Here is a 50,057-nt window from a genome sequence, read left to right as displayed (position 1 = left end):
TGGCCGACAAGCTGAAGGAGGAGGGCGTCGAGGTGAAGTACGCCATCCACCCGGTGGCGGGGCGCATGCCCGGGCACATGAACGTGCTGCTGGCGGAAGCCAACGTGCCCTATGACGAGGTGTTCGAGCTGGAGGACATCAACTCCGAGTTCGCGCAGGCGGACGTGGCCTTCGTCATCGGCGCCAACGACGTGACCAACCCGGCGGCCAAGACCGACCCGACCTCGGCGATCTACGGCATGCCGATCCTCGACGTCGAGAAGGCCAAGACCGTGCTGTTCATCAAGCGCGGCATGGCGGCCGGCTATGCCGGCGTCGAGAACGAGCTGTTCTTCCGCGACAACACCATGATGCTCTTCGCCGACGCCAAGAAAATGGTCGAGGATATCGTGAAGAATATCTAAATCGTTTTAAAATTCGAAATAAATGGCCGGGGAGTTCTCTCCGGCCATTTGCATTTTCAGGTCGAAGACGCGCGCTGCTCTTAACCGGCTGTCAACCAAAGCGGTTCTAGCTTGCCGACATGGCGCGCGGCGTATCCTGGTTTTTCGTAGCCCCGCTCGTCCTTCTGGGGCTCTCGGGTTGCAAGTTCGGGCTGGAACAGCGCGAACCCTGGCGCTCGGCAGCTGAACAGCGGTGTCTGGCGGAGGGCTTGGTCAAGCCTTCCGCCTACATCCAGCCGATGCGCGCGATCGACGGCGCCGGCACCTGCGGCATGGACCATCCCTTCAAGATATCGGCCTTCGGCAACGGCTCGGTGGAAGTGGCACCCAAGGCGACGCTAGCCTGCCCGATGACCTCGGCGGTCGACCGCTGGATCGAGCAGGATATCCAGCCCGCCGCCATGGCCTGGTTCGGCCAGCCGGTGGCGAAGGTGAAGCAGATGTCCTCCTATTCCTGCCGCAAGATGAACGGCGCGAAGACCGGGAAGACCTCCGAGCACGCCTTCGGCAACGGGCTGGATATTGGTGGCTTCGTGCTGGCCGACGGACGCGAGATTTCGGTGCAGTCCGGCTGGAAGGGGCGCCCTGACGAGGCCGGCTTCCTGCGCACCGTGCAGGCCTCGGCCTGCCAGCGCTTCACCGTGGTGCTGGCGCCGGGCTCGAACATCTACCACTACAACCACATCCATGTGGACCTGATGCGCCGCGCCTCCCGCAGCACCACCTGCAAGCCCGCGCCCGTGGTGCCGCGGCCGCCCAACCTGCCGATCTACAAGGCGCCGCCGATGCGCGGCTATCCGGGATCGATGGTCTCGACGCCCGGCCCGGTCAACGAGGTCGAGCCGGCCTATGACGAAGAGGGCGAGCCGGTGAGCAGCAATGCCCCGGTCTCCGCTCCCGCCCAAGCTCGCGCGCAGCCCTATCCCGCGCAGCCTTATCCGGCACAAGCCTATCCCGCGGCGGCTTCGGCCTATCCGGCGCCCGCGGGTGGCGCCGTCGGTGCGCCGATCCAGCTGTCCCCCGGCTATGGGCAACCGGCTTATGGCCAGCCCTCGAACCATGGCGTCGATCCGAACTACCGGCCGCAGCCGAGCGCCGCGCCGCTCTCGCCCTATCCCGCGACCTCGGACTATCCGGCCGCGCCTTCCTATCCGGCGCCGGCCTATCCCGGGGAGGGTTACCCGGCGCAAGGTTATCCGGCTCAAGGCTATCCCGCGCAGCCCGCCCCTGTCCCCGCGGCGGCTCCCGCGCAGCAGACGCGCCCGCGCCCGCCGGGCGTGCCGCTGCCGCCCGCCGGCATTCCGCTCGCCAAATGGCTGGGCCTCGACCGCACCAGCACCGGTTCGACCGGCAATGTGCGCTCCTTCACCGACGAGCGTCAGTTCGCCTCGCCGATCGCAGCGCCCGAAGCGCCGGCCGGCGAGGACTGAGCCGTCGAACTTCGCCCGTCAATCCAGCAGCGTATCGAGCCCGCGCCGCACGCCGGTCCATCCGCTGACCTTGCGCGCCGCCAGCAGCGTGCCCGCGACATAGGGCGCGGCCGAAGAGCCGGCATCGTGGCGGAGGGTGAGCCGCTCGTCAGGTGCACCGAAAATGCTCTCGACGCCGAGGACGAAGGAGGGCAGGCGCAGCGCGTGAACCCGCACCTCGCGCACGCCCTCGCCGAACGCGCCGCCGCGCGTCGCCGGCACGCCCGAGACCTCGGAAACCGGCCGGCTGGTGGCGGGAAGCCGTACCCCGGCCAGCGTCTCGGCCAGCTCGCGCGCGGTGCCGGAGGGCGCGTCGGGCTTGCCGGCGGAGGCGTAGTCGATGATCTCGACATCGGCGACATATTTAGCCGCCTCAAGGGTAAAGCGCTTGAGCAGGGTCGCGGTGATGGAGAAATTGCCGGCGGCAAGCACGCCCCGGCCGCGCTCGCGGGCCAGCGTGTCGAGTTCGGCATAGTCGGCGGCGCCGAGCCCCGAGGTGCCGACCACGGCGTGGAGCCCGGCATTGAGCGCGGCCGCGACATGGGCCTTCACCGCGCCGGGCTTGGTGTAGTCGATCAGCACGTCGGCCGGGACCTTGAGCGCCTCCTCGATGCTGGCGAAGACCGGCGCGCCGTCGATGACGGTTCCGGCGGCGGAGCGGGCCACGGCGGCGGCAAGTTCGAGGTCCGGCGCGGCGGCGATGGCCGGCACCAAGGCGCGGCCGACCCAGCCCGTGGCGCCGGCGAGGAGAATGCGGATGGTCATGAAAAGCTCCGGTGGCTCACGCCGGCGGCTTGCCGGGCAGGAAGCTGAAAGGCGGGGACGGCTGGAATTCGCCACTGACCTCGCCGGCATAGACCTCGCCCTTTGCCAGGTCGAGTTTGCGCACGCCGGTGCCGGGCGCGAAGTCCACCTTGTCGAAGGCGACCCAGAACGTGTTGGGACGGGTGGCGGAATCGAAGAAATACACCCGGTTCTTCTGGTCGGCGACGGTGCGCCAGAGCGTGGAGGAGATGTTGGGCTGGTCCGGCGTGGTGATGCCGAGCGGCACGCTCACCGCGCGCTGCACGCTCATCACTCCCGCCACCGCCTGATTGGCGAAGGAATGCCCGGGCACGCCGGCGATATAATGGGGGTCGAGCTTCCTGGGGATGGCGCCGAGCAGGAAGGAGGCGCGGGCGAAGCGGTCCGCCGCGCGGTTCGTGCCGGGCAGGAAGGTCAGCCCGCCGATCTCCTGCCAATAGGCATTGAGCGCGAGCTGCTGGTCATAGGCCGGCGAGTTGGTCATCACCGTGTAGTCGCGACCGTGATGGATGACGAGCTTGCCGCCGATATACTCGAAGATCGCGGAATCGCCGCTCGAATCGGAGAGCGAGAGGTGGAGCGCGGCGGGTGCGCCATTGGGCAAGGTCGGCGCGAGCAGCGTGAACGGCTCGGCCTTCAGGTCGGCGACCGCCTCCGCCACGGTGGCGTGGCTGTCGAGCACATATTGCGCCCAGAGCGAGATCGACAGGAACGGCTTGCCGGCATGGGGCGTGCCGTAGTCGGACTCCGCGAGGTAGAGAATATTGGCGACGAGGCCCTTCTCGTTCATGCCGTCCGTGGTGCCGGCGTCATAGCCGGAGACGATCACGCTGCCATATTTCGAGGTCCACTCCAGCGACTTCGGGCCGCTGGCGCCATCGCGCTTCATGCCGGCGGGCAGGATCCACAAATTGGACCCCATGTCCTCCTTCCAGTCCATGTTGCGGCCGGTGATCACCGTCTGGTCGGCGCCGACGAACAGGGTGCGGGTGCAGGCCTGCGCGAGCGATGGGGCGAGCAAGGCGAGGAGGGCTGCCGCCAGGGCGGGCACGCGGGAGCGGGACAGGTGGGAGCGGGACAGGCGGGAGGACGATTGAACGGTCATTCGGCGCTCCTTTGATGGGCGGCGCGGCAGAGGCCCGCCGGACCGCGGCAGGGGCAGGGATAGCATCCCTTGCACGCCGCTTCACCTCTCGAATGGACGTCTTAGGTGCCAGCCGGCCTGTAAGCCGGGTTCTGTATGGCGGGATTGCTCCCACGTGACGGCCATTCCTCTGGGACGCCGGTTACTCGGCGCCTCAAGCAGTCAACCCGGGTGGCTATCCGAGGACAGATCTGATCCCGGCAGGCCGGAATCGTGCCACCCCTATACGACTTTGCTCCCGGTGGGGTTTGCCGTGCCGCTTCCGTTGCCGGCCGCGCGGTGCGCTCTTACCGCACCCTTTCACCCTTACCGCGGACGGGTCCGCGGCGGTTTGCTTTCTGTGGCACTTTCCCTGGGGTCACCCCCGCCGGACGTTATCCGGCACCGTGTCTCCGTGGAGCCCGGACTTTCCTCGGCGCCCTTGCGGGCGACGCGGCCGTCCGGCCGGCTGGCGCGCCAGTGAATGGGGGAGCGGGCGCGCCGCGTCAAGGATTTAAGGCAGGAACGCGCGCGCGCCGGGACGGAACGCGCAACCAGAAAGCCCGGCGCGCACGCGAAAACGAGTTGTCAGTTCGAGGCCATCAGCGTGCGGGCCTTGCTGCAATAGGCGCGGGCGGTCGCGGACATGCGCCGCGCGCCATGCCCGCCCTGATAGCGCATCACGGTGCCACAGGTGTCGCCGCCGGCGAGGCGATAGGCGCCCGCGAGGTAGCGCATGCCCCATTTGATGTTGGTCTCCGGGTCGTAGAGTGCGGCGCGGCTGCCGCCATAGCCCTGGCCGCGCGCGGTCTGGTGCTTGATCTGCATGAGCCCGACCTCGCCGGCGCGCCCGGTCAGATGGGTCTTCCAGTTGCTCTCGATGCGCACCACGGCGCGGGCTAGCGCCACCGGAACGCCATTTGTCTTCGCCTCCCGGTCGACGATTTTTGCGAGCTGTTCGCGCGAGCTGGGCGCGTCGATCTCTTGGGATTTCAGGTTGTTCGAATTAGCGCTGGCGCAGTTGGCGCCGAGGGCGACAGTCGAGGCGATGATGAGCGAAGCACAAAAAACGTTGCGGGATGCCATTATTCCGGTGAAGCCTTTTCAGGTCGATTTCGCAGCGCCATGAATCGCCGGGAAAATCTGTCTCGAATGAGGCTCGAATCGTTCGCGTTCGGGACGAAGCCTGTCCCGTTTCGCCACAACCTTTAATCTGTGTGGCGCAACCGCAACGTTTGCGACACATCGTTGCGCGAGAGCGCGCGCCGGCGAACGATGCTGACGCAGGAGGTGCGCCGCGACCTCCCGTTTTGTTACACGAAGTGATCAGGCGTCTGAGGAACCGCCGGCACCGGGCCGCGAGCGCGCCAGCTGATAGAGCGTCGCCAGCGTCGAGACATCGGCGATGCCGTCGACCCGCGCCCGGCGGAAATGGCGCTGGAAGGCGCGCACCACCGCCTCCGTCGTTTCGCAATAGCTGCCGGTGACCGGCACGCCATAGCCGTAGAATGCCAGCATGGCCTGCAGGGCCTCGACCGGCTGGCCATGTTCGCCGCGCATGAAGAAGCGCCCGTCGTCGAGCGGCGCCTCGGGCACGAGGTGGCCGACGCCGGCGCGGTGCAGCACCTCCCACGGGAATTTCTCGCCGGGATCGTCCTTGCGGGTCGGGGCGACGTCGGAATGGGCGAGCACGCGCTCGGGCGCGATGCGCAGCCGCGTCACGATATCCTTGGCGAGCGCGGTCACCGCCTCGATCTGGATCGCGGGGAAGGGCGGGTAGCCGTGGTCGTGGCCGGGATTGGCGATCTCGATGCCGATCGAGCGTGAGTTGATATCGCTGGCGCCTTCCCAGGACGAGACCCCGGCGTGCCAGGCACGGCGCGCTTCCGGGACCAGTTGGGCGATCTCGCCCGTCTCGAACACCACGTAATGCGCGGAGACGCCGCGCTCGGGCGTGCGCAGCCACTCCACCGCCTCTTCGGTGGAGGTCATGCCGGTATAGTGCAGCACCAGCATGTCGGCGACGGTAACGCCGATCCGCTCGCCGTGATTGGGCGAGGGCAGCACCCGCGCGGCAAGCGGGGAATCCGGGGAAAACTGTGGCGCGGAAGTCTCCATGCCGACCGAGCTAACCGGCATGTGCGCCGCATTCAACCGATTCTTAAGGTTCATGGAGCGTTAATCGCGCCTCAGGGCCGGGAGTGAATCGGATGCGTCGCCGATGAGGCGTCGCCGGCGTTCCCGCCGGCCCCTGCGATTATTTGAGCTTTCCGTTCCCAAGTCCCGTTCCCAAGTCCCGTTCCCAAGTCCCGTTCCCAAGTCCCGTTCCCAAGTCCCGTTCCCAAGTCCCGTTCCCAAGTCCCGTTCCCAAGTCCCGTTCCCAAGTCCCGTTCCCAAGTCCCGTTCCGAGTAGCGTACTCCGTTGCACAGCGATCCCACCCAGCAAGGTGACAACCCGGCGAGCGAGGCCCGGCACCTGCCCGTCCTTCTGGCGGAGGTGGTGGAGGCGCTCGCCCCGAAGGAGGGCGGCGTCTATGTCGACGGCACGTTCGGCGCCGGCGGCTATACCCGCGCCATCCTGAACGCGGCGAATTGCCGGGTGATCGCCATCGACCGCGATCCGAGCGCGGTGGCCGGCGGGGCCGATCTCGTGCGCGCCTTTCCCGAGCGGCTCGCCATCGTCGAGGACCGCTTCGGCAATCTCGCCGAGGTCGCGGCCATGCTGGACGCGCCCCAGGTCGACGGCGTGGTGCTCGATATCGGCGTCTCCTCGATGCAGATCGACGAGGGTGAGCGCGGCTTTTCCTTCCGCCGCGACGGGCCGCTCGACATGCGGATGTCCAGCGAGGGCGTTTCCGCCGCCGACATGGTGAACAAGCTCTCCGAGACCGAGCTCGCCAATCTGCTCTATCGCTTCGGCGAGGAGCGGCGCTCGCGCGGCGTCGCCAAGGCGATCGTCGAGGCGCGGGGGCAAGCACCGATCGAGCGCACGCTCCAGCTCGCCGAGATCATCTCCAAAGTGGTGTGGGCCAAGCCCCACGAGCCGCATCCCGCGACCCGCAGCTTCCAGGCGCTGCGCATCGCGGTGAATGACGAACTGGGCGAACTTGCCCGCGCTCTGGAAGCGGCGGAACGCATCCTCAAGCCCGGCGGGCGGCTGGTCGTGGTCACCTTCCATTCGCTGGAAGACCGCATCGTCAAGAATTTCATCGCCAACCGGGCGAAGTCGGCCTCGGGCTCGCGTCACCTGCCGGCGGCGCAGGCCGCGGCGCCAAGCTTCCGCCTCGTGGCGCGCGGCGTGGTCGAGGCGGGGGAGGCCGAACTCGTCGCCAATCCCCGCGCGCGTTCGGCCAAGCTGCGCGCCGCCGAGCGCACGACGGCGCCCGCCCATGGGGGCGGCGATCTGTCATCGCTGCTGCCCCCGCTTCCCGCCTTCGACACCCGTCGCCGCTGAGGTCCGAAGACATGTTCCGCATCCTCAACTTCGTTTCGGTGATCGCGCTGCTTGCGGCGGCGGGGGCGGTCTATCACGTCAAATATTCGGCGGCGTTCGAGGCGCAGAAGATCGCGTCGCTGCGCGGCGAGATCCGCTATGAGCGCGACCGCATCGCCACGCTGAACGCGGAATGGGCGCGTCGCACCGCGCCGGACCGGGTGCAGGCGCTGGCCGAGCATCACCTCGACATGCAGCCGCTGGACATCACCCGCATGGACAAGCTCGCCAGCCTGCCGTCTAAGCCCGAGCAGAACGGCGACGCGCTCGGCGGCATGATCGAGGCGCTGGTCGACGGCCCGTCGGGGGGCATCAATTCGATTCTCGGCGGCGTGGACCCGGGGGCGGAGAAGCCCCGGCCCGCGGCGGTGAAGCCGGCCCCGCGTCCGGCGGTGCCCACGGCGCGCGCGGCCGATCCCACCCAGCCGCTGCCGCTCTCGGCGATGCCGGCGGCCGGGGTGATGGCGCCGCAGCGCCCTGTCTTCAACGCGGGACCGCAGGGCGCCATCGGCGCGCCGCTCAATCCCGCCGCGTCCCGCCCGCTGCTGCCGCCGGCAGCGGTCGGCCAGTAATCTCGCGAGGAGGTCTTCCGCCATGGCCGCTTTCCGCTTCGCCGCGTCCCGTCTCGCCGCCGCCCCGCGCTGGCTCGCCTTGCTGCCGCTGCGCCTGTTGCGCGCGCTGGTCGGGGTGGTGCGCAGCGCCGCCGGGCGCGGCCGGCCGGAGCCGCACGCCGTGGCGCGGGCCCGCATCCTGCTGTGCATGATCGTGTTCGGCTGCGTCTATCTCACTATCGCCGGCCGGCTCGCCATGTTCGCCTCGGCACCGGACGGGGCGCTGGCGCGGCGCGGCGTCGCCTCCGACGCGGTGGCCTCGGCGCGGCCCGATATCCTCGACCGCCACGGCCTCGTCTTCGCCACCGATGTGAAATCCTCCTCGCTGTTCGGCGAGCCGAAGCGGCTGATCGATGTCGATGAGGCGGTGGAGGCGCTCTCCGCCGTGCTGCCGGACCTCGATGTCAACGAACTGCGCAAGCGCCTCGATTCCAATCGCGGCTTCGTCTGGCTCAAGCGCGAGATCACGCCGCAGCAGCAGCGCGAAATCCACAATCTCGGCATTCCCGGCATCGGCTTCATGACCGAGAACCGCCGCGTCTATCCCGGCGGCAATCTCGGCGCCCATGTGCTGGGCTCGGTGAACATCGACAATCAGGGCATCGCCGGCCTTGAGAAATGGGTCGACAGCCGCGGCCTCGCCGACCTGCATCTCGCGGGCTTCGCCTCCGACCGCCAGCAGGAGCCGGTGGATCTGGCGATGGACCTGCGCGTCCAGCATGTGCTGCGCGACGAACTTTTCGCGGCCAAGGAGAAGTTCAAGGCCATCGCCGCCGCCGGCACCGTGGTCGACGTGCGTACCGGCGAGATCGTCGCCATGGCCTCGCTGCCGGATTTCGATGCCAATGACCCGTCCGGCGCGCTCAATCCCAAGGCTCTGAACCGCCTCACCACCGGCGTTTTCGAGATGGGCTCGACCTTCAAGGCGCTGACCTTCGCCATGGCGCTGGACAGCGGCCGCTTCACCATCAACTCGACGCTGGATGCGCGCGGCGCGCTGCATTTCGGCAAGTTCAAGATCAGCGACTACCACGCCGAGAACCGGGTGCTGACCCTGCCCGAGGTGTTCCTCGTCTCCTCGAACATCGGCACCGCCAAGATGGCGCTGGCGCTCGGCGTCGACGCGCACAAGGCCTTCCTCAAGAAGATGGGCCAGCTCGACCGGCTGCGCACCGAGCTGCCGGAAAGCGCGGCGCCGATCGTGCCCAAGCGCTGGGGCGACCTCAACACCGCCACCATCGCCTTCGGCCACGGCCTCGCAGTGGCCCCGCTTCAGGCGGTGATGGCGGTCAACGCGCTGGTGAACGGGGGCTATCTCATTCCCCCGACCTTCCTCAAGCGCACCCCGGAAGAGGTCGCGGCGCTCTCCGTCCGCGTCATCAAGCCGGAGACCAGCGCCAAGATGCGCTATCTGCTGCGGCTCAATGCCGAGAAGGGCTCCGCGAAGAAGGCCAACACGCCCGGCTACTATGTCGGCGCCAAGACCGGCACCGCCGAGAAGGTGGTGAACGGGCGCTATTCCAAGACCAAGCTGCTCACCACCTTCACCGCCGTGTTCCCGATGGACGACCCGCAATATCTGGTGCTGGTCATGCTGGACGAGCCGCAGCCGGTGGAGGGCACCTATGGCTATGCGACCGCGGGCTGGAACGCGGCGCCGACCACCGGCACCATCATCAGCCGGATCGGGCCGCTGCTCGGCATCATGCCACGCACCGACCTGCCGCCGGCCGAGAGCCTGCTCAACGACTACAAGATCGCTCAGGCGCAGTAGACGGCCCGGCCGCGCCGCGCGGGGCTGGCATGACGCCGATTTCCCGTGCGTGAGGGGGCGGGAATCGGCTATCCGAATCGGAAACAGGCTATCCCGCGACGGGCCGGGGAAGACGCCGGCGGCACGGCTTCGCCGGGTGTCGTTAGAGGCAGTTGAGCATGCACAACGCAATCCGACCCACCGGCAGCGGCTGCATCAGGCTTAGCTTGAGCGCGCTGGTCGGCGAGGATGCCGATTACAGCGCCGCCGATCCCGCGCTGGAAGTGGGCGAGCCGGTGCTCGACAGCCGCAAGGCGCGGGCCGGCGACGTGTTCTTCGCGCTGAGCGGAGCCCGGAGCGACGGCATGGCCTTCGCCCGCGACGCGCTGGCGCGCGGGGCGAGCGCGGTGGTCGGCGAGGCGGAAAATCCCGGCCTCGATCCCGGCACGCCTTATGTGCGGGTCGGCAATGCCCGCCGCGCCGTGGCGCTGGCGGCCGCGCGGGCGTTCCCGCGCCAGCCGGAGACCATCGCGGCGGTCACCGGCACCTCGGGCAAGACCTCGGTCGCGGCCTTCACCCGGCAGATCTGGGCGCGGCTCGGCCATGCCAGCGCCAGCCTCGGCACGCTGGGCGTGGTCGCGCCCTCCGGCGCGGTCTATGGCTCGCTCACCACGCCCGACCCGATCGAACTGCATCGCACGCTCGACACGCTGGCCGGCGAGGGCGTCACCCATCTGTGCATCGAGGCGTCCTCGCACGGGCTCGACCAGCATCGCCTCGACGGGGTGCGGCTCGCGGCGGGGGCCTTCACCAACCTCTCGCGCGACCATCTCGACTATCACCCGACCATGGAGGACTACCTCGCCGCCAAGCTCAGGCTGTTCCGCGACCTGCTCCCGCGCGGTCGGCCCGCCGTGGTGTGGGTGGACAGCGCGGAAGGCGGGCAGGTCGCGGAAGTTGCGGCCGATCATGGGCTGGAGGTGATGGGCGTCGGCAATGCCGGGGCCGGCATCACCCTGCTGTCGCGCACTGACGAAGGGCTCGGCCAGCGGCTCGAAATTGAGGTCGAAGGCACGCGCCATTCGCTGCTGCTGCCGCTGGTCGGCGCGTTCCAGGCCGCGAACGCGCTGGTCGCGGCGGGCCTCGCCATCGCCACCGGCGCGCCGGCGGACGAGGCGCTCGACGCGGTATTGCACCTTGAAGGCGTGCCCGGCCGGCTGGAGCTGGTCGGCACCGCGCGCGGCGCCGGGGTGTTCGTCGACTACGCCCACAAGCCCGACGCGCTCGCCAATGCGCTGGCCGCGCTGCGGCCCTATGCGACGGGCAGGCTGATCCTAGTGTTCGGCTGCGGCGGCGACCGCGACCGCGGCAAGCGCCCGATCATGGGCGAGATCGCGGTGCACGACGCCGATATCGCGATCGTCACCGACGACAACCCGCGCAGCGAGGACCCGGCGGATATCCGCGCCGCCATCCTCGCCAGCGCTCCCGGCGCGCGCGAGATCGGCGACCGGGCCGAGGCGATCCACGCCGCCGTCGCGATGGCGCAATCTGGGGATGTCGTGCTCATCGCCGGCAAAGGCCATGAAACCGGCCAGATCGTGGGCGAGCGCACCCTGCCGTTCTCGGACAGCGAGAGCGCGCGTGCGGCGATCGCGGCGATCGCGAGCTAAGGGGGACGTCTCTCATGCCCAGCAGGGTGCCGCTCTGGACCATTCACGAACTGGCGGCGGCGACGGAGGCCACGGTGTCCGGCCCGATCGTGGAGACGCCGGACGGCGCGGTCGGCGGCATCTCGATCGACACCCGCACGCTGGAGCCGGGCGACGCGTTTTTCGCCATCACCGGCGAGAACAGCGACGGCCATGCCTATGTCGAGGCGGCGCTGGCGCGCGGGGCGGCGCTGTGCGTGGTGGCGCGGGCGCGCCGAACCGCCATGCCCCACGGCGCCCGTCTGCTGCTGGTTGACGACGTGCTGCAGGCGCTGGAAGCGGCCGGGCGTGCCTCGCGCGCCCGCAGCCATGCCCGCATCGTCGCGGTGACCGGCTCGGTCGGCAAGACCACCACCAAGGAGGCGCTGGCGCTCGCGCTTTCGGCCGACGGCCCGACCCATGCCTCGGCCGCCTCCTACAATAATCACTGGGGCGTGCCGCTGTCGCTCGCCCGCCTGCCGCGCGGCGCCGCCTATGGCGTGTTCGAGCTCGGCATGAACCATGCCGGCGAGATCACCCCGCTGGTGGCGATGGTACGCCCCCATGTCGGCATCATCACCACCATCGAGCCGGTGCACATCGCCCAGTTCCCAAGCGTCGAGGCCATCGCCGACGCCAAGGCCGAGCTGTTCTCCGGCATCGAGCCGGGTGGGGCGGTGGTGCTGAACCGGGACAATCCCTATTACGACCACCTCGCCAATGCCGCGCGCGCGGCCGGCATCACCACCATCGTCGGCTTCGGCGAGGCGCCCGGCGCGCAGGCGCGCCTGCTCAGCGTCGCGCTTCAGCCGCAGAGCTCGACCGCGCTGGCCGACATCATGGGCGAGACGGTGAGCTTCAAGGTCGGGCTGCCCGGCCGCCACATCGTGCAGAACGCGCTGGCCGTGCTGGCCGGCGCCAAGCTCGCCGGGGCCGATCTCGCGCTCGCCGCCATGGCGCTGGCCTCGCTCGGCCCGCCGCCGGGGCGCGGCGTGCGCACCCCGCTTGGCGTGAAGGGCGGACAGGCGCTGCTGATCGACGAGAGCTACAACGCCAACCCGGCCTCGATGCGCGCCGCGCTGTCCGTGCTGGCGGTGACGCCGGTGGACGGACGCGGGCGGCGCATCGCCGTGCTCGGCGACATGCTGGAACTCGGCATCGCCGGCGAGGGGCTGCACCGCGACCTCGCCCCGGCCACAAGCGCCGCGGAGCTGGTGTTCTGCGCCGGCCCGCTGATGCGCGCGCTGTGGGAGGCGCTGCCGGAGACCCGGCGCGGCGCCTGGGCGCCCGATGCCGGCGCGCTGCTTCCTCTCGTCGCCGACCGCCTGCGCGGGGGCGATGTCGTCATGGTCAAGGGCTCGAACGGCAGCCGGATGGGACCCCTGGTCCGCGCGCTGATCGAGCGGTTCCCCTCTTCGAGCGTCCCGGCGGAAGGTTGATCCGATGCTGCAATGGCTGGCCCAGTTCCAGGAGAGCGTTCCCGCTCTCAATGTCTTCCGCTACATCACCTTCCGCACCGGCGGCGCCATCATCACCGCGCTGCTGTTCGTCTTCATGTTCGGCCCGACGATCATCGCGCTGCTGCGGCTGAAGCAGGGCAAGGGTCAGCCGATCCGCACCGACGGCCCGCAGTCGCACCTTCTGACCAAGAAGGGTACGCCGACCATGGGCGGGCTGATGATCTTCTCCGGCCTGATGGTCGCGATCCTGCTCTGGGCGAACCTCGCCAACCCCTATGTCTGGGTGGTGCTGTTCGTGACCATCAGCTTCGGGCTGATCGGCTTCTATGACGACTATCTGAAGGTCACCAAGCAGACCCATAACGGGCTCTCCGGCAAGACGCGGCTCGCCATCGAGGCGGTCATCGCCGGCGTCGCGGTGGTGGTGATCATGAATGTCGGGCGCATGCCGCTCTCCACCTCGCTGGCATTCCCGTTGTTCAAGGACCTACTGATCGATCTCGGCGTGTTCTTCGTGGTGTTCGGCGCCTTCGTCATCGTGGCGGCCGGCAATGCGGTGAACCTCACCGACGGGCTGGACGGCCTCGCCATCGTGCCGGTGATGGTGGCCGCCGGTTCCTTCGGCCTCATTTCCTACCTGTCGGGCAACGTACTGTTCGCCGACTATCTCCAGATCCATTACGTCGCCGGCGTCGGCGAGCTGGCGGTGATCTGTGGGGCGCTGATCGGCGCGGGGATTGGCTTCCTGTGGTTCAACGCGCCCCCGGCGCAGATCTTCATGGGCGATACCGGTTCTCTGGCTCTGGGCGGCCTGCTTGGGACCATCGCGGTCGCGACCAAGCATGAGATCGTGCTCGGCATCATCGGCGGCCTGTTCGTGCTCGAAGCCGTGTCGGTGATCGTGCAGGTGGCCTCGTTCAAGCTCACCGGCAAGCGCGTGTTCAAGATGGCGCCGATCCACCATCATTTCGAGCAGAAAGGCTGGACCGAGCCGCAGATCGTCATCCGCTTCTGGATCATCGCCGTGGTGCTGGCGCTGATCGGGCTTTCCACGCTCAAGCTGCGCTGAGGCGGACATGATTCCCGTCACCACCTTCAAGGACCGCCGCGTCGCCCTGTTCGGCCTCGGCGGCTCCGGGCTTGCCACCGCGCGCGCGCTCATGGCCGGCGGTGCCGACATCATCGCCTGGGACGACAACATCGAGGCGGTGGAGAAGGCCGACGACGCCGACATCCCCACCGGAGACCTGCGCTCGCTGGAATGGGGCGCGGTGGACGCGCTGGTGCTGGCGCCCGGCGTGCCGCTGACCCATCCCGTTCCGCACTGGAGCGTGCGGATGGCTAAAAGCGCCGGGGTGGAGGTCATTGGCGACATCGAGCTGTTCTGCCGCGAGCGCCGGCTGGCGACGCGCCGGCCGCCCATGGCCGCGATCACCGGCACCAACGGCAAGTCGACCACCACCGCGTTGCTGGCGCATCTGATGAAGGTCGGCGGGCGCGATGCGCAGATCGGCGGCAATTTCGGCCCGGCCATTCTCGGGCTGGAGCCGTTCAAGCAGGGCCAGGTCTATGTCATCGAGTGCTCGTCCTACCAGATCGACCTCGCCCCCAGCCTCGATCCGTCGGTCGGCGTGCTGCTGAACCTCTCGCCGGACCATCTCGACCGCCATGGCGACATGGAGCACTACGCGGCGGTGAAGGAGCGGCTGGTGGCCCAGGTCGAGGTGGGCGGCACGGCGGTGGTCGGCGTCGACGATCCGTGGTGCCGCGCGATCGCCGAGCGGCTGATCGCGGCGGGCGGCAATGTGGTGCGCGTCTCGGTGCGCGAGGCGCTCCATGACGGCATCTGGCTCGACGGCGAGACGCTGGTGGTCAGCGAGGAAGGCGAGCGCATCTATGAGCTGCCACTCGCCGGCATCGGCTCGCTGCGCGGCGCGCATAATGCGCAGAACGCCGCCGCCGCCTTCGCCAGCGCCCGCGCGCTCGGGCTGGCGCCGGAGATCATCGCGGCCGGCATGCGCTCCTTCCCCGGCCTCGCGCACCGCATGGAGCAGGTGCGCACGATTCGCAATGTGCTGTTCGTCAATGATTCCAAGGCGACCAATGCCGACGCCGCCGAGCGGGCGCTGACCAGCTTCGACGATATTTTCTGGATCGCCGGCGGCAAGCCCAAGGAGGGCGGCATCACGCCGCTGAAGCCGTGGTTCCCGCGCATCCGCAAGGCCTATCTGATCGGCGTGGCGGCCGAAGATTTCGCCGCGACGCTGGGCGGCGAGGTGCCACACGAGATATCCGGCACGCTGGAGGTGGCGGTGGCCGCCGCCGCGCGTGACGCGGCCGCCTCCGGGCTGGCACACCCGGTCGTGCTCCTGTCACCGGCCTGCGCGAGTTTCGACCAGTTTCGCAATTTCGAGGTACGCGGCGACGCCTTCCGCACGCTGGTCAACGCATTGCGCTAAGGGGGTATTCGCGCGATTGTCCGTGGATTGCCACGGGCATTGGCCAAGGTCGTGCCCCGTCGTCGGATACAGGTCGAGACGGACTTTCGCGATGCCTGACGCCATTCCCGGATGGTTCGACCATGTGCGTGCGCCGCTGGTCCTCGCCGATGGCGACCTTGCCGTCGTCATCGCGCTGAATGCCGAGGCGGCCCGGCTGATCGGCGCCGGGTTCACGCTGCCCTGCGCGCTGGCGGAGCTGATCGGACCTGAGGCGGCGAAGGCGGTGAGCGCCATGAAGGACGCCGGCCCGGCGCCGGCCCCGCGCCCCATCGCCTGTTCCATTGCCGGCCGCGACTGCACGCTCGACGTCGCGCTGTCGCGTCTGGAAGACGGGCGCTGCCTGCTGACGCTTCACGACCGCCGCGCCGAGCACGAGGCCGCCGGCAAGCTCTCCGCCATCCAGGACGATATCCGCGAGATCATGGAATCCATGCCCGTGGGCGTGGAGATCTATGACCGCGACGACCAGTGCCTGTTCATGAACCATTACGGCGTGGCGCTGCTGGGCTACGCGATCGAGGACGTGTTCAGCCTCGACGACTGGTGGCGCCTTGCCTATCCCGACCCGACCTATCGCCAGATGGCGATCGACGGCTGGGCGCAGGGCGTGCGCCAGGCGCGGGAGGAAAAGAACTACATCCAGATGTCCGAGTGGATCGTGACCGCGAAGGACGGGACGCAGCGGCTGATCCATTTCCGGCTGCGCGCGCTCGGCGACAGTACCGTGCTGGTCTACTGGGACGTCTCCGACCATAGCCATCTCGTCAACCAGCTCCGGCAACTCGCCGATACCGATGCGCTGACCGGGGCGAGCAACCGCCGCCGCTTCCTCGCCGAAGGCGAAGCCGCGCTGTCGGCGGCGCGCCGGGATGGCCTGCCGACCGCCGTGCTGATGATCGATATCGATTTCTTCAAGCGGGTGAACGACCGGTTCGGCCATGCCGCCGGCGATCTCGTGCTGCGTGGTTTCGTGGAGAAATGCCACCGCGCCCTGCGTGAGCAGGACCTGCTGGCACGGCTCGGCGGCGAGGAATTCGTGGTGCTGCTGCCGGGCACCGGCGAAGCCGAAGCGCACAAGGTGGCGGAGACGCTGCGCAATTTCATCGCGGCGGCGCCGATGGTGGTCGAGGGCGTGCCGATTCCGGTCACGGTGAGCATCGGCGTGTCGGTCGCGGGCCCTGAACAGGTGGCGCCGCCGGTCTCCGGCACCGAGGCCGATGCCCTTTCCGGGCTGATGCGCCGGGCCGATCTCGCGCTCTACGCCGCCAAGGACAGCGGGCGCAACCGCGTGGTGCGTGACGGCGCACGCGCGACGCTGATGCCGCTGGATGTCGGCGAAGTGAGCCGTCCGCCCGCCGGAAGCGCCCGGCATTAAGCCGGCGTCAACCTTAACCGTTCGATAGTCGCGCAGGACGTAGTTCTTGAGCGAGTGGCGTAGATGATTTCGCGTGCCGAGAGGACCGTGGTCGGCGAATGGTGGTGGACCATCGACCGCCTGCTGCTGGGGGCGCTCGCCGCGCTGATGATCATCGGCATCGTGCTGGCGCTGGCGGCGAGCCCGCCGGTGGCCTCGCGCCTCGGCATCGCCGATCCGTTCCACTTCGTGAACCGGCAGGTGATGTTCCTTATCCCCGCCATCGTCGTGCTGATCGCGACCTCGCTGCTCTCCCCACGCAATATCCGGCGCCTCGCGCTGGTGCTGTTCATCCTGTTCCTCGCGCTGGTCTGGGCGACGCTGTTCGTCGGTCCGGAGGTCAAGGGTGCGCGGCGCTGGCTGAATATCGCCTCGATCACGCTGCAGCCCTCGGAATTCCTCAAACCCAGCTTCGTCATCATCGCCGCCTGGCTGTTCTCCGAGAGCGTGCGCCGGCCGGAAATGCCGGGGCAGTGGCTGGCGATCGGCCTGCTCGGCGCGGTGGTGACGCCCTTGGTGATGCAGCCCGATTTCGGCCAGACCATGCTGGTCTCGCTGGTATGGGGCAGCCTGTTCTTCCTCGCGGGCTTGAGGCTGATCTGGGTGGTCGGCCTGGGCGGCGTCGGCGCGACCGGGCTGTTCATCGCCTATACGATGGTGCCGCACGTCACCAAGCGCATCGACCGCTTCCTCGATCCGGAATCCGGCGACACCTACCAGATCGACCTCGCTATCGATTCGTTCCTGAACGGCGGCTGGCTGGGTCAGGGGCCGGGCGAGGGCACCTATAAGAAGGTGCTGCCGGACGGCCATACCGACTTCATCTTCGCGGTGGCCGGCGAGGAGTTCGGCGCGGTACTGTGCATGATGATCGCCGGGCTGTTCGCCTTCATCGTGCTGCGCTCGCTGTCGCGGGCGATGCATGACGAGGATCCGTTCGTGCGTTTCGCAGTCGCGGGCCTTGCCATCCTGTTCGGCCTGCAGTCCTGCATCAACATGATGGTCAACCTGCATCTGATGCCGGCCAAGGGCATGACGCTGCCCTTCGTCTCCTATGGCGGCTCCTCGCTGCTCTCGCTCGCCTATGGCATGGGCATGCTGCTGGCCCTGACGCGCCGGCGCCCGCGCACCGCGACCCTCGCCGAGCTGGAGCGGCTGGGCACCCGGCTCGGCGCGCGCGCGCAGCCGGCCTGAGGAGACAGCGATGGCCGACAATTCGCCTCTCGTCCTGCTCGCCGCCGGCGGCACCGGCGGCCACCTGTTCCCGGCCGAGGCGCTGGCCGGCGCGCTGGCCCGTCGCGGCATCGCGGTGGACCTCGCGACCGATGCCCGCGCGGCGCGCTATGCCGGGCATTTCCCGGCGCGCCGGCTGCACGTCCTGCCCGCCGATACCATGCGCGGGCGCTCGCCCGTGGCGCTGGCGAAGACCGGGCTCGCGCTCGGCACCGGCATTCTCAAGGGCTACCGGCTGATGCGCCGGCTGAAGCCGGCCGCCGTGGTCGGCTTTGGCGGCTATCCCACCGTGCCGCCGCTGCTGGCCGGCGTGTTCTCCGGTCGCCCGACGCTGATCCACGAGGCCAACGGGGTGATGGGCCGGGCCAATGCGATGTTGGCCTCCCGCGTGACCGCCATCGCCACCGGCTATCCCAACCTGTTCGCACATGCGCCGGCGCTCGCCGCCAAGGCCCACCACACCGGCAATCCGGTGCGCCCGGCGGTGATTGCGGCGGCCGGGACGCGCTATGCCGCGCCGATGGTCGGCGGTCCGCTGCGGCTGCTGGTGTTCGGCGGCAGCCAGGGCGCGCGGGTGATGAGCGAGATCGTGCCGGCGGGGCTTCGGCTGCTGACGCCGGAGCTGATCGCCCGGCTCGACGTGGTGCAGCAGGCGCGGCCCGAGGATATCGAGACCGTGCGCGCTGCCTATACGCGGCACGGCGTGAAGGCCGAGCTGGCGCCGTTCTTCGACGACCTGCCCGCGCGCATGGCGGGGGCACATCTGGTCATCGGGCGTTCCGGCGCCTCCACCGTCGCCGAATTGTCGGTGATCGGTCGACCCTCGATACTGGTGCCGCTGCCCGGCGCGCTCGATCAGGACCAGCTCGCCAACGCCACCGCGCTGGCGGATGCCGGCGGTGCGCTGCTGGTGCTGCAATCGGATTTCACGCCGGAGCGCTTCGCCGCCGACATCACGCGCCTTGCGGCCAATCCGGCGGCGCTTTCCGCCATGGCCGACGCCGCGCATTCGGTGGGGCGGGCGGATGCCGCCGAGCGTCTCGCCGATCTCGTCGTCAGAATTGCCGATATCCGGGTGTGAGGGCGCCGGGATGACGGCACGGCTCCGGTCGGCTAATCCTGCGCGCCCCGACCGTGCGCCCGCGCCCTATGCGCGCCCGGGCTGCCAGAGGAAACCGCTTCCATGAAACTTCCGCTCTCACTCGGCCCCATCCATTTCGTCGGCATCGGCGGCATCGGCATGAGCGGCATCGCCGAGGTGCTGCACAATCTCGGCTACACGGTGCAGGGCTCGGACGCCGCCGAGAGCGCCAATGTGAAGCGCCTTGCCGAGAAGGGCGTGAAGGTGCTGATCGGCCACGCGGCCGAGAACATCGAGGGCGCCGAGGTGCTGGTGGTGTCCTCCGCGATCAAGCGCGACAATCCCGAATTGGTCGCCGCCCGCGCCAAGCGCCTGCCCGTGGTGCGCCGCGCCGAGATGCTGGCGGAGCTGATGCGGCTCAAAAGCTGCGTCGCCGTTGCCGGCACCCACGGCAAGACCACCACCACCTCGCTGGTCGCCACCCTGCTCGACGCCGGCGGCTTCGACCCGACCGTGATCAATGGCGGCATCATCAACGCCTACGGCACCAATGCCCGGCTCGGCGATGGCGAGTGGATGGTGGTCGAGGCCGACGAGAGCGACGGCACCTTCCTCAAGCTCCCGGTCGAGGTCGCCATCGTCACCAATATCGACCCCGAGCATCTCGACCACTTCAAGACCTTTGACGCGGTGCAGGCGGCCTTCCGCACCTTCATCGAGAACCTGCCCTTCTACGGCTTCGCGGTGATGTGCACCGACCATCCGGTGGTGCAGGCGCTGGTGGGGCGCGTCGAGGACCGGCGCGTCATCACCTATGGCGTGAACCCGCAGGCGGATGCGCGCATCGTCGATGTCGACCTCAAGGGCGGGCAGTCGCGCTTCTCCGTGCTGTTCCGCGACCGCGCCGGCACCGTGGTGCACGAATTGCGCGACCTCGTTCTGCCGATGCCGGGCAAGCACAATGCGCTGAACGCCACCGCCGCCGTCGCGGTCGCCCGCGAATTGGGCGCCAGCGACGAACAGATCCGCTCGGCGCTCGCCGGCTTCGGCGGGGTCAAGCGCCGCTTCACCCGCACCGGCGAGGTGGATGGCGTGACCATCTTCGACGATTACGGCCACCACCCGGTGGAGATTGCCGCCGTGCTGCGCGCCGCCCGCGCCTCGACCGACGGGCAGGTGATCGCCGTGGTGCAGCCGCACCGCTACACCCGCCTGCAATCGCTGTTCGACCAGTTCGCCACCTGCTTCAACGACGCCGACCATGTGATCGTCGCCGATGTCTATGCCGCCGGCGAAGCGCCGATCGAGGGCATCGACCGCGATCATCTCGTCGAGGCGCTGCGCGCGCGCGGCCACCGCTCGGTGATGCCGCTGTCCGGGCCTGATGCGCTGGCCGGGCTGGTGAAGGGGCTGGCGAAGCCGGATGATTATGTGATCTGCCTCGGCGCCGGCAACATCACCCAATGGGCCTACGCGCTGCCCGAGCAGCTGGCGCGGGAGAGCGCGGCGTGAGCTTCCCCGACATCACGGCCGAACTGGCCGCCCGCCTGCCGGACCTGCGCGGGCGGCTCATCGCGAATCAGCCGCTGGCCGATCTCATTTGGTTCCGCGTCGGCGGGCCGGCGCAGCTGCTGTTCACCCCGGCGGATGAGGACGATCTCGCTTATTTCCTCAAGGCGCTGCCGGCGGATATCCCGGTCACCGTGATCGGGCTCGGCTCCAATCTCATCGTGCGGGACGGCGGCGTGCCGGGCGTGGTGATTCGCCTCGGGCGCGGCTTCAGCGCGATCGCGGTCGAGGACGGGCACCGCATCCGCACCGGGACGGCGGTGCCGGACGTAAAGCTTGCCCGCGCGGCGGCCGATGCCGGCATTGCCGGGCTCGCCTTTTATCGCGGCATTCCCGGCGGCATCGGCGGGGCGCTGCGGATGAATGCCGGCGCCCATGGCGGCGAGACCAAGGATCGCCTGATCGAGGCGCGCGGGGTCGACCGGCAGGGCCGCGTCCATGTGTTCGCCAATGCCGATTTCGGCTTCTCCTATCGCCATTCCGGCGCGCCTGCCGACATCATCTTCACCAGCGCGCTCTATCAGGGCGAGCCGGGCGAGCCGGCGGACATCCTCGCCGAGATGGAGCGAATCACCCAGGCCCGCGAAGCCTCGCAGCCGATTCGCGAAAAGACCGGAGGCTCGACCTTCAAGAACCCGCCCGGCCACAAGGCGTGGCAGCTCGTCGACGCCGCCGGCTGCCGGGGGCTGCGGCGCGGGGCGGCGCAGGTCTCGGAAATGCACTGCAATTTCCTGATCAATACCGGCGGCGCCACGGCGGCCGACATCGAGGGCCTGGGCGAGGAGGTCCGCGCCCGGGTCAAGGCCCAGTCCGGCGTCGAGCTGGACTGGGAGATCAAGAGAATCGGCATTCCGGCCTGACGGTTCCTCCTCTCCACGCGGGGGGAGGAGACAAGAGTGACGCTGTTGGCCCGGTCATCACGGGCGCGAGGAGAACACCATGTCGAAGCATGTCGCCGTCCTGATGGGCGGGTGGTCGGCGGAACGCGAAGTGTCGCTGCGCTCGGGCGAGGCCTGCGCCAAAGCTGCCGAGAGCGTCGGCCTGCGCGTGACGCGGGTGGATGTCGGCCGCGACGTGGCGCAGGTGCTCACCCAGCTCAAGCCCGACGTCGCGCTCAACGCGCTGCACGGCCCCTATGGCGAGGACGGCACCATTCAGGGCCTGCTGGAATTCCTGCAGATTCCCTACACCCATTCCGGCGTGCTGGCCTCGGCGCTGGCCATGGACAAGGCGCAGGCCAAGATCATTCTGGCGGCCCACGGCATTCCGCTGGCCGAGGGCCGGGTGGTCAGCCGGCTGGAGGCCGCGCGCGGCCACGTCATGGAGCGGCCCTATGTGCTGAAGCCGGTGAACGAGGGCTCGTCGGTCGGCGTTTTCATCGTCCCCGAGGATCAGGAGCACCCGCCGCAGGAGCTGACGCGCGCCGACTGGCCGCATGGCGAACTGATTCTCGCCGAGCGCTACATTCCCGGTCTGGAGCTCACCTGCGCGGTGATGAATGACGAGCCGCTGGGCGTCATCGAAATCCAGTCGGATCTAAGGTTCTACGATTACGAGGCAAAATACGCCCCCGGCGGATCTCGTCACATCCTTCCGGCCCAAATTTTACCGAATGTTTACCAAAAGGCGCAGATGTTAGCGGTCAAGGCGCATCGCGCGCTCGGCTGTCGGGGCATCAGCAGAACGGACTTCCGATACGACGATCGGACCGGAGACGAATCCGGCCTGATCGTTCTGGAGGTCAATACGCAGCCCGGAATGACCGAGACCTCGCTTGTGCCCGAACTTGCAGCCCATGCAGGCCATTCGTTCGGTGAGTTGGTTAAATGGATGGTGGAGGACGCCTCGCTCGATCGCTGAACCCCAGGCAGACGCCTGCGGGAGACGGCGCGGGCACGGCCACGAGACAGATGCGCGGCGCGCGCGCTGACCGGCCCTCGGGGCGCGGTCAGCCGGCTGCGACCGGCAAGTCCGCGTCGGGCAAGACGACGTCTGGTTCGGCGGCCTCCGGCGCCGGCGGGCGGGTGTTCAACCGCGTCGTCATCGGCGGGCGCCGGCTGTTTGTCGGCCTGTCCTCCTCGCGCGCCGCGACCTGCGGCGCCGGCACCTGGCTGGTGGCGCTGCTGTTCGCCGCCACCGGCGCCTACGGCCTCCAGCGCGGCGGCCATATGCCCGAGGCGATCGAGACCGTCCGCGACATGGCCGATGTCGGCGCCAACATCGCCGGCTTCAAGATCGCCACCGTCAATCTCTCCGGCCAGAATCACGTCACCCCGGGCGAAATCCTCGCCACCGCCGGCGTGAAGCCGACCTCATCGCTGGTGTTCCTCGACGCGGAAGAAGCGCGCACCAAGCTGGAGCAGCTCGCCTGGATCAAGCGGGCGACCGTGCAGAAGCTCTATCCCGACCGCCTCGACATCCAGGTGGTGGAACGCGAGGGCTTCGCGCTCTGGCAGAAGGACGGCATGATCAACGTCATCGCCCGCGATGGCACGGTCATCGCGCCCTATTCCGACGACCCGCGCTACATCCGCCTGCCGATCGTGGTCGGCGACGGCGCCGAGCGTCACGTCACCGAGATCGTCGAGGCGCTGAGCCTCGTGCCGGCGGTGCGCGAGCAGGTCCGCGCAGCCATCCGCGTCGCCGACCGCCGCTGGACGCTGAAGATGCGCAACGGCATCGACGTGCGCCTGCCGGAAAAGGACATGCCGGAGGCGCTCTCCGCGCTCGCCATGCTCGACCGCGACAAGTCGCTGCTGTCGCGCGACATCACCATCATCGATCTGCGGCTTGCCGATCGCGTTTCCGTGCGCCTCTCGGACGCTGCCTACGACACGCGCCAGGCCGAGCTGAAGGCGAAAGCCAAGGCTGCGAAGAAGGGAGGCAATACATGAGGCCCCGCGCTCCCTTCGAGATCGCCCCGAAGATGCGGCCGATCCCCCCCAAGCGTTCCGGCGTCGTCGGCGTGCTGGAGGTCGGCACCTCCAAGATCGTCTGCCTGATCGCCCGGCTGAAGCCGCGCGATTTCTCCTCCAGCCTGCGCCGCCGCACCCATTCGGTGGATATTCTGGGCATCGGCCACACCAGCGCCCACGGCATCAAGGGCGGCACGGTGGTGGACATGGAGCGCGCCGAGCATGCCATCCGCCGCGCGGTGGATGCCGCCGAGCGCATGGCCGGCGCGCAGATCGCCTCCGTCGTGGTCTCCATGGCGGGCGGGCGGCTGTCCTCCGAACATTTCGCCGCCGAGGTCGACCTGCCGGAGCCGGCGGTCGCGGAAGGTGACATCCGCCGCGTCCTCGACGCCGCCTCCACCTTCGTGGTCGGCGAGGGCCGCACCATCCTGCACGCGCTGCCCGTCGGCTACGCCATCGACGGTGTCGCCGGCATCGCCGAGCCGCGCGGCATGCTGGGCCGGCGCCTCGGCGTCGACCTGCACGTCATCACCGCCGAAGCCTCGGCGGTACGCAATCTCCTGCTGTGCATCGAGCGCTGCCATCTCGGCGTCGAGGCGATGGTTGCCGCGCCCTACGCCGCCGCACTCTCGACGCTGGCGGACGACGAATCCGAGCTCGGCGTGACGCTGATCGATTTCGGCGCCGGCACCACCACCGTCGCCGTGGTGGTGAACGGGCAATGCGTGCATGTCGACGGCATCGCGGTCGGCGGCCAGCATGTCACCAATGACGTGGCGCGCGGCCTGTCCACCCGCCTCGCCGATGCCGAGCGACTGAAGAGCCTGCATGGCGGGGTGATGGCGCTCGGCGCCGACGACCGCGAGATGCTGACCGTTCCCTCGATTTCCGACGACCACCGCGACCTGCCGCGCGCGATTCCCAAGTCGCGCCTGCTGCAGATCATCCGGCCGCGCATCGAGGAGATCGTCGAGATGATTCGCGACCGGCTGGTGGCCTCGGGCCATGCCGCGGGCGCGGGTCAGCGCGTCGTGCTTACCGGCGGCGCCTCGCAGCTCACCGGCTATGCCGAGCTGGTCGGCAAGGTGCTGGGCCCGCAGGTGCGCATCGGCCGCCCGCTCGGCATTTCGCGCCTGCCGGAGGCCGCGCGCGGTGCGTCGTTCGCGGTGGCGACCGGGCTTCTCGTCTATCCGCAGGTGGCGGGTCTCGAACATTTCGAGGCGCGCCGCCGCAGGGCCTCGCAGGGCGAGGCCGATGGCTATTTTTCGCGCGTCGGGCACTGGCTGAGAGAGGCCTTCTGACGTGTTCAACCCAATCCGCGCCGGCGGAACCGGCACTACAGTGATGATCGAGACGGGACGCGTGCCCGCCGGCGTAAGGGGACAAGTGCAATGACCATCAACCTCCAGGTTCCTGACATCCGCGAACTGCGTCCCCGCATCACCGTTTTCGGTGTCGGCGGTGCCGGCAGCAACGCCGTCAACAACATGATCACCGCCGGCCTGTCGGGCGTGGATTTCGTGGTGGCCAACACCGACGCGCAGGCACTCACCTTGTCCAAGGCCGAGCGCATCGTGCAGATGGGCGTCGCCGTCACCGAGGGCCTGGGCGCCGGCTCGCAGCCGGAAGTCGGCCGCGCCGCCGCCGAGGAAGCCCTCGACGAGATTCGCGACCACCTCGCTGGCGCGCACATGGTGTTCATCACCGCCGGCATGGGCGGCGGCACCGGCACCGGCGCCGCCCCGGTCATCGCCCGCGCGGCCCGCGAGCTCGGCATCCTCACCGTGGGCGTGGTCACCAAGCCCTTCCACTTCGAGGGCCAGCGCCGCATGCGCATCGGCGAGATGGGCATCGCCGAGCTGCAGAAGGGCGTCGACACCCTCATCGTCATCCCGAACCAGAACCTGTTCCGGGTCGCCAACGAGAAGACCACCTTCGCCGACGCCTTCGCGATGGCGGACCAGGTGCTCTACTCGGGCGTCGCCTGCATCACCGACCTGATGGTGAAGGAAGGCCTGATCAACCTCGACTTCGCCGACGTCCGCGCCGTGATGCGCGAGATGGGCAAGGCGATGATGGGCACGGGCGAGGCCTCCGGCGAGAAGCGCGCGCTGCACGCGGCGGAAGCGGCGATCGCCAACCCGCTGCTCGACGAGGTGTCGATGCGCGGCGCCCGTGGCCTGCTGATCTCGATCACCGGCGGCAAGGACCTGACCCTGTTCGAGGTGGACGAGGCGGCAACTCGCATCCGCGAGGAAGTCGATCCGGACGCCAACATCATCCTCGGCGCCACCTTCGACGAGACGCTGGAAGGGCTGATCCGCGTGTCGGTCGTCGCCACCGGGATCGACCCGGCGGTGATTCCCGAGCAGATCCCGCACTCCTTCTCCAACCTCGCCGATCTCGGCGGCCGCAAGGTCTCGAACGCCGGCCGCGCCGCCGTCGAAGCCCGCCGCGACGCCGCCCTGCGTTCGGTCGCCTCCGCGCTTTCCGAGGAAGCTGCGCATTACGCGCCGGAGCCGAGCTACCAGCCCGCCTTCACCCCGGCCGACCGCGGCTATGGCGCCGAGCCGGCCTATGAACCGGCCCCGATGCCGGCGGCCGCCATCGACGACGTGACCATCCGCGCCGTGCCGCCCAAGCCCGCGCTCTATGTCGAGCCGGAGCCGGCCCCGGCGGCCTATGACGACTATGAGGACGAGGCCAACGAGCCCTTCATCCCGCCGCAGGCCGAGCGCCCCGAGCCGCGCATGCCCCGCATGCCGCGCGTGGACGAGCTGCCGGTGCCGGCCCAGAACCAGATCCGCGCCGCGCGCGGCGAGGCGCCGGACCATCACCACGCGGAAAAGAAGCGCATGACCCTGCTGCAGCGTCTCGCCAATGTCGGCCTCGGCCGCCATGCCGACGAGGAAGAGCAGGACCCGCCGGCCGAGATGCGCCCGATGGTGCGCCGCGCGCAGGCGCCCGCCCAGCCGGAAGCCCGTCCGCTGGCCGAGATGCGTCCCGAGCCGTCCGAGTTCGCCAAGCGCCCGGCCCAGCGTCCGCTCGACGCCCATGGCCGTCCGATGGCGGCCCGCCCGGCCGAGGATGATCATCTCGACATCCCGGCCTTCCTGCGCCGCCAGGGCTGAGGCTGGCATACAGGCCCTGCAGGGTAACGGGCGGCCGCGCGCCGCTCTGTAACAGACACCTGACGCAATGCAGCACCCGGTTCGCGAGAGCCGGGTGCTACGTTTTGGAATTGTTAGGTTTTTTCGTTTATTGCAAGAGCGATGGATCGGTAACAGACGGTAAGCAAGCGTGATTTGGCACCGCTGTGCCCCGTCGATATCTTGCAGGCCAACGATAAGCCGTCGGCGGAGATTCGCGTCTCCCAAAAGCTGGCGGCGAACTATGTTGGTTTGTGGGAAATTTGGGGGAGAGCGGATGGCGTTTTTCGTCCGCTCCTTGGGTCTGGAATGAACGCTGTACGGCAGACCACGATCGGCGACGCCATCACGCTTTCGGGCGTAGGTGTGCATTCGGGCAAGGAAGCGCGGCTCTCCATTGCTCCCGCCCATCCCGACACCGGCATCGTCTTCTACCGTTCCGACAGTTCCCAGTCCGTCCGCGCCTGCCGCTCCGCCGTCCGTGGCGGCGATCTCGCCACCGTGCTGCGCGATGAAACCGGCCCGGCCGTCTCCACCGTCGAGCATCTTCTGGCCTGCTTTGCCGGCCTCGGCATCGACAACGCCCATGTCGAGATCGACGGTCCGGAAGTGCCGATCCTCGACGGCAGCGCCGAGGGCTTCGTTTCCGCCGTGGACGAGGTCGGCATCGTCGAGACCGACAGCGCCCGCCGCTATCTCAAGGTTCTCAAGCCGGTCCGCATCGAGACCGCCACCGGCTTCGGCGAGCTTTCCCCTTATGACTACGGTTGCCGGCTTGAGGTCGAGATCGATTTCGACCACGCCGCGATCGGCCGCCAGCGCTACGCCGCGACCCTGTCGCCGGACGTGTTCCGCAAGGAACTGGCGCGGGCGCGTACCTTCGGCTTCGTGAGCGATGTCGAGCGGCTGTGGCAGGCGGGATATGCGCTCGGCGCCTCGCCCGACAACACGATCTGCCTGACCGAGGACGGCATCGTGAACACGACCGGCCTGCGCTATGCCGACGAGTTCGTTCGCCACAAGGCGCTGGACGCGGTGGGCGATCTTGCGATCAGCGGTCTGCCGCTGATGGGCCGCTTCCGCTCCTATCGCGGCGGCCACAAGCTGAACTTCGCCGTGGTCGAGGCGCTGATGTCCGACCGCTCCGCCTACGAGATCGTCGAAGCCCGCCTGCCCTCGCGCCGCTCGCTGCGCGATGTCAGCGGCGCGATCACGGTCGCGGTTCCCGCCTACGCGCCGGAACTCTGATCGCCGCGGTTCCACAGCCTCGGCCAGGCGCCAGGCGGCACCGAAACCCAGTGCCAGGGCCGCATTGCAACATGTCCCTTGCCGCGGGCGGGCCAAACGCCATAATCCCGACCGAAAGCGGCTTTAGCAGCCATAAAGGGTTTTGCGGGGGCGGACGCGGCCGGCACTTTGCCGGCGTGAAGCGCCCGGATCGGGATTGAAGCTTGTGATGCGTTTTCTTCGGACCGTCCGCGCCGGCGCGGGGCAGATCTCCATCCGGCGCGCTTTGGCGATCCGGCTGCTTGCCGCCGTCATCGTCGCGGTGCCGATCGCCGGCTGCGCCAATCTGTTCCCGGAGCCGAAGGACGAGTTCGACATCCCGGACGTGCCGGCCGAGCAGCGCTACAATGAGGGTCTGACCCTCATCCGCCAGGAAGATTACGTCGAGGCCATCGCGCGCTTCGAGGACGTGGATCGCCAGCACCCCTATTCGGACTGGGCGCGCAAGGCGCTGCTGATGATCGCCTACGTCAATTACACCACCGGCTCCTATGACGAGGCGATCGCGACCGCCAAGCGCTATCTGGCGCTGCATCCCGGCTCGGCGGACGCCGCCTACGCGCAATATCTGCTCGGCGCCTCCTATTACGACCAGATTCCCGACATTTCCCGCGACCAGGACCGCACCCGCAAGGCGATCGACGCGCTGGAAGAGGTGGTGCGCAAATATCCCGACACCGAATATGCGGTGAGCGCGAAGAAGAAGATCGAGGTTGCCCGCGACCAGATCGCCGGCAAGGAAATGATGGTCGGCCGCTACTATCTGGAGCAGCGCAACTATGCCGGCGCCATCAACCGCTTCAAGGTCGTCGTCACCCGCTACCAGACCACCCGCCATGTCGAGGAAGCGCTGTACCGTCTCGCGGAAGCCTATCTCGCCCTCGGCGTGATCAGCGAGGCGCAGACCTCGGCGGCGGTGCTCGGCTATAACTTCCCCGACAGCCAGTGGTACAAGGACGCCTACAAGCTGGTGCAGTCGCGCGGCGTCTCGCCCCAGATGAACGATCAGTCCTGGATCGCCAAGGCGTTCAAGGGCTTCGGCCTCGGCTGAGCCGGCGGCGGTCGACGCCTCTTTCCTCGCTGAATTTTCCCGTCCGTTCCGTGCGAACAGAAGAAGAACGCCGGTGCGCGCGCGCTCCCGACCTGCTAGAAGCAGGGTCGCGGTCCGCTCATCGCACGGGGAATCACCGGCGGCGGGCCCTTCGCGCCAACAGGTTCTGGAGCGTCACGCATGCTGGCCGCCCTGTCGATCAGGGACATCGTGCTCATCGAGCGGCTCGACCTCGGCTTCCGGCCCGGCCTCACCGTGCTCACCGGCGAGACCGGGGCCGGCAAGTCCATCCTCCTCGATGCCTTCACTCTCGCGCTCGGCGGGCGCGGCGATGGCGCGCTGGTGCGCCAGGGCGCGGCACAGGGGCAGGTGACGGCGGAGTTCGACCTCGGTCTCGACCATCCGGTGCGCGCCATCCTCGCCGAGGCCGGCATCGAGGATGACGGCGCCCTGGTGCTGCGCCGCGTCCAGCACGCCGACGGGCGCACCCGCGCCTTCGTCAACGACCAGTCGGTCAGTGCGCAGATGCTGCGCACGCTCGGCCGGCATCTGGTCGAGATCCACGGCCAGCACGACGACCGCGCGCTGGTTGATCCGGCCTCGCACCGCGCGCTGCTCGACGCCTATGGCGGGCTGAGCCCTGAGGCCGAGCGGGTGGCCGGGCTGTGGCGCGGCTGGCGCGCGGCCCGCAAGGCGGCCGGCGAGGAGCGGGCGCGGCTCGACGAGGCGGCGCGCGAGGCCGACTATATCCGCCACGCCGTGGACGAATTGACCGCGCTGGCCCCGGAGGCCGGCGAGGAGGAACTGCTGGCCGCGCGGCGCACCGACATGATGCGGTTCGAGAAGATCGCGACCGACCTTGCCGACGCGCAGGAGGCGGTCGGCGGCTCGGCCTCGCCGATCCCCGGCCTCGCCGCCGCCGTGCGCCGGCTGGAACGCCGCGCCGGCGAGGTGGAAGCGCTGGTGCGCCCGGCGGTGGAAGCGATCGACGCCGCGCTGAACGCGCTGGAGATGGCGCGCAGCCATCTCGACGCGGCGCTGGCGGCGGCGGATTTCGATCCCCATGAGCTGGAGCGCATCGAGGAGCGGCTGTTCGCGCTGCGCGCGGCGGCCCGCAAATATAGCTGCACGGTCGACGACCTGCCGGCGGTCGCCACGCGCTTCGCGGACCAGCTCGACGCGCTCGACCATGGCGCGCAGACCCTCAAGGTTCTGGAGGAGGCCGCCAGCGCCGCCGAGGCCGAGTATCGCCGCGCCGCGCAGGCGCTCTCCACCGCCCGCCGCGCCGCGGCAAGCGCGCTGGACGAGGCGGTGAACGCCGAGCTGCCGCCGCTGAAGCTGGAGCGCACCCGCTTCATCACCGACATCCAGAGCGACGAGGCCGAGGGCCAGGCGGAAGGCTTCGACCGCGTGGAATTCTGGGTGCGCACCAATCCCGGCACGCGGCCCGGTCCGATGATGAAGGTGGCGTCCGGCGGCGAGCTGGCGCGTTTCCTGCTGGCGCTGAAAGTGGTGCTGGCGGATCGCGGCTCGGCGCCGACGCTGGTGTTCGACGAGATCGACACCGGGGTCGGCGGCGCGGTGGCGGATGCCATCGGCGGCCGGCTGGCGCGGCTCGGGGCCGGCGTGCAGGTGGTGGCGGTGACCCATGCCCCGCAGGTGGCCGCCCGCGCGGCGAATCATTTCCGCATCGCCAAGGAAATGGTCGCCGACCATGACCGGGTGGCGACCCATGTCTCGGTGCTGAGCGAGGATCACCGCCGCGAGGAGATCGCCCGCATGCTCTCGGGCGCCGAGGTCTCCAGCGAGGCCCGCGCCGCCGCCGAGCGCCTGCTGAAAAGCGCCGAATCCGCGAGATGACCATGGCCGACACCTATTCGCAGACCGAGGTCGAGAAGCTCACCGCCGACGCGGCCGCCAGCGAGCACAAGCGCCTTGGCGAGGAGATCGCCGGCCATGACAAGCGCTATTATCAGGAGGACGCGCCGAGCGTCTCGGATGCCGAGTACGACGCGCTGCGCCGCCGCTACGAGGCGATCGAGGCGGAATATCCCGAGCTGAAGGGCATCGACAGCCTGTCGGCCAAGGTCGGCGCCGCGCCCTCGCCGAAATTCGGCAAGATCCGCCATGCCGTGCCGATGCTGTCGCTCTCCAATGCCTTCGCGGCCGAGGATGTCGAGGAATTCGTCGCTCGCGTGCGGCGCTTTCTCGGCCTCGCGCCGGACGCCGAGATCGCCCTCACCGCCGAGCCGAAGATCGACGGCCTGTCCTGCTCGCTGCGCTATGAGGGCGGCGAACTGGTGCGGGCCGCCACGCGCGGCGACGGTTTCGAGGGCGAGGACGTCACCGCGAATGTGCGCACCATCAAGGACATTCCCGCCCGCCTGAAGGGGCGGGACATGTTCGAGATTCCCGCCGTATTCGAGGTGCGCGGCGAGGTCTATATGGGCCATGCCGACTTCGCCGCGCTCAATGGGCGGCAAAAGGAAGCCGGCAAACAACTCTTCGCCAATCCGCGCAACGCCGCTGCCGGCAGCCTGCGCCAGCTTGATCCCAGCATCACCGCGAGCCGGCCGCTACGCTTCTTCGCCTATGCCTGGGGCGAGGTCTCGGGCGGTGAGCTGCCCGCCGACACGCAGTCCGGCGTGATCGACGCCTTCGCGCGCTGGGGCCTGCCGACCAATCCGCTCACCGTGGTCTGCCGCTCGGCCGACGATCTGCTCGCCCATTACCGCAGGATCGAGGCGCAGCGCTCGCAGCTCGGCTACGACATTGACGGCGTGGTCTACAAGGTGGACAGCCTCGCTTTGCAGCAGCGGCTCGGCTTCGTCTCGCGCTCGCCGCGCTGGGCGATCGCCCACAAATTCCCCGCCGAGCGTGCGGTGACGCAGCTTGAGCGCATCGAGATCCAGGTCGGGCGCACCGGCGCGCTGACCCCGGTGGCCAAGCTCACCCCGGTCACGGTCGGTGGCGTCGTGGTGTCCAACGCCACGCTGCATAATGAGGACTACATCAAGGGTATCGGCGGCAATGGCGAGCCGATCCGCGGCGGCATCGACATTCGCGAGGGCGATTTCGTCCGAATCCAGCGCGCCGGCGACGTCATCCCGCAAGTGGTCGACGTGGTGCTGGAGCGCCGGCCGGCCGACGCCAAGCCCTATGTATTCCCGACCGTCTGCCCGGCCTGCGGCTCGCATGCGGTGCGCGAGGAAGGCGAGGCGGTGCGCCGCTGCACGGGCGGCCTGATCTGCCCGGCGCAGGCGGTGGAGCGCATCCGCCATTTCGTCTCACGTGACGCCTTCGACATCGAGGGGCTGGGTGAAAAGCAGGTGCAGGCGTTCTTCGAGGCGGGGCTCATCAAGCAGCCGGCCGACATCTTCACGCTGGAGCGCCGCGATTCCGCACCCGGCGCGCTGACGAGGCTGAAGAACCGCGAGGGCTGGGGCGAGACCTCGGCAAAGAACCTGTTCGCCGCCATCGAGGCGCGGCGCGCGGTGCCGGTGAACCGGCTGCTCTATGGCCTCGGCATACGCCATGTCGGCGAGACCAACGCCAAGCGGCTGATGCGCCATTACCCCACCATCGAGGCATTGCGCGACGCCGCGCTCGCTGCCGTGCCACCGGGCGAGGAATACCCCAAGGGCAACGAAGCCTGGGGCGAGATGATCGCGGTGGAAGGCATCGGCGCGGTGGTGGCCGAGGCGGTGGTCGACTTCTTCGTCGAGCCGAATAACGAGGCCGCGCTGGCCGCGCTGCTCAAGGAGGTCACGCCGGAGCCGATGGAGATCATCGCCTCCTCCGGCGCGGTGGCCGGCAAGACCGTGGTGTTCACCGGGGCGCTGGAGAAGATGACGCGCGACGAGGCGAAGGCCATGGCCGAGCGGTTAGGGGCCAAGGTCGCGGGCTCGGTGTCGAAGAAGACCGATTATGTGGTGGCGGGCGCGGATGCCGGCTCGAAGCTCGCCAAGGCGCGCGAGCTTGGCGTCGCGGTGCTGACCGAAGACGAGTGGCTGGCGCTCGCAGGCGCCTGAGCGCTCTCAAGATCAGGCGTGAGACAAGAAAAAGGCGCGGGGCCGTCGCCGGCCGCCGCGCCCTTGGTCCTCATATCCGGCGCGATTACACGCGGCCGGTCAACATCATCACGATCAGAATCACCAGCAGGATGGTGACAATGCCGCTCGGGCCATAGCCCCAGCTGCGGCTATAGCCCCAGCTCGGCAGCGCGCCGATAAGAATCAGGACAAGAATAACGATAAGAATCGTGGTCATCTGAAGGTCTCCCAGCTTCCGATGTCGTCGGACTGCCAGGTAAACGCCGTGTATCCGCGATGGTTCCCGCGAACCGTCGCGCAAATGGCTCCGCGATCATCTGATGCGGCCGCTGCCTGCGGGCGGCGCTCGGTGCGAAGACGTGCGCGACGTCCCGAGGCGGCCTCACAGCGGCCGCGTCGCCTCGATCAGCCAGCTGCGATCGGCTTCATTCAGCAGTGGCGCAATCTCGGCACGCACCCGTGCATGATAGGTGTCGATCCAGGCGATCTCGTCGGGGTTAAGCAAGGTGAGGTCCAGCCCGCGCCGGTCGAAGGGCGCCAGCGTCAGGGTCTCGAAGCTGAGCAGCGGGCGCTCGGCTCCCGCAATCGCCGGGCCGTCGACCACGATTTCGAGGTTTTCCAGCCGGATGCCGTACGCGCCGGTCTTGTAGTAGCCGGGCTCGTTGGAGAGCACCATGCCGCGCTGGAGCGGCACGGTGCCGAGCTTGGAGATGCGCGCCGGCCCCTCATGTACCGAGAGATAAGCGCCGACGCCATGGCCGGTGCCGTGGTCGAAATCCAGCCCCGCCTCCCATAGCGAGCGGCGGGCAAACGGGTCGAGCTGCGCGCCGGTGGTGCCGGCCGGGAACACCGAGCGCTGGATCGCGATGTGCCCCTTCAGCACGCGGGTGAAGCGGTCGCGCATCTCGTCGCTCGGCGTGCCCACGGTGAGGGTGCGGGTGACGTCGGTGGTGCCGTCCTCATATTGCGCGCCGGAATCGATGACGAACAATTCGCCGGGATTGAGCGGGCGGTTGCTGGCCTCGCTCACGCGGTAATGCGGCAGCGCGCCATTCGGCCCGGCGCCGGCGATGGTGGGGAAGGAGATGTCCTTGAGCCGGCCGGTCTCGCGGCGGAAGCTCTCCAGCGCGCACACGCAGTCGATCTCGGTGAGGCCGCCATCATGGGCCTCGCGGTCGAACCAGGCGAGGAAGCGCGTCAACGCCGCGCCGTCGCGCAAATGGGCGGCGCGCATGCCGGCGAGTTCGGCGGCGTTCTTGGCGGCCTGCATCAGCGCGACCGGACTGGCACCCTTGGAAACCGTGCCGCCGGCCGCCTCGATCCGTGCGGCGAGCCGCGCCGGCGCGGTGGCCTGGTCGAGCCGGATAGTTGCGCCCCCGCTCGCGGCGAGTTCCACCGCGCGCTCCAGCAGCATCGGCTCGGCGATCTCGGCGATCTGCGCGAGCCCGTCGCGCGTGGCGTTGGAGAGTTTGCGCCCGTCGACGAACAGCGTCGGGCGCCCCTCGCGCGGCACCAGCGCCCAGGACAGCGGCAGCGGCGTGAAGGAGACGTCGCCGCCGCGAATGTTGAAGGTCCAGGCGACGCCGTGCGGGTCGGAAATCACCAGCGCGTCGAGCTTTTCGTCAGCCAGCGCGCTTTGCAGGCGCGTCAGCTTCTCCTGCGCCGTGGCGCCCGCGAGTTCCGGCGCGCGCAGGCTCACCGGGGCCTGCGGGGCGGCGGGGCGGTCGGCCCACACCGCGTCGATCGGATTGCCGTCGACCGCGACCAGCACCCCGCCGGCACCGGAGACCGCACGGCGCAGTCGCTCCAGCCCGTCGAGGGTGACGAGCCACGGGTCGTAGCCGAAATGCGCGCCGGCGGGCAGGTGGGTTTCCAGCCAGCGCTCGGGCGAGGTCTCGGCGAGCGGCACGACGCTATAGGCCGTGGGGTCGAGCTGGGCCGCGGCCTGCAGCGTGTAGCGGCCATCGACCACCAGCGCGGCTTCCTCGCGCAGCACCAGCGCGACGCCGGCCGAGCCGGTGAAGCCGGTCAGCCAGGCGAGGCGCTCGTCGCAGGGCGGCACATATTCGTTCTGGTGGGCGTCCGCGCGCGGCACGATGAAGCCATCGAGCCCGCGCCGCTCCAGCTCGGCGCGCAGCAGCTTGAGCCGGGCGGCGCCGAGGGCGGGGGCACTGGCATCGCCGAAGGTCTGGAATTTCGCGTCGAACATGGCAGGCACTCGATATGGCAAGGCGGAAAGGGTCTAGTTGCGCGCGGCGATGCCGCGGCCGGCGTCGACCAGCGACTTGGCACCGAAGGCGATGAACATCAGCCCGGTGATGCGGGTGATGATCAGCCCGTGGCGCTGGAACAGCCGGCGCACCGGCGCGAGCCCGGCCGCCCAGATCAGCACGATGTCGGCGGCGATGAAGCCGGCGATGGCCGAGGCGAGCAGGTACGGCGCGGCATCCCAGGAAAAGCTGGTGGCGTATTGCGCGGTCAGCGCGGTGAACATGGCGACCGACACCGGGTAGGCCTTGGGATTGGTGAGGCCGAACAGCACGCCGGTCATCAGCGGCCGGCTGGCGCCGACCGGGGCGAGATGCTCCTCGCGCGCCGTCACCGCCTTGTAACCGAGCCAGCACAGATAGAGGCCGCAGCCGATTCCCAGCATGTCGAACAGGGTGGGGCCGAGCTGGTTGACGCCGATGATCGCGGCGAAGGCCAGCGTTCCCCAGAAAATATCGCCGATGAGATGCCCGCTGATGAAACGCACCCCCGCTCCTCGTCCGCGCGAGGCGGACAGCGAGAAAAGCGCCAGAAAGGCAGGGCCCGGCAGCAGCACGTAAAGTGCGCCGGCGAGCGCCGTCATGAGGTAAATACCTGAGGTCATAATGGAAGTCCGGCTGGACGGGGGAACGCGATTGGCCCAGCATCGGAGCGAACGAACCACGCGTCAATCGCTGCCTTGTACGGAGACCCGATGACCCCGACATCGAGGCGCCTGTTCCTTGCGGGCGCATTCGCGCTCGCCTGCGCGGTTCCGTCCGCTGGACAGGCCGACGGGGTCCTGCGCGTGGGGACGGTGGTCAATAACGAGCCGTGGGAGTTCACGGACCCGCAGGGCCGGCTCGCGGGATTCGACATCGACCTGATGATGGAGATCGGCCGCCGGCTGGGGATGAAGGTCGAGTTCGACATCATGCCGTTCCGCGATCTGTTCGGGGCGCTGGAGCGGGGGCAGATCGAGGCGGCGATCTGCTCGATCACCGTGACCCCGGAACGGGCGAGCCGCTTCGATTTCTCGCAGCCCTTCTACCGCACCTCACAGGGCGTTGTAGTGATGCGCGGTTCCGGCATCCGCTCCCTGCACGAGCTGAAAGGGCGCAGCATCGGGGTCGAGCCCGGCACCACCAATGAGGAATGGGTGAAGGCGAATGCCCGCACTTTCGGCTTCGGCGCGATCAGCTATTCCACCGGCGTCAATGAAGGGTTGCGGCAGCTCCAGGCCGGCGAGATCGCCGCCTATTTCGGCGACCTCCCGGTGCTGATCTATCAATTGCTCAAGCGCCGCGACCTCGCGGTGATCGAGCGCCTGCCGACCCAAGATCTCTATGCGGTGATGTTGCCCAAGGGCTCGCCGCTCACCGAGCGCATCGATCTCGCCATTGCCGCGCTCAAGAAAGATGGCCGGATGGCGGAGATCCATCGCAAATGGTTCGGCCAGCCGCCGGAACCCGGCTCGCCGAGTGCGGTCCCGATGCGCCGGCCCTGACGGGGCGCTTTTTCCGCCAGACTGTGCAAAAACCGCCCGGTCTCGCCAAATCGGCATGGCGATGCCATTTTGTTCTCATAATGAATCAGCCGATGAAACCGAGCGGGCCTGTGGCCGACCCTGAGCAAACGCCGCGCGACGACGCGTCCGACATCCCCTTTGACCTGCCGGCGCGCGCCGGGCGGGAGACGCCCTCTGCGCCGTCCTCCGGCGGTGGGACCGATTACGTGCCCAAGGCCGGCGGCATCGCGGCCCGCGCCCGCGCCATGGCCGCGCCGGGCGGCGGCACGGGACGTGGCGTCTATCTCGACGGGCTGAACCCCGAGCAGCGCGCGGCGGTGGAGGCGACGGAAGGCCCGGTTCTGGTGCTCGCCGGCGCCGGCACCGGCAAGACCCGCGTGCTCACCACCCGCATCGCCCATATCCTGTCGCTCGGCCTCGCCTGGCCCTCGCAGATTCTCGCGGTGACCTTCACCAACAAGGCCGCGCGCGAGATGAAGGAGCGCATCGGCTCGATCGTCGGCGAGCAGGTGGAGGGCATGCCGTGGCTCGGCACCTTCCACTCCATCGGCGTGCGCATGCTGCGCCGCCACGCCGAGCTGGTCGGGCTGAAATCCGGCTTCACCATTCTCGACACCGATGACCAGATCCGGCTGCTGAAGCAGCTCCTGCAGGCCGAGAACATCGACGAGAAGCGCTGGCCGGCGCGGCTGCTCGCCAACACCATCGACGGCTGGAAGAATCGCGGCCTCACGCCCTCGCAGGTCTCGGCCGGCGAGGGCGCCGCCTTCGCGAACGGGCGTGGGCAAAAACTCTATGCCGCCTATCAGGCCCGGCTCAAGGCGCTGAACGCGGTGGATTTCGGCGACCTGCTGCTGGAGGGCATCCGGCTGCTGCGCGAGAACCCGGACGTGCTCGCCGAATATCACACGCGCTTCCGCTACATTCTGGTCGACGAGTATCAGGACACGAATGTGGCGCAGTATCTCTGGCTGCGCCTGCTGGCGCAGGGCTCGCGCAATGTGTGCTGCGTCGGCGACGACGACCAGTCGATCTATGGCTGGCGCGGCGCCGAGGTCGACAACATCCTGCGCTTCGAGAGCGACTTCCCCGGCGCCACGGTGATCCGGCTGGAGCGCAACTACCGCTCCACCGGGCACATTCTCGGCGCCGCCGCGCATCTGATCGCCCATAATGAGGGCCGGCTCGGCAAGACCCTGTTCTCGGAAGGCGAGCCCGGTGAGAAGGTCACGGTGACCGGCGCCTGGGACAGCCAGGAAGAGGCCCGCGCCATAGGCGAGGAGATCGAGGATTTGCAGCGGGGCGGACAGGCGCTCTCGCAGGTCGCGATCCTGGTGCGCGCCTCGTTCCAGATGCGCGAATTCGAAGACCGTTTCGTCACGCTCGGGCTGAACTACCGCGTCATTGGCGGTCCGCGCTTCTATGAGCGCGCGGAAATCCGCGACGCGCTGGCCTATCTGCGCGTCATCGCCTCGCCCGCCGACGACCTCGCCTTCGAGCGCATCGTCAATGTGCCCAAGCGCGGGCTGGGCGACGCGGCGCTGCGCCAGATCCATGACCACGCCCGCGCGGCCGGCGTGCCGCTGGTCGAGGCCGCGCGCGATCTGGTGAACAGCGAGGAGCTGAAGCCGAAGGTGCGGCTCACCTTGCGCGATCTGGTCGGCTCCTTCGATCGCTGGCGCCAGCAGATGGCGAGCCTGCCGCATCACGAACTCGCCGAGATCGTGCTCGACGAGAGCGGCTATACCGAGATGTGGCAGAAGGACCGTTCGGCGGACGCCGCCGGCCGGCTGGAGAACCTGAAGGAACTCGTGCGCTCCATGGAGCCGTTCGAGAACCTGATCGGCTTCCTCGAACATATTTCGCTGGTGATGGATGCCGAGGGTGCCGCCGGGCAGGATGCGGTCAACATCATGACACTGCATTCCGCCAAGGGGCTGGAATTCGAGACCGTGTTCCTGCCGGGCTGGGAAGAGGGCCTGTTCCCGCACCAGCGCGCGCTGGACGAGCAGGGCCGCGCCGGGCTGGAGGAGGAGCGCCGCCTCGCCTATGTCGGCGTCACCCGCGCCCGCCACCGCGCCAAGGTGTTCTTCGCGTCCAACCGGCGCATTCACGGCATGTGGCAGTCCAGCGTGCCGAGCCGTTTCCTCGACGAGTTGCCGGAAGCCCATGTCGAGGTGACCGAATCGCGCGGCGGCCATGGCTGGGGCGGCGGGCAGGCCGGGCGCTATGGCTACGGCCCCAGCCGCTTCGACAAGGCCGAGACCTTCGGCTCCTCCTACTCCACCCCCGGCTGGCAGCGCGCGCAACAGAGCAAGCGCGAGGGCCAGTTCGGCGGCTTTTCGGAAAATGCCGGGCGCTACAACCCGGCGACCTCCCGTGGGGCGGGCCGGGTGATCGAGGGCGAGCTCATCGCCAAGTCGACCGGCGCGCCATCCGCCTTCCCGCTCGGCGCGCGGGTGTTCCACCAGAAGTTCGGCTATGGCGAGGTGGTGGCGGTGGAGGGCAACAAGCTCACCGTCCAGTTCGACAAGGCTGGCGAGAAAAAGGTGGTCGACAGCTTCGTCCAGGCGGCGTGACGGGCGCGGGTGCCCCCATATGCCTTGCCGCTGGGCGCGATCTGTGTTGCGCTGATCCGCCCATAGGGGGCGAGCCTCTTCTCCAGCGGGGAGCGAGCCATGAACCGTCATCACCGGCCATCGAGCGCGGCACCCGGAGCGGCCGGGCCGGCCTATGAGCGCGATTTCCATGGCTGGGCGATGGAGCAGGCCAAGCGCATCCGCGAGGGGGTATTCGAGGCGCTCGACCGGGAAAATCTCGCCGAGGAGATCGAGAGCTTGGGCAACGAGCAGTTCAGCAAGCTGGAAAGTGCCTACCGTGTGCTGCTCATGCACATGCTGAAATGGGATATCCAACCCGAAAAACGAACCCGCAGCTGGAGCCTGACGATTGCTGAACAACGCAACCGTGCCCGGCGCCTTCTCCTGAAGAACCCGTCGTTGAAGTCCCGGCAGGAAGAGGCTTTCGCCGATGCGTATGAAGATGCGCGCATCGCAGCCGCCCGCGAGACCGAACTCGATCTCGCGCTCTTCCCCGACACCAACCCCTACTCCCTCGACGACATCATGGACCGCCCCTTCGAGCTGTGAAGCGCTCTGGCCTTTCCGCGCGTGCTTGCGTACACAGCGCGCATCCTGTTGCCGGAGGCCCCGCCATGCTCGAAGGACTGCCGCCGAACGGCGCGACGCATATCATGCGTGTCGGCGTCGCCGAGAGCGAGGCGCTCTCCATCGCCGAGTTCATCGGCGAGACCTTCGATCCGGCCGAGGTCGCCACCAGCGCGTTCGAGATCGAGAACCGGGCCGAGGGCTCGGCCTGGGCGATCGAGATCTATTTCGCCGAGGCGCCGGACGAAGACGGCGTTCGCGAGCTGATCGCCCTCGTCTCGCCGCAGGCGGCGGAAGAAGCGGTGTTCTCGACGCTCGACAAGAAGGATTGGGTCGCCGCCTCGCTGGAAGGGCTGGCCCCCGTCGAGGTCGGCCCGTTCGTGGTGCACGGCTCGCATGATCGCGGCCGCTTCACGGCCAACCGCATCGACATCGAGATTGAAGCCGCGCTCGCCTTCGGCACCGGCCATCACGGCACCACCAAGGGCTGCCTCGCCGCCATCGCGGCGTTCGGCAAGCGGCGGCGCCCGGCGCGCACGCTCGATGTCGGCACCGGCACCGGCGTGCTGGCCATGGCGGCCGCGCGGCGGTTCCACCGCCCGATCCTCGCCAGCGATATCGACCGGGTGGCGGTGGCGACGGCGCGGGAGAACGCGCGCGCCAACCGTGCCGCGCCGGAAATCACGTTCCTGCACGCGCCGGGCCTGTCCGCGAGCGATTTCGCCGCCCGCGGGCCCTATGACCTGATCCTGGCGAATATCCTGCTGGCGCCGCTCAAGAGCATCGCGCGCGGCCTGCGCCCGCTGCTCGCGCCGGGCGGCACGCTGGTGCTCTCGGGGCTTCTGCCCTCGCACGCGAACGCGGCGCTTGCCGCCTATCGCGCGCAGGGTCTTCACCTCGTGCGCCGACGCACCATCGAGGGCTGGACCACGCTGGAACTCAGCGCCGATGCCGGGCGTCCGAAGGGCTGAGCCGTCGGTCAGCCGGCGCGGTTCTGCTCGCCGAACAGGTCCTTCAGCACCGGCGAGTCCGGGTTGAAGCCGAGATGCTGATAGCGGGCCATTTCACGCTCCACTTCCGCGAAGCGCGCGGCGATCACACGGTCGAGGAAGCGGCCCCAGAAACCGCGTGAGGGCGCGGCCGCGCGAGCGGTCGAGGTGGGGGCGAGATGGGTCGGGGCAAAAAAAGCGGTTGCCATAAGGTGTCTCCTGCACATGGAGCGACGTTTCTATGTGCGAAAACATAGACTTTTTGCGCTGCACAAGAAGAGGGACATGTTCATGGCTGGCCCGCGCCTGTCGCATGCGCGCGCCAGAGGCTCCGTCGTCGCGGAGCGTTCAGCCGGTCAGGACAGCCTGATCGGCATGTTCACCGGGCGACCGAGCCCGTCGGGCACCGGTAGCGCGCCGTGAGCGGCCTTCATCAGCGCCAGCCGCTCCAGCACCTCGTCCGGAAATGGCGAGGGGCGCCGCGTGCGCATGTCGATATGCTGGGCGATCTGCTCGCAGGTGGCCGCGGTCCAGCCCTCGCGGGCGTGGTGCATTTCCTGGAACAGATGCATGCGCCGGTCGTCGTAATTGATCAGGCGGAGCGTGACCCGCACCTCCTGCCCGGCGCGCAGCTCGCGCATGAAGCGCTGATGGGCTTCGGTCGTGAAGAAGGAGGCGCTGCGCGTCTCCTCCAGATGCGGGCCGAGGCCCACCAGAAACACCGCCTCGTCGACCGCGCGGTCGAACAGAAGGCCATAATAAGCCGAATTGAGCTGCCCGTTATAATCGACCCAGGTCGGCTCGACCGTCATGACGGACGAGACGAAAGGGGCGAAAAACACGGGCTCGAAGTCGATCCCGTCCAACATGACACCGTTCCCGCCGTTTATGAGCGCGAGACCCGCGCTGCCTTATTGAAAAGCATTGTGCCGACTTTCCGTGCAGTCGTCACCTGGCCTGATGGCCTTTGAATGACGAAAATCTTGCGAGAACGGGGTTTTTGTGCCCCCGAATCGCCCTTGTCGGCAGCACAGCGGTCTCGCCGGCCCGTCCGATAAGGTGTAAGCGGTCGTCAAACACCCGGCGGCGGGCCGGTTTGCGCAGGAGGAAGGCATGGCTGAACAGGTGGCGGAGCGGATACGCACGGGTGGCGAGGTCGAGGCGGTCGCGCAAGTAATCGCCAGTCTGGCCAAGCATTTCGGCGACCGGCTCGTCACCGGGCGCGCGGTGCGCGAGCAGCATGCCAACAGCGTCACCTGGCTGCCCAACGAGGCGCCGGATGCGGTGGTGTTCGCCGAGAGCACGCAGGATGTTCAAATCACCGTGCGCGCCTGCGCCGAACATGGCGTTCCGGTGGTCGCTTTCGGCACCGGCTCCTCGCTGGAAGGCCAGATCAACGCCCCCGAGGGCGGCATCTCCATCGACCTGTCGCGGATGAACCGCGTGCTGGCGGTGAACACCGAGGACCTCGACTGCGTGATCGAGCCCGGCGTGACCCGCAAGCAGCTCAACGAGCACCTGCGCGATGCCGGCCTGTTCTTTCCCATCGACCCCGGCGCCGACGCCTCGCTCGGCGGCATGGCGTCGACCCGTGCTTCCGGCACCAATGCGGTGCGCTACGGCACGATGAAGGACAATGTGATCGCCATGACCGTGGTGCTCGCCAATGGCGAGGTCATCTCCACCGGCTCGCGCGCCCGCAAGTCGTCCTCGGGCTATGACCTCACCCGCCTGTTCGTCGGCGCCGAGGGCACGCTCGGCATCATCACCGAGCTGACGCTCAAGCTGTCGGGCATTCCAGAGGCGATCTCGGCGGGCGTCTGCGCCTTCCCCACCATCCGCTCGGCCTGCGACGCGGTGATCCTCACCATCCAGTCCGGCCTGCCGGTGGCGCGCATTGAATTGCTGGACGAGGTGCAGGTGAAGGCCTGCAATGCCTATTCCAAGCTCGACCTTGCCGAGCAGCCGACGCTGTTCGTGGAGTTCCACGGCACCGAGGCCGGGGTTGCCGAACAGGCGGCGCGCTTCGGCGAGATTGCCGCGGAATATGGCGGCGGCCCCTTCGTCTGGGCGACCCGGCCCGAGGAGCGCTCGAAGCTGTGGCAGGCGCGCCATGATGCCTATTGGGCCAGCCTGCCGCTGCGCCCCGGCGCGCGCGCCATCGCCACCGATGTCTGCGTGCCGATCTCGCGCCTCGCCGAATGCGTCGACGAGACCAAGCGCGACATCGAGGAAATGGGCCTGATCGCCCCGATCGTCGGCCATGTCGGCGACGGCAATTTCCACACGGTGACGCTGGTCGACATGGAAGACCCGCAGGACATCGCCCGGGTGAAGGATTTCATGTCGCGCATGGTCAAGCGCGCGCTGGCGATGGGCGGCACCGCCACCGGTGAGCATGGCGTCGGGCAGGGCAAGCGCAAATATATGGAGGCCGAGCACGGCACCGCCGCGCTGGACGCCATGCGCGCCATCAAGGCGGCGCTGGACCCGAAGGGCATCTTCAATCCCGGCAAGATCCTGCCCTGACCTGAACCGTCCGCCGCACGGCGCGCGGCGACGTTTTTGCACGCAAAGTCGGTTTATGATCTAGGGAAGAGAGGTCCGCCGGCATCTCCCGTGCCGGCGGGTCGAGCGTGAGTGCCGGACGACCCCGGAGGACAGGCGTGCAGAACTTTCTGCTCACGATCGCAAGCGTCGTGATCCTGGCGATCGCCGCCGCCTTCGCGGCGCCGTTCCTCATCGATTGGACGCAGTTCCGTTCGGTGATCGAGGAGCAGGCGAGCGCGCGGATCGGCGTGCCGGTGACGATCGGCGGGGCGATCGACGTCCAGCTGCTGCCCGCGCCCAAGCTGCTGCTGCAACAGGTCTCGGTCGGGGCGCCGGGCGCGGCGACGCAGCTCTCGGTCGGCGAATTGCGCGGCGATTTCTCGCTTGGCGAACTCATGCGCGGACGCTTCGTCGCCGAGCGGCTGACGCTGGCGCGGCCAGCCCTGAGCCTCGACCTCGACGATCTTCGCCGGCTCGCCGCCGGCCGTGACGCTGCCGCTTTCTCCATCGCAGCGCTGGTCATCGAAGATGGCGCGCTGGAGCTGCGCGACCGGGCGAGCGGGCACACGCTGCGCGTCGCGGGGGCCGATCTGACCGGCGATCTCGGCAGCCTGCGCGGCCCGCTCAAGCTGGAGGGTGAGATTGGCAGTGGCGGTGCCCAGCGCCGGTTGCGGCTCGCCATGGCGGGGCTGGAGACCGACGGCAGCACCAGGCTGCGCGCTACCGTGCAGTCGCTCGACACCCCGATGTCGTTCGACGTCGACGGCGTGCTGCGCATCGCCGGTCCCGCGCCCTCCTTCGAAGGCAAGGCCTCGCTCTCCCTGCAGCCGCGCGAGGCGCCGGCGCTGCGCGGCGTCGCCGGCACGCCCGCCGCCGGCTGGAGCCTGTCCGCCACGGTGGCGGCCACGCCCGAGCTGGTGGAGGCGCGCGAGCTGGCCCTGCGCCTTGGCGCCAGTGAACGCCCGGTTGAGCTCAACGGCAAGGCCCGGCTCATACGGCCGCTGGAGCTCGGCGCCGGCTCGCGGCTGGAACTGGCATTGGCCGCGCGCCAGCTCGATCTTTCCGCCGCGACCGGCAATGCCGCCCCGCTGGCCGCGCTCAACGCGGTGGCCGCCACCCTCGCGCCGCTGTCGCGCGTCGCCGCCACGGGCACGCTGGATTTTTCCAGCGATACCGTGCTGCTCGCGGGCGCAGCGATGCGCGAGGTCAAGGCCGGGCTGGACTGGAGCGCGGAGGGCTGGAGCGCCCGCGCGCTGGAAGCCCGGCTGCCGGGTCGCGCCGGCATCAAGCTCGCCGGCGCGCTGCCGGGCACGCGCGGCACGCGGGCGGGCGACGAATTGTTCGCCGGGACGGTCGACCTCACCGCCGAGGACCTCGCCGCCTTCGCCGCCTGGGCCGCGCCGGAAGCGCCGGCACTTCTGGCCGGTTTGCCCGCCGGATCGGCGCGGCTGACCGGCGGCATCGCCATCGGGCCCGAGCGCGTGGCGTTCGACGCGGCGACCCTCTCCGTCGGCACCATGACGCTGACCGGCGGCGGTGCCTATGCCTTCCCGCCCGGCGAGCGGGGCAAGGTGGAGGCGACGCTCGCGGCCGAGGGCGTCGACCTCGACCCGCTGCTGGTCCCGGTGCGCCGCCTGCTGGCCATGAGCGGCGAAAAGCTCGATGTCGCGCTCGGTTTCAAGGGTCGCCGCGTGCGTCTCGCGGGCGTCGATGCCGGCCAGATCGACCTCGCACTCGCCACCGCGCCGGAAGGGCTCTCGATCCAGCGCCTCGCGCTCGACGATTTCGGGGGGCTCGACGTCACCGGCTCCGGGCTCCTGGTCTCGCCCGAGGCCGGCCATGCCGCCAGTGCGGATGGGCGCTTCGAGGCGCGCCTCGCCGGCACGAAGGCCGACGGATTGCCGGCGCTGGCGCGCACCTTCGGTCTGGCGCGAATCGAGGAACTGGTGGCCCGGCTCGGCCCCACTCTGGCGCCGGTCGATGTCGGGCTGACGCTTTCCGCCGACAAGGGCGTGCTCGATCTCGATGCGCGCGGCCGGCTCGGCATGATCGAAGGGTCAGCCACCGCGACATTCGGGGGAGGGCGCGAGCTTTCCGGCACGGTCGGGCTCAATATCGATGATGGCAGTGCGTTGCTCGCGCGGCTCGGCCTCACCGCGCTGCGCCCGAAGCTCGGCCCGGCCCGGCTCGATGCGACGCTGAACCGCCAGTTCGAGGGCGAATTGCTGTTCGCGGGTGCCGAGTTGACCGCGCGCGGCGGTTTTTCCTTCGACGAGGTGGGACGGCTCCAGCCCGATGTTTCCCTAAAGCTCGACGGCGCCGACCTGTCGCGGCTGTTTCCCGCGCTGGCGCAGGGCGGCATCGCCAGCCTGCCGGCGAGCCTTCAGGGCGCGCTCGGCCGCGATGGCGCGAGCTGGCGGGTCGAGGGGCTGACCGGCACGGTGGGCGGGCAGAAGATCGACGGCCGCGCCGCCTATCTGCCGGGCGAGGCGCAGCCGATCGACGCCGAGCTGAGCCTCGATCGCTGGAGCCTGCCGACCGCGCTGGCACTGGTCTCGGGCACCCCGGCGCCGGGTTCAGGCGCTGGATGGCCCGATGGCGTCTTCGGCCGCGCCCCGCTGGCGGCGCTTAGCGCGACGGTGCGGCTGGAGGTCGCCACTCTCGACCTGCCAGCGGGCCTCGCCATCGATGGCGCGAAGCTGCGCCTGCGCCTCTCCGACGGCGCCGCCACTATCGAGGAAATCACCGGCTCGCTGGCCGGTGGGCGTCTTGCCGGACGCTTCGACCTGCGCCGGCGCGGCGAACTCGCCCAGATCGACGGCCATCTGGCGCTGAACGATGCCGACATCGCGCAGCTCGCGCGCGCGGCCGGCGCGGCGCGGCCGGGGGTGAGCGGGCGGACGACGGTCAATCTCGACGCCTCCGGCGCCGGGCGCTCGCCGCGCGCCATCGCCGCCGCGCTGTCGGGTCAGGGTAGCCTCACTGTGAGCGGGCTGGAAATCGCCGGCGCCGATCCCGAGGCGCTGGCCTATGCGATGCGCGCCACCGAGGCCGGCCTGCCGCCGGACGAAGCCCGTATCACCGCCGTGCTGGAGGAAGGGCTGGCGCGCGGTCCGCTGAAGCTGGCGCAGGGCGAGAGCGCGCTCGGGCTGGTCGGCGGCGTGGTGCGTTCCGGCTCTGCCCGGTTCTCCGAAGGCACGCGGCGCTTCGCGCTTTCCGGCGCGCTCGACCTGCCTCAGCTTGCCTTCGAGGCGACGCTGGAGATGGAGGACCCGGCGGCCGGTCCGCAGGCCGCGATGCCGGCCGCGGCGCTGGTCTGGCGCGGCCCGCTCGACGCGCCCGCGCGCCGGGTCGACGTGACCGGCCTGAGCGCGGCGATCAACATGCGGGCGCTCGAGCGCGAGACCCGCCGGCTGGAGGAGGAATTTCGCCGCCAGCCTCCCGTGCAGCAGCCGCCGGTGCAGCAGACGCCTGCCCAATCGGCGCCTGCCCAGCCGGCGCCTGCCACGGCTCCCACAGTTGCTGTACCGGTGCCGAAGCCGGCCCCGACACCCTTCACCATGCGCCCGCGCGATGTCGCGCCCCGGCCTGCGCCGCTGCGCGCGGGCGAGGTGCGTTCCTCGCCGCTGCCACCGCCCATGTCGCTCCAGCCGCCCACGACCGATCGTGGTGCGGGAGCCCCCTATGGCGGCGCGCAAGCCGCGCCTCAGGCCGCGCCCGCGCTGCCGCCGCCGATCGACATTCCCGTCGATGTGCTGCGCAGCCCGATCATGGCGCCCCCGCTCGCGCCGTAAGGCGCCAGCCGGATGTTGCCGTGCGCGCTCAGGCGGTGACGAAGTCCGCGCGCGAATAGCCCTGAAGGTAGAGCAGGGCGGTGAGGTCGCCATGGTCGATGCGCACCTGCGCGCTCGCGGCAACCTGCGGCTTGGCGTGATAGGCGACGCCCAATCCCGCCGCCCCGATCATGGCGAGGTCGTTGGCGCCGTCGCCTACAGCCAGCGTCTCGTCTTCCGAGAGCCCGAGTTCCGCCCGCAGCTCTTCCAGCGCCGCGAGCTTGGCCTCGCGGCCGAGGATCGGCTCCTCGACCTGGCCGGAGAAACGCTCGCCCTCGGTCACCAGCACATTGGCGCGGTGGGCGTCGAAGCCGATCGTCGCCGCCACCCGGCTGGTGAAGAGCGTGAAGCCGCCGGAGACCAGCAGCGTGCGCGCGCCGTTCGCCCGCATGGTGCGCACCAGTTCCGTGCCGCCGGGGGTGAGGCGGATGCGCTCGGCTATCACCGCGTCAACCACGGAGAGGGGCAGGCCCTTGAGCAGCGCCACGCGCTCGCGCAGCGCCGGCTCGAACGCGATCTCCCCGCGCATGGCCCGCTCGGTGATGGCGGAGACATGCGCCTTCATGCCGGCATGGTCCGCCAGCTCGTCGATGCATTCCTGCCCGATCATGGTGGAGTCCATGTCGGCGAGAAACAGCTTCTTGCGGCGCCCCGTGGCCGGCAGCAGCGCGATGTCGAGCGGCAGATGCGCCACCATCGCCCGCAGCACCTCGATATTGGCGCCACCGTCGAAGCCGATCTCGGCGGCGATGCCCTCGTCCAGCGTGCGGACCTCGCCCGCGCCCGGCAGCAGCGCGCGGATCGCGGCGACCAGTTCCGGGCTGATCACCGGCCGCGCCGGGTTGGAAATCAGGACGGCGACGTGGGAAGTCTTGTGCGACATGGTAAGGCTCGGGCGGCTGCGCCGCGCAAGGCGGGCGGGCTGGAACAGGCAAGGACGGATTTCGCGTGAACAGGACCTCCCGCCCGCGCGCGGTGCTTATCGCAGGGCCAACCGCGAGCGGCAAGTCGGCGCTGGCGCTGGCGCTCGCCGAACGCATTGGCGGGGTGGTGATCAATGCCGACTCCATGCAGGTCTATCGCGACCTGCGCGTGCTCTCCGCACGGCCGAGCGCGGAGGAGGAGGCCCGCGCGCCGCATGCGCTCTACGGCCATGTCGACGGGGCGGACGAGTATTCCGTGGCGCACTGGGTGGAGGACGCGCGCCGCGCGCTGGGAGAGGCCGAGGCGGCCGGGCGGCTGCCGATCTTCATCGGCGGTACCGGGCTGTATTTCAAGGCGCTGACGCAGGGGTTGGCGCGGGTGCCGGCGATCCCCGAGGAGGTGCGCGAGCGGGTGCGGACCAGCGGCCTCGACGCCGCCGCGCTGCATGAGCGCCTGAGCGCCGTCGATCCCGAGACCGCCGCGCGGCTGCGCCCCTCCGACACGCAGCGCCTGATGCGGGCGCTCGAAGTGTTCGAGGCCACCGGCCGGCCGCTGGCGCGCTGGCAGGAGGACGAGGGCTCGGCCCCGGTGCTGGCGGCGGGCGATGCGCTCTGCCTATTTCTCGCCACCGACCGCACCGCGTTGCGCGCCGCCATCGGTCGCCGCTTCCACCTGATGATCGAGGCGGGGGCGCTCGACGAAGTGCGGGCGCTTGACGCGCGCGGCTTGCCGGCCGACCGCACCATTCTGAAGGCGCATGGCGTGCCGTGGCTGCGCCGGCATCTGGCCGGCGAGGTGACGCTGGAGGAGGCAATAGAGGGCGGCATCACCGACACTCGCCGCTACGCCAAGCGGCAGGACACCTGGTTCCGCCACCAGCTTGAAGGCTGGCGCGCGCTCAGCCCCGCTCAGGCGGCCGACGAACTGGCCCGGCTGGTGCTCTGAGCCCGGCCGGCGCGGCGAGCGGGCAGCGGGCGCAGCCGGAGCAGGATCTCGCTGGCGAGCGCGATGGCGATACCGGTGCCGAACACCCACCAGGCCGGGCGGATCGAATAGGAGAAGGCGAGGTTGGCGTTCAGCACCCGCCACGGGTCGATGCCGGTGGCGGCGAGATACCAGCCGGCCTCGACCAGCGCGGTGGACGTCCCCGAGGCGACCGCCACGACCACCATCGCCACCAGCCCGGTTCCGTGTTGGAACCGTTGCGCGATCCGCCAGTAGATCAGCCACAGGAACAGGCCGGTCATCAGCGTCGGCTCGGTCACGTCGAGCTTCTGCTGCATGTAGAAGTGCAGCAGGCCGAGCGCGGTGATCGGGTAGACCAGCATGTGGATCTGGTTCCAGCGCGCGGAACCCAGCCGCTGCACCGCCCCGTCCCACGAAGTGGCGGACAGCACCAATAGGCCGATCAGGGCGACGAAACCAATGGTGAGATAGATGCGCAGCACGATCTCGCGTACCACCATGCCGAGATCGCCGATATCTGCGACATAGAAGCCGACATGCAGCACCACATAGAACGCCGCGCCGAGGCCGAGCGTGCGGCGCGCGGCGAGGAGGCGCGGCCAGTTGAACAGCCGCCGCGCCGGTGTGATGGCGAGCGTGACCAGCAGGAGGCGGATCGACCATTCGCCGATATAGCGGATCGCCTCCACCAGCGGGCGCGCGGCGAGCGCCGGATCGGCCCCGAGCGCGCCGCCCCCAAGCGCGGCGCCACCAC

At 69.3% G+C, this 50,057-nt stretch carries 41 protein-coding genes and 1 other RNA gene; 30 read left to right on the top strand and 12 right to left on the bottom strand.

The window, feature by feature from the left end:
• Positions 1-404: NAD(P)(+) transhydrogenase (Re/Si-specific) subunit beta (locus tag VRZ77_RS17840; RefSeq protein WP_414593938.1), on the top strand; the 404-nt coding region annotated here is incomplete at its 5' end.
• Positions 405-523: 119 nt separating this feature from the next.
• Positions 524-1,873, top strand: a complete 1,350-nt coding sequence (locus VRZ77_RS17835) for an extensin family protein (RefSeq protein ID WP_414593937.1) — start codon at positions 524-526, stop codon at positions 1,871-1,873.
• A gap of 18 nt (positions 1,874-1,891) precedes the next feature.
• Here VRZ77_RS17835 and dapB read toward each other — a convergent pair whose 3' ends face one another.
• The 4 genes from dapB to VRZ77_RS17815 all read right to left on the bottom strand — a co-directional run bounded on the left by dapB (position 1,892) and on the right by VRZ77_RS17815 (position 4,748).
• Positions 1,892-2,677, bottom strand: coding sequence for a 4-hydroxy-tetrahydrodipicolinate reductase (gene dapB / locus VRZ77_RS17830; RefSeq protein ID WP_414593936.1), 786 nt, complete (start codon positions 2,675-2,677; stop codon positions 1,892-1,894).
• A gap of 16 nt (positions 2,678-2,693) precedes the next feature.
• Entirely contained in the window at positions 2,694-3,821 is a 1,128-nt protein-coding gene (locus VRZ77_RS17825) for a linear amide C-N hydrolase (protein ID WP_414593935.1), read from the bottom strand.
• 104 nt (positions 3,822-3,925) lie between these two features.
• An RNA gene (rnpB, locus tag VRZ77_RS17820) (RNase P RNA component class A) lies at positions 3,926-4,312 on the bottom strand.
• Positions 4,313-4,427: 115 nt separating this feature from the next.
• Positions 4,428-4,748, bottom strand: coding sequence for a transglycosylase SLT domain-containing protein (locus VRZ77_RS17815; RefSeq protein ID WP_414593934.1), 321 nt, complete (start codon positions 4,746-4,748; stop codon positions 4,428-4,430).
• On the opposite strand from VRZ77_RS17815, the gene VRZ77_RS17810 reads away from it, so the two are divergent.
• The gene (locus VRZ77_RS17810; RefSeq protein ID WP_414593933.1) at positions 4,720-4,968 is read left to right on the top strand and encodes a hypothetical protein; all 249 of its coding nucleotides are present in this window, start codon (positions 4,720-4,722) and stop codon (positions 4,966-4,968) included. The genes VRZ77_RS17815 and VRZ77_RS17810 overlap by 29 nt on opposite strands.
• A gap of 197 nt (positions 4,969-5,165) precedes the next feature.
• On the opposite strand, the gene VRZ77_RS17805 is transcribed toward VRZ77_RS17810, so the two are convergent.
• Complete coding sequence (locus tag VRZ77_RS17805) at positions 5,166-5,957, bottom strand: N-acetylmuramoyl-L-alanine amidase (protein ID WP_414593939.1); 792 nt, start codon at positions 5,955-5,957, stop codon at positions 5,166-5,168.
• Positions 5,958-6,261: 304 nt separating this feature from the next.
• Here VRZ77_RS17805 and rsmH point away from each other — a divergent pair, with 304 nt between their 5' ends.
• The 20 genes from rsmH to ligA all read left to right on the top strand — a co-directional run bounded on the left by rsmH (position 6,262) and on the right by ligA (position 33,078).
• Complete coding sequence (gene rsmH / locus VRZ77_RS17800; RefSeq protein ID WP_414593932.1) at positions 6,262-7,293, top strand: 16S rRNA (cytosine(1402)-N(4))-methyltransferase RsmH; 1,032 nt, start codon at positions 6,262-6,264, stop codon at positions 7,291-7,293.
• A gap of 11 nt (positions 7,294-7,304) precedes the next feature.
• Positions 7,305-7,904 carry a hypothetical protein gene (locus VRZ77_RS17795; RefSeq protein WP_414593931.1) on the top strand — a complete coding sequence of 200 codons (600 nt, stop codon included), beginning with the start codon at positions 7,305-7,307 and terminating at the stop codon, positions 7,902-7,904.
• 22 nt (positions 7,905-7,926) lie between these two features.
• Entirely contained in the window at positions 7,927-9,717 is a 1,791-nt protein-coding gene (locus tag VRZ77_RS17790; RefSeq protein ID WP_414593930.1) for a peptidoglycan D,D-transpeptidase FtsI family protein, read from the top strand.
• A 158-nt stretch (positions 9,718-9,875) separates the two neighbouring features.
• Entirely contained in the window at positions 9,876-11,369 is a 1,494-nt protein-coding gene (locus VRZ77_RS17785) for a UDP-N-acetylmuramoyl-L-alanyl-D-glutamate--2,6-diaminopimelate ligase (protein WP_414593929.1), read from the top strand.
• A gap of 14 nt (positions 11,370-11,383) precedes the next feature.
• Positions 11,384-12,826, top strand: a complete 1,443-nt coding sequence (locus VRZ77_RS17780) for a UDP-N-acetylmuramoylalanyl-D-glutamyl-2,6-diaminopimelate--D-alanyl-D-alanine ligase (protein WP_414593928.1) — start codon at positions 11,384-11,386, stop codon at positions 12,824-12,826.
• A 4-nt stretch (positions 12,827-12,830) separates the two neighbouring features.
• Positions 12,831-13,916 carry a phospho-N-acetylmuramoyl-pentapeptide-transferase gene (gene mraY, locus VRZ77_RS17775; protein ID WP_414593927.1) on the top strand — a complete coding sequence of 362 codons (1,086 nt, stop codon included), beginning with the start codon at positions 12,831-12,833 and terminating at the stop codon, positions 13,914-13,916.
• Between the two features lie 7 nt (positions 13,917-13,923).
• Positions 13,924-15,306 carry a UDP-N-acetylmuramoyl-L-alanine--D-glutamate ligase gene (gene murD, locus VRZ77_RS17770; RefSeq protein WP_414593926.1) on the top strand — a complete coding sequence of 461 codons (1,383 nt, stop codon included), beginning with the start codon at positions 13,924-13,926 and terminating at the stop codon, positions 15,304-15,306.
• A 91-nt stretch (positions 15,307-15,397) separates the two neighbouring features.
• Positions 15,398-16,723: a GGDEF domain-containing protein gene (locus VRZ77_RS17765; RefSeq protein WP_414593925.1), complete on the top strand. Its 1,326-nt coding sequence runs from the start codon at positions 15,398-15,400 to the stop codon at positions 16,721-16,723.
• 63 nt (positions 16,724-16,786) lie between these two features.
• Positions 16,787-17,956 carry a putative lipid II flippase FtsW gene (gene ftsW, locus VRZ77_RS17760; protein ID WP_414593924.1) on the top strand — a complete coding sequence of 390 codons (1,170 nt, stop codon included), beginning with the start codon at positions 16,787-16,789 and terminating at the stop codon, positions 17,954-17,956.
• A 10-nt stretch (positions 17,957-17,966) separates the two neighbouring features.
• On the top strand, positions 17,967-19,076 hold the full coding sequence (gene murG / locus VRZ77_RS17755) for an undecaprenyldiphospho-muramoylpentapeptide beta-N-acetylglucosaminyltransferase (protein ID WP_414593923.1): 1,110 nt from the start codon (positions 17,967-17,969) through the stop codon (positions 19,074-19,076).
• 102 nt (positions 19,077-19,178) lie between these two features.
• On the top strand, positions 19,179-20,588 hold the full coding sequence (gene murC / locus VRZ77_RS17750) for a UDP-N-acetylmuramate--L-alanine ligase (RefSeq protein ID WP_414593922.1): 1,410 nt from the start codon (positions 19,179-19,181) through the stop codon (positions 20,586-20,588).
• On the top strand, positions 20,585-21,505 hold the full coding sequence (murB, locus tag VRZ77_RS17745; protein ID WP_414593921.1) for a UDP-N-acetylmuramate dehydrogenase: 921 nt from the start codon (positions 20,585-20,587) through the stop codon (positions 21,503-21,505). The genes murC and murB overlap by 4 nt, the downstream gene beginning before the upstream one ends.
• A gap of 79 nt (positions 21,506-21,584) precedes the next feature.
• Positions 21,585-22,505, top strand: coding sequence for a D-alanine--D-alanine ligase (locus VRZ77_RS17740; protein ID WP_414593920.1), 921 nt, complete (start codon positions 21,585-21,587; stop codon positions 22,503-22,505).
• A 50-nt stretch (positions 22,506-22,555) separates the two neighbouring features.
• Positions 22,556-23,539, top strand: coding sequence for a cell division protein FtsQ/DivIB (locus VRZ77_RS17735; RefSeq protein ID WP_414593919.1), 984 nt, complete (start codon positions 22,556-22,558; stop codon positions 23,537-23,539).
• On the top strand, positions 23,536-24,861 hold the full coding sequence (gene ftsA, locus VRZ77_RS17730) for a cell division protein FtsA (protein ID WP_414593918.1): 1,326 nt from the start codon (positions 23,536-23,538) through the stop codon (positions 24,859-24,861). The genes VRZ77_RS17735 and ftsA overlap by 4 nt, the downstream gene beginning before the upstream one ends.
• A gap of 90 nt (positions 24,862-24,951) precedes the next feature.
• Positions 24,952-26,691, top strand: a complete 1,740-nt coding sequence (gene ftsZ / locus VRZ77_RS17725) for a cell division protein FtsZ (RefSeq protein WP_414593917.1) — start codon at positions 24,952-24,954, stop codon at positions 26,689-26,691.
• Positions 26,692-27,018: 327 nt separating this feature from the next.
• Positions 27,019-27,957: a UDP-3-O-acyl-N-acetylglucosamine deacetylase gene (lpxC, locus tag VRZ77_RS17720; RefSeq protein ID WP_414593916.1), complete on the top strand. Its 939-nt coding sequence runs from the start codon at positions 27,019-27,021 to the stop codon at positions 27,955-27,957.
• Between the two features lie 208 nt (positions 27,958-28,165).
• The gene (locus VRZ77_RS17715) at positions 28,166-29,047 is read left to right on the top strand and encodes an outer membrane protein assembly factor BamD (protein ID WP_414593915.1); all 882 of its coding nucleotides are present in this window, start codon (positions 28,166-28,168) and stop codon (positions 29,045-29,047) included.
• A 180-nt stretch (positions 29,048-29,227) separates the two neighbouring features.
• Positions 29,228-30,907: a DNA repair protein RecN gene (gene recN, locus VRZ77_RS17710; RefSeq protein WP_414593914.1), complete on the top strand. Its 1,680-nt coding sequence runs from the start codon at positions 29,228-29,230 to the stop codon at positions 30,905-30,907.
• Positions 30,904-33,078, top strand: coding sequence for an NAD-dependent DNA ligase LigA (ligA, locus tag VRZ77_RS17705; RefSeq protein ID WP_414593913.1), 2,175 nt, complete (start codon positions 30,904-30,906; stop codon positions 33,076-33,078). Before recN ends, ligA begins: the two co-directional genes overlap by 4 nt.
• Before the next feature lie 85 nt (positions 33,079-33,163).
• On the opposite strand, the gene VRZ77_RS17700 is transcribed toward ligA, so the two are convergent.
• The 3 genes from VRZ77_RS17700 to VRZ77_RS17690 form a co-directional block, all read right to left on the bottom strand.
• Complete coding sequence (locus VRZ77_RS17700; protein WP_414593912.1) at positions 33,164-33,316, bottom strand: DUF3309 domain-containing protein; 153 nt, start codon at positions 33,314-33,316, stop codon at positions 33,164-33,166.
• Positions 33,317-33,481: 165 nt separating this feature from the next.
• Positions 33,482-35,308: an aminopeptidase P family protein gene (locus VRZ77_RS17695; protein WP_414593911.1), complete on the bottom strand. Its 1,827-nt coding sequence runs from the start codon at positions 35,306-35,308 to the stop codon at positions 33,482-33,484.
• Between the two features lie 33 nt (positions 35,309-35,341).
• The gene (locus VRZ77_RS17690; protein WP_414593910.1) at positions 35,342-35,971 is read right to left on the bottom strand and encodes a LysE family translocator; all 630 of its coding nucleotides are present in this window, start codon (positions 35,969-35,971) and stop codon (positions 35,342-35,344) included.
• 90 nt (positions 35,972-36,061) lie between these two features.
• On the opposite strand from VRZ77_RS17690, the gene VRZ77_RS17685 reads away from it, so the two are divergent.
• The 4 genes from VRZ77_RS17685 to VRZ77_RS17670 all read left to right on the top strand — a co-directional run bounded on the left by VRZ77_RS17685 (position 36,062) and on the right by VRZ77_RS17670 (position 41,012).
• The gene (locus VRZ77_RS17685) at positions 36,062-36,853 is read left to right on the top strand and encodes an ABC transporter substrate-binding protein (protein WP_414593909.1); all 792 of its coding nucleotides are present in this window, start codon (positions 36,062-36,064) and stop codon (positions 36,851-36,853) included.
• A gap of 92 nt (positions 36,854-36,945) precedes the next feature.
• Positions 36,946-39,453 (top strand): ATP-dependent helicase, encoded by a 2,508-nt coding sequence (locus VRZ77_RS17680; RefSeq protein WP_414593908.1) that lies wholly within the window; start codon positions 36,946-36,948, stop codon positions 39,451-39,453.
• Positions 39,454-39,552: 99 nt separating this feature from the next.
• Positions 39,553-40,023, top strand: a complete 471-nt coding sequence (locus VRZ77_RS17675) for a DUF29 domain-containing protein (protein ID WP_414593907.1) — start codon at positions 39,553-39,555, stop codon at positions 40,021-40,023.
• 65 nt (positions 40,024-40,088) lie between these two features.
• Entirely contained in the window at positions 40,089-41,012 is a 924-nt protein-coding gene (locus tag VRZ77_RS17670; protein ID WP_414593906.1) for a 50S ribosomal protein L11 methyltransferase, read from the top strand.
• An 8-nt stretch (positions 41,013-41,020) separates the two neighbouring features.
• Here VRZ77_RS17670 and VRZ77_RS17665 read toward each other — a convergent pair whose 3' ends face one another.
• Both VRZ77_RS17665 and VRZ77_RS17660 read right to left on the bottom strand, forming a co-directional pair.
• Complete coding sequence (locus VRZ77_RS17665) at positions 41,021-41,239, bottom strand: hypothetical protein (protein WP_414593905.1); 219 nt, start codon at positions 41,237-41,239, stop codon at positions 41,021-41,023.
• A 147-nt stretch (positions 41,240-41,386) separates the two neighbouring features.
• On the bottom strand, positions 41,387-41,899 hold the full coding sequence (locus VRZ77_RS17660; RefSeq protein ID WP_414593904.1) for a thioesterase family protein: 513 nt from the start codon (positions 41,897-41,899) through the stop codon (positions 41,387-41,389).
• Positions 41,900-42,143: 244 nt separating this feature from the next.
• Between VRZ77_RS17660 and VRZ77_RS17655 the strand changes: the two genes are divergently transcribed.
• Together VRZ77_RS17655 and VRZ77_RS17650 are read left to right on the top strand one after the other, a co-directional pair.
• Positions 42,144-43,559, top strand: coding sequence for an FAD-binding oxidoreductase (locus VRZ77_RS17655; protein WP_414593903.1), 1,416 nt, complete (start codon positions 42,144-42,146; stop codon positions 43,557-43,559).
• 137 nt (positions 43,560-43,696) lie between these two features.
• Positions 43,697-47,374 carry an AsmA family protein gene (locus VRZ77_RS17650; protein WP_414593902.1) on the top strand — a complete coding sequence of 1,226 codons (3,678 nt, stop codon included), beginning with the start codon at positions 43,697-43,699 and terminating at the stop codon, positions 47,372-47,374.
• A gap of 28 nt (positions 47,375-47,402) precedes the next feature.
• Here VRZ77_RS17650 and serB read toward each other — a convergent pair whose 3' ends face one another.
• On the bottom strand, positions 47,403-48,296 hold the full coding sequence (gene serB / locus VRZ77_RS17645) for a phosphoserine phosphatase SerB (RefSeq protein WP_414593901.1): 894 nt from the start codon (positions 48,294-48,296) through the stop codon (positions 47,403-47,405).
• 65 nt (positions 48,297-48,361) lie between these two features.
• Between serB and miaA the strand changes: the two genes are divergently transcribed.
• On the top strand, positions 48,362-49,282 hold the full coding sequence (gene miaA / locus VRZ77_RS17640) for a tRNA (adenosine(37)-N6)-dimethylallyltransferase MiaA (RefSeq protein WP_414593900.1): 921 nt from the start codon (positions 48,362-48,364) through the stop codon (positions 49,280-49,282).
• On the opposite strand, the gene VRZ77_RS17635 is transcribed toward miaA, so the two are convergent.
• Positions 49,246-50,057 (bottom strand): sulfite oxidase heme-binding subunit YedZ (locus VRZ77_RS17635; protein ID WP_414593899.1); only part of this gene is annotated, 812 nt, incomplete at its 5' end. The genes miaA and VRZ77_RS17635 overlap by 37 nt on opposite strands.

Source organism: Ancylobacter sp. G4_0304 (assembly GCF_047501495.1).
Classification (GTDB): domain Bacteria; phylum Pseudomonadota; class Alphaproteobacteria; order Rhizobiales; family Xanthobacteraceae; genus Ancylobacter.
Note: the sequence above shows the minus strand (reverse complement) of the source record. Positions and strands in the feature narration are given on the sequence as shown.

Coding starts and splice junctions, on each gene's coding strand:
- VRZ77_RS17835 (WP_414593937.1), top strand. CDS start 524: ATGGCGCGCGGCGTATCCTGGTTTTTCGTAGCCCCGCTCGTCCTTCTG.
- dapB (WP_414593936.1), bottom strand. CDS start 2,677: ATGACCATCCGCATTCTCCTCGCCGGCGCCACGGGCTGGGTCGGCCGC.
- VRZ77_RS17825 (WP_414593935.1), bottom strand. CDS start 3,821: ATGACCGTTCAATCGTCCTCCCGCCTGTCCCGCTCCCACCTGTCCCGC.
- VRZ77_RS17810 (WP_414593933.1), top strand. CDS start 4,720: ATGCGCACCACGGCGCGGGCTAGCGCCACCGGAACGCCATTTGTCTTC.
- VRZ77_RS17805 (WP_414593939.1), bottom strand. CDS start 5,957: ATGGAGACTTCCGCGCCACAGTTTTCCCCGGATTCCCCGCTTGCCGCG.
- VRZ77_RS17795 (WP_414593931.1), top strand. CDS start 7,305: ATGTTCCGCATCCTCAACTTCGTTTCGGTGATCGCGCTGCTTGCGGCG.
- VRZ77_RS17790 (WP_414593930.1), top strand. CDS start 7,927: ATGGCCGCTTTCCGCTTCGCCGCGTCCCGTCTCGCCGCCGCCCCGCGC.
- VRZ77_RS17785 (WP_414593929.1), top strand. CDS start 9,876: ATGCACAACGCAATCCGACCCACCGGCAGCGGCTGCATCAGGCTTAGC.
- VRZ77_RS17780 (WP_414593928.1), top strand. CDS start 11,384: ATGCCCAGCAGGGTGCCGCTCTGGACCATTCACGAACTGGCGGCGGCG.
- mraY (WP_414593927.1), top strand. CDS start 12,831: ATGCTGCAATGGCTGGCCCAGTTCCAGGAGAGCGTTCCCGCTCTCAAT.
- murD (WP_414593926.1), top strand. CDS start 13,924: ATGATTCCCGTCACCACCTTCAAGGACCGCCGCGTCGCCCTGTTCGGC.
- VRZ77_RS17765 (WP_414593925.1), top strand. CDS start 15,398: ATGCCTGACGCCATTCCCGGATGGTTCGACCATGTGCGTGCGCCGCTG.
- ftsW (WP_414593924.1), top strand. CDS start 16,787: ATGATTTCGCGTGCCGAGAGGACCGTGGTCGGCGAATGGTGGTGGACC.
- murG (WP_414593923.1), top strand. CDS start 17,967: ATGGCCGACAATTCGCCTCTCGTCCTGCTCGCCGCCGGCGGCACCGGC.
- murC (WP_414593922.1), top strand. CDS start 19,179: ATGAAACTTCCGCTCTCACTCGGCCCCATCCATTTCGTCGGCATCGGC.
- VRZ77_RS17740 (WP_414593920.1), top strand. CDS start 21,585: ATGTCGAAGCATGTCGCCGTCCTGATGGGCGGGTGGTCGGCGGAACGC.
- VRZ77_RS17735 (WP_414593919.1), top strand. CDS start 22,556: ATGCGCGGCGCGCGCGCTGACCGGCCCTCGGGGCGCGGTCAGCCGGCT.
- ftsA (WP_414593918.1), top strand. CDS start 23,536: ATGAGGCCCCGCGCTCCCTTCGAGATCGCCCCGAAGATGCGGCCGATC.
- ftsZ (WP_414593917.1), top strand. CDS start 24,952: ATGACCATCAACCTCCAGGTTCCTGACATCCGCGAACTGCGTCCCCGC.
- lpxC (WP_414593916.1), top strand. CDS start 27,019: ATGAACGCTGTACGGCAGACCACGATCGGCGACGCCATCACGCTTTCG.
- VRZ77_RS17715 (WP_414593915.1), top strand. CDS start 28,166: ATGCGTTTTCTTCGGACCGTCCGCGCCGGCGCGGGGCAGATCTCCATC.
- recN (WP_414593914.1), top strand. CDS start 29,228: ATGCTGGCCGCCCTGTCGATCAGGGACATCGTGCTCATCGAGCGGCTC.
- ligA (WP_414593913.1), top strand. CDS start 30,904: ATGACCATGGCCGACACCTATTCGCAGACCGAGGTCGAGAAGCTCACC.
- VRZ77_RS17700 (WP_414593912.1), bottom strand. CDS start 33,316: ATGACCACGATTCTTATCGTTATTCTTGTCCTGATTCTTATCGGCGCG.
- VRZ77_RS17695 (WP_414593911.1), bottom strand. CDS start 35,308: ATGTTCGACGCGAAATTCCAGACCTTCGGCGATGCCAGTGCCCCCGCC.
- VRZ77_RS17690 (WP_414593910.1), bottom strand. CDS start 35,971: ATGACCTCAGGTATTTACCTCATGACGGCGCTCGCCGGCGCACTTTAC.
- VRZ77_RS17685 (WP_414593909.1), top strand. CDS start 36,062: ATGACCCCGACATCGAGGCGCCTGTTCCTTGCGGGCGCATTCGCGCTC.
- VRZ77_RS17680 (WP_414593908.1), top strand. CDS start 36,946: ATGAAACCGAGCGGGCCTGTGGCCGACCCTGAGCAAACGCCGCGCGAC.
- VRZ77_RS17675 (WP_414593907.1), top strand. CDS start 39,553: ATGAACCGTCATCACCGGCCATCGAGCGCGGCACCCGGAGCGGCCGGG.
- VRZ77_RS17670 (WP_414593906.1), top strand. CDS start 40,089: ATGCTCGAAGGACTGCCGCCGAACGGCGCGACGCATATCATGCGTGTC.
- VRZ77_RS17665 (WP_414593905.1), bottom strand. CDS start 41,239: ATGGCAACCGCTTTTTTTGCCCCGACCCATCTCGCCCCCACCTCGACC.
- VRZ77_RS17660 (WP_414593904.1), bottom strand. CDS start 41,899: ATGTTGGACGGGATCGACTTCGAGCCCGTGTTTTTCGCCCCTTTCGTC.
- VRZ77_RS17655 (WP_414593903.1), top strand. CDS start 42,144: ATGGCTGAACAGGTGGCGGAGCGGATACGCACGGGTGGCGAGGTCGAG.
- serB (WP_414593901.1), bottom strand. CDS start 48,296: ATGTCGCACAAGACTTCCCACGTCGCCGTCCTGATTTCCAACCCGGCG.